Origin of the sequence: Vibrio aquimaris (assembly GCF_009363415.1) — a bacterium.
In the GTDB taxonomy this organism is placed as follows: Bacteria; Pseudomonadota; Gammaproteobacteria; order Enterobacterales; family Vibrionaceae; genus Vibrio; species Vibrio aquimaris.
The window spans coordinates 807401-863769 of sequence record NZ_CP045350.1; the positions used below are offsets into that span (position 1 = coordinate 807401).

55 protein-coding genes and 20 tRNA genes (2 of these 75 running past the window's edge) are annotated in these 56369 nt (G+C 42.9%); 34 read left to right on the plus strand and 41 right to left on the minus strand.

Annotated features, from left to right (window positions below):
* The 4 genes in view from FIV01_RS03715 to FIV01_RS03730 are tightly spaced (each overlapping or abutting the next) and all read left to right on the plus strand, a layout consistent with a single transcriptional unit that may run on beyond the window.
* Window positions 1-60, plus strand: the 3' portion of a protein-coding gene (locus FIV01_RS03715) for a DUF1538 domain-containing protein (protein WP_152431645.1). It extends 675 nt beyond the left edge of the window; 60 of the gene's 735 nt are visible here — the last part of the coding sequence; its start codon lies beyond the left edge, outside the window; its stop codon occupies window positions 58-60.
* Window positions 57-851 carry a DUF1538 domain-containing protein gene (locus tag FIV01_RS03720; protein WP_152429806.1) on the plus strand — a complete coding sequence of 265 codons (795 nt, stop codon included), beginning with the start codon at window positions 57-59 and terminating at the stop codon, window positions 849-851. Before FIV01_RS03715 ends, FIV01_RS03720 begins: the two co-directional genes overlap by 4 nt.
* Window positions 841-1191: a P-II family nitrogen regulator gene (locus tag FIV01_RS03725; RefSeq protein WP_152429807.1), complete on the plus strand. Its 351-nt coding sequence runs from the start codon at window positions 841-843 to the stop codon at window positions 1189-1191. Before FIV01_RS03720 ends, FIV01_RS03725 begins: the two co-directional genes overlap by 11 nt.
* Window positions 1188-1592: a CBS domain-containing protein gene (locus FIV01_RS03730; RefSeq protein ID WP_152429808.1), complete on the plus strand. Its 405-nt coding sequence runs from the start codon at window positions 1188-1190 to the stop codon at window positions 1590-1592. The genes FIV01_RS03725 and FIV01_RS03730 overlap by 4 nt, the downstream gene beginning before the upstream one ends.
* Before the next feature lie 38 nt (window positions 1593-1630).
* On the opposite strand, the gene FIV01_RS03735 is transcribed toward FIV01_RS03730, so the two are convergent.
* Both FIV01_RS03735 and FIV01_RS03740 read right to left on the minus strand, forming a co-directional pair.
* Window positions 1631-2146, minus strand: a complete 516-nt coding sequence (locus FIV01_RS03735; protein WP_152429809.1) for a regulatory protein ToxS — start codon at window positions 2144-2146, stop codon at window positions 1631-1633.
* A gap of 10 nt (window positions 2147-2156) precedes the next feature.
* On the minus strand, window positions 2157-3020 hold the full coding sequence (locus tag FIV01_RS03740) for a winged helix-turn-helix domain-containing protein (protein WP_152429810.1): 864 nt from the start codon (window positions 3018-3020) through the stop codon (window positions 2157-2159).
* A gap of 248 nt (window positions 3021-3268) precedes the next feature.
* On the opposite strand from FIV01_RS03740, the gene htpG reads away from it, so the two are divergent.
* The 3 genes from htpG (at window position 3269) to hemH (ending at window position 7215) form a co-directional block, all read left to right on the plus strand.
* Complete coding sequence (gene htpG, locus FIV01_RS03745; protein WP_152429811.1) at window positions 3269-5170, plus strand: molecular chaperone HtpG; 1902 nt, start codon at window positions 3269-3271, stop codon at window positions 5168-5170.
* Window positions 5171-5478: 308 nt separating this feature from the next.
* Window positions 5479-6123, plus strand: a complete 645-nt coding sequence (adk, locus tag FIV01_RS03750; protein WP_152429812.1) for an adenylate kinase — start codon at window positions 5479-5481, stop codon at window positions 6121-6123.
* A 132-nt stretch (window positions 6124-6255) separates the two neighbouring features.
* Complete coding sequence (gene hemH, locus FIV01_RS03755; protein ID WP_152429813.1) at window positions 6256-7215, plus strand: ferrochelatase; 960 nt, start codon at window positions 6256-6258, stop codon at window positions 7213-7215.
* A 39-nt stretch (window positions 7216-7254) separates the two neighbouring features.
* On the opposite strand, the gene FIV01_RS03760 is transcribed toward hemH, so the two are convergent.
* The 4 genes from FIV01_RS03760 to FIV01_RS03775 form a co-directional block, all read right to left on the minus strand.
* Entirely contained in the window at window positions 7255-8748 is a 1494-nt protein-coding gene (locus FIV01_RS03760) for a winged helix-turn-helix domain-containing protein (RefSeq protein ID WP_152429814.1), read from the minus strand.
* Between the two features lie 258 nt (window positions 8749-9006).
* Window positions 9007-9570: an outer membrane beta-barrel protein gene (locus tag FIV01_RS03765; protein WP_152429815.1), complete on the minus strand. Its 564-nt coding sequence runs from the start codon at window positions 9568-9570 to the stop codon at window positions 9007-9009.
* 304 nt (window positions 9571-9874) lie between these two features.
* Complete coding sequence (locus FIV01_RS03770) at window positions 9875-10321, minus strand: DUF411 domain-containing protein (RefSeq protein WP_152429816.1); 447 nt, start codon at window positions 10319-10321, stop codon at window positions 9875-9877.
* Window positions 10318-13023: a heavy metal translocating P-type ATPase gene (locus tag FIV01_RS03775; RefSeq protein ID WP_152429817.1), complete on the minus strand. Its 2706-nt coding sequence runs from the start codon at window positions 13021-13023 to the stop codon at window positions 10318-10320. Before FIV01_RS03775 ends, FIV01_RS03770 begins: the two co-directional genes overlap by 4 nt.
* 215 nt (window positions 13024-13238) lie before the next feature.
* Between FIV01_RS03775 and gltX the strand changes: the two genes are divergently transcribed.
* On the plus strand, window positions 13239-14666 hold the full coding sequence (gltX, locus tag FIV01_RS03780; RefSeq protein ID WP_152429818.1) for a glutamate--tRNA ligase: 1428 nt from the start codon (window positions 13239-13241) through the stop codon (window positions 14664-14666).
* Between the two features lie 119 nt (window positions 14667-14785).
* Here gltX and FIV01_RS03785 read toward each other — a convergent pair whose 3' ends face one another.
* The 3 genes from FIV01_RS03785 to FIV01_RS03795 all read right to left on the minus strand — a co-directional run bounded on the left by FIV01_RS03785 (window position 14786) and on the right by FIV01_RS03795 (window position 17024).
* On the minus strand, window positions 14786-15292 hold the full coding sequence (locus tag FIV01_RS03785; RefSeq protein WP_114786776.1) for a Fe3+-citrate ABC transporter substrate-binding protein: 507 nt from the start codon (window positions 15290-15292) through the stop codon (window positions 14786-14788).
* Window positions 15293-15761: 469 nt separating this feature from the next.
* A tRNA-Arg gene (locus FIV01_RS03790) sits at window positions 15762-15838 on the minus strand.
* Between the two features lie 52 nt (window positions 15839-15890).
* The gene (locus FIV01_RS03795; protein ID WP_152429819.1) at window positions 15891-17024 is read right to left on the minus strand and encodes a flagellar assembly protein FlgT; all 1134 of its coding nucleotides are present in this window, start codon (window positions 17022-17024) and stop codon (window positions 15891-15893) included.
* Between the two features lie 165 nt (window positions 17025-17189).
* On the opposite strand from FIV01_RS03795, the gene FIV01_RS03800 reads away from it, so the two are divergent.
* Together FIV01_RS03800 and flgP are read left to right on the plus strand one after the other, a co-directional pair.
* Window positions 17190-17825 (plus strand): FlgO family outer membrane protein, encoded by a 636-nt coding sequence (locus FIV01_RS03800; RefSeq protein WP_152429820.1) that lies wholly within the window; start codon window positions 17190-17192, stop codon window positions 17823-17825.
* Between the two features lie 9 nt (window positions 17826-17834).
* Entirely contained in the window at window positions 17835-18266 is a 432-nt protein-coding gene (flgP, locus tag FIV01_RS03805; protein WP_152429821.1) for a flagellar assembly lipoprotein FlgP, read from the plus strand.
* 49 nt (window positions 18267-18315) lie between these two features.
* On the opposite strand, the gene FIV01_RS03810 is transcribed toward flgP, so the two are convergent.
* From FIV01_RS03810 to flgA, 3 genes are all read right to left on the minus strand, one after another.
* Complete coding sequence (locus tag FIV01_RS03810; RefSeq protein WP_152429822.1) at window positions 18316-18741, minus strand: flagella synthesis protein FlgN; 426 nt, start codon at window positions 18739-18741, stop codon at window positions 18316-18318.
* Between the two features lie 12 nt (window positions 18742-18753).
* On the minus strand, window positions 18754-19071 hold the full coding sequence (flgM, locus tag FIV01_RS03815; protein WP_114786781.1) for a flagellar biosynthesis anti-sigma factor FlgM: 318 nt from the start codon (window positions 19069-19071) through the stop codon (window positions 18754-18756).
* Window positions 19072-19152: 81 nt separating this feature from the next.
* The gene (gene flgA, locus FIV01_RS03820) at window positions 19153-19899 is read right to left on the minus strand and encodes a flagellar basal body P-ring formation chaperone FlgA (protein ID WP_152429823.1); all 747 of its coding nucleotides are present in this window, start codon (window positions 19897-19899) and stop codon (window positions 19153-19155) included.
* Window positions 19900-19975: 76 nt separating this feature from the next.
* Here flgA and FIV01_RS03825 point away from each other — a divergent pair, with 76 nt between their 5' ends.
* The 15 genes from FIV01_RS03825 (at window position 19976) to FIV01_RS03895 (ending at window position 35925) form a co-directional block, all read left to right on the plus strand.
* Window positions 19976-20902, plus strand: a complete 927-nt coding sequence (locus tag FIV01_RS03825) for a chemotaxis protein CheV (protein WP_152429824.1) — start codon at window positions 19976-19978, stop codon at window positions 20900-20902.
* Between the two features lie 10 nt (window positions 20903-20912).
* The gene (locus FIV01_RS03830; RefSeq protein ID WP_152429825.1) at window positions 20913-21740 is read left to right on the plus strand and encodes a protein-glutamate O-methyltransferase; all 828 of its coding nucleotides are present in this window, start codon (window positions 20913-20915) and stop codon (window positions 21738-21740) included.
* A 222-nt stretch (window positions 21741-21962) separates the two neighbouring features.
* Window positions 21963-22358, plus strand: coding sequence for a flagellar basal body rod protein FlgB (gene flgB, locus FIV01_RS03835; RefSeq protein ID WP_114786785.1), 396 nt, complete (start codon window positions 21963-21965; stop codon window positions 22356-22358).
* 4 nt (window positions 22359-22362) lie between these two features.
* Window positions 22363-22779: a flagellar basal body rod protein FlgC gene (gene flgC / locus FIV01_RS03840; protein ID WP_152429826.1), complete on the plus strand. Its 417-nt coding sequence runs from the start codon at window positions 22363-22365 to the stop codon at window positions 22777-22779.
* A gap of 15 nt (window positions 22780-22794) precedes the next feature.
* The gene (flgD, locus tag FIV01_RS03845) at window positions 22795-23505 is read left to right on the plus strand and encodes a flagellar hook assembly protein FlgD (protein ID WP_114786787.1); all 711 of its coding nucleotides are present in this window, start codon (window positions 22795-22797) and stop codon (window positions 23503-23505) included.
* A gap of 27 nt (window positions 23506-23532) precedes the next feature.
* Window positions 23533-24837 carry a flagellar hook protein FlgE gene (flgE, locus tag FIV01_RS03850; protein ID WP_152429827.1) on the plus strand — a complete coding sequence of 435 codons (1305 nt, stop codon included), beginning with the start codon at window positions 23533-23535 and terminating at the stop codon, window positions 24835-24837.
* Between the two features lie 214 nt (window positions 24838-25051).
* The gene (locus FIV01_RS03855) at window positions 25052-25801 is read left to right on the plus strand and encodes a flagellar basal body rod protein FlgF (RefSeq protein ID WP_152429828.1); all 750 of its coding nucleotides are present in this window, start codon (window positions 25052-25054) and stop codon (window positions 25799-25801) included.
* Window positions 25802-25822: 21 nt separating this feature from the next.
* Complete coding sequence (gene flgG / locus FIV01_RS03860; protein ID WP_114786790.1) at window positions 25823-26611, plus strand: flagellar basal-body rod protein FlgG; 789 nt, start codon at window positions 25823-25825, stop codon at window positions 26609-26611.
* Between the two features lie 24 nt (window positions 26612-26635).
* Window positions 26636-27415: a flagellar basal body L-ring protein FlgH gene (gene flgH, locus FIV01_RS03865; protein WP_152429829.1), complete on the plus strand. Its 780-nt coding sequence runs from the start codon at window positions 26636-26638 to the stop codon at window positions 27413-27415.
* Window positions 27416-27467: 52 nt separating this feature from the next.
* The gene (locus FIV01_RS03870) at window positions 27468-28559 is read left to right on the plus strand and encodes a flagellar basal body P-ring protein FlgI (RefSeq protein ID WP_114786792.1); all 1092 of its coding nucleotides are present in this window, start codon (window positions 27468-27470) and stop codon (window positions 28557-28559) included.
* 8 nt (window positions 28560-28567) lie between these two features.
* Window positions 28568-29482 carry a flagellar assembly peptidoglycan hydrolase FlgJ gene (flgJ, locus tag FIV01_RS03875; RefSeq protein ID WP_152429830.1) on the plus strand — a complete coding sequence of 305 codons (915 nt, stop codon included), beginning with the start codon at window positions 28568-28570 and terminating at the stop codon, window positions 29480-29482.
* A 223-nt stretch (window positions 29483-29705) separates the two neighbouring features.
* Window positions 29706-31580, plus strand: a complete 1875-nt coding sequence (flgK, locus tag FIV01_RS03880) for a flagellar hook-associated protein FlgK (protein ID WP_152429831.1) — start codon at window positions 29706-29708, stop codon at window positions 31578-31580.
* An 11-nt stretch (window positions 31581-31591) separates the two neighbouring features.
* Complete coding sequence (gene flgL, locus FIV01_RS03885; RefSeq protein ID WP_152429832.1) at window positions 31592-32785, plus strand: flagellar hook-associated protein FlgL; 1194 nt, start codon at window positions 31592-31594, stop codon at window positions 32783-32785.
* Window positions 32786-33154: 369 nt separating this feature from the next.
* Window positions 33155-34300 (plus strand): flagellin, encoded by a 1146-nt coding sequence (locus FIV01_RS03890; protein WP_152429833.1) that lies wholly within the window; start codon window positions 33155-33157, stop codon window positions 34298-34300.
* A gap of 491 nt (window positions 34301-34791) precedes the next feature.
* On the plus strand, window positions 34792-35925 hold the full coding sequence (locus tag FIV01_RS03895; RefSeq protein ID WP_152429834.1) for a flagellin: 1134 nt from the start codon (window positions 34792-34794) through the stop codon (window positions 35923-35925).
* Window positions 35926-36054: 129 nt separating this feature from the next.
* Here FIV01_RS03895 and FIV01_RS03900 read toward each other — a convergent pair.
* From FIV01_RS03900 to lolB, 24 genes are all read right to left on the minus strand, one after another.
* Window positions 36055-36131, minus strand: a tRNA-Met gene (locus tag FIV01_RS03900).
* Between the two features lie 42 nt (window positions 36132-36173).
* A tRNA-Gln gene (locus FIV01_RS03905) sits at window positions 36174-36248 on the minus strand.
* 32 nt (window positions 36249-36280) lie between these two features.
* Window positions 36281-36365, minus strand: a tRNA-Leu gene (locus FIV01_RS03910).
* Window positions 36366-36417: 52 nt separating this feature from the next.
* Window positions 36418-36492: transfer RNA gene (locus FIV01_RS03915), tRNA-Gln, on the minus strand.
* 30 nt (window positions 36493-36522) lie between these two features.
* Window positions 36523-36607, minus strand: a tRNA-Leu gene (locus FIV01_RS03920).
* A 29-nt stretch (window positions 36608-36636) separates the two neighbouring features.
* Window positions 36637-36721: transfer RNA gene (locus FIV01_RS03925), tRNA-Leu, on the minus strand.
* A gap of 47 nt (window positions 36722-36768) precedes the next feature.
* Window positions 36769-36845: transfer RNA gene (locus FIV01_RS03930), tRNA-Met, on the minus strand.
* An 8-nt stretch (window positions 36846-36853) separates the two neighbouring features.
* Window positions 36854-36938: transfer RNA gene (locus FIV01_RS03935), tRNA-Leu, on the minus strand.
* Window positions 36939-36990: 52 nt separating this feature from the next.
* Window positions 36991-37065: transfer RNA gene (locus tag FIV01_RS03940), tRNA-Gln, on the minus strand.
* A gap of 31 nt (window positions 37066-37096) precedes the next feature.
* Window positions 37097-37181: transfer RNA gene (locus tag FIV01_RS03945), tRNA-Leu, on the minus strand.
* Window positions 37182-37233: 52 nt separating this feature from the next.
* Window positions 37234-37308, minus strand: a tRNA-Gln gene (locus tag FIV01_RS03950).
* Window positions 37309-37338: 30 nt separating this feature from the next.
* A tRNA-Leu gene (locus FIV01_RS03955) sits at window positions 37339-37423 on the minus strand.
* A 52-nt stretch (window positions 37424-37475) separates the two neighbouring features.
* A tRNA-Gln gene (locus tag FIV01_RS03960) sits at window positions 37476-37550 on the minus strand.
* 31 nt (window positions 37551-37581) lie between these two features.
* Window positions 37582-37666, minus strand: a tRNA-Leu gene (locus tag FIV01_RS03965).
* Window positions 37667-37695: 29 nt separating this feature from the next.
* Window positions 37696-37780 (minus strand) — tRNA-Leu (locus FIV01_RS03970).
* Between the two features lie 47 nt (window positions 37781-37827).
* Window positions 37828-37904 (minus strand) — tRNA-Met (locus FIV01_RS03975).
* A 79-nt stretch (window positions 37905-37983) separates the two neighbouring features.
* Window positions 37984-38058 (minus strand) — tRNA-Gln (locus FIV01_RS03980).
* Window positions 38059-38090: 32 nt separating this feature from the next.
* Window positions 38091-38175 (minus strand) — tRNA-Leu (locus tag FIV01_RS03985).
* A gap of 38 nt (window positions 38176-38213) precedes the next feature.
* Window positions 38214-38290: transfer RNA gene (locus tag FIV01_RS03990), tRNA-Met, on the minus strand.
* A 268-nt stretch (window positions 38291-38558) separates the two neighbouring features.
* Window positions 38559-39650 (minus strand): redox-regulated ATPase YchF, encoded by a 1092-nt coding sequence (ychF, locus tag FIV01_RS03995; RefSeq protein WP_152429835.1) that lies wholly within the window; start codon window positions 39648-39650, stop codon window positions 38559-38561.
* A gap of 10 nt (window positions 39651-39660) precedes the next feature.
* Window positions 39661-40251 carry an aminoacyl-tRNA hydrolase gene (pth, locus tag FIV01_RS04000; RefSeq protein WP_152429836.1) on the minus strand — a complete coding sequence of 197 codons (591 nt, stop codon included), beginning with the start codon at window positions 40249-40251 and terminating at the stop codon, window positions 39661-39663.
* Window positions 40252-40403: 152 nt separating this feature from the next.
* On the minus strand, window positions 40404-41348 hold the full coding sequence (locus FIV01_RS04005; RefSeq protein WP_114786799.1) for a ribose-phosphate pyrophosphokinase: 945 nt from the start codon (window positions 41346-41348) through the stop codon (window positions 40404-40406).
* Between the two features lie 29 nt (window positions 41349-41377).
* Window positions 41378-42247, minus strand: coding sequence for a 4-(cytidine 5'-diphospho)-2-C-methyl-D-erythritol kinase (gene ispE / locus FIV01_RS04010; RefSeq protein ID WP_152429837.1), 870 nt, complete (start codon window positions 42245-42247; stop codon window positions 41378-41380).
* Window positions 42244-42861, minus strand: coding sequence for a lipoprotein insertase outer membrane protein LolB (lolB, locus tag FIV01_RS04015; RefSeq protein ID WP_152429838.1), 618 nt, complete (start codon window positions 42859-42861; stop codon window positions 42244-42246). Before lolB ends, ispE begins: the two co-directional genes overlap by 4 nt.
* A gap of 163 nt (window positions 42862-43024) precedes the next feature.
* On the opposite strand from lolB, the gene hemA reads away from it, so the two are divergent.
* The 8 genes from hemA (at window position 43025) to ybaK (ending at window position 50902) form a co-directional block, all read left to right on the plus strand.
* Complete coding sequence (gene hemA, locus FIV01_RS04020; RefSeq protein ID WP_152429839.1) at window positions 43025-44281, plus strand: glutamyl-tRNA reductase; 1257 nt, start codon at window positions 43025-43027, stop codon at window positions 44279-44281.
* Between the two features lie 55 nt (window positions 44282-44336).
* Window positions 44337-45425, plus strand: a complete 1089-nt coding sequence (gene prfA, locus FIV01_RS04025) for a peptide chain release factor 1 (protein ID WP_152429840.1) — start codon at window positions 44337-44339, stop codon at window positions 45423-45425.
* On the plus strand, window positions 45425-46294 hold the full coding sequence (gene prmC, locus FIV01_RS04030; protein WP_152429841.1) for a peptide chain release factor N(5)-glutamine methyltransferase: 870 nt from the start codon (window positions 45425-45427) through the stop codon (window positions 46292-46294). Before prfA ends, prmC begins: the two co-directional genes overlap by 1 nt.
* Before the next feature lie 2 nt (window positions 46295-46296).
* Window positions 46297-46680 carry a SirB2 family protein gene (locus tag FIV01_RS04035; RefSeq protein WP_152431646.1) on the plus strand — a complete coding sequence of 128 codons (384 nt, stop codon included), beginning with the start codon at window positions 46297-46299 and terminating at the stop codon, window positions 46678-46680.
* 19 nt (window positions 46681-46699) lie between these two features.
* The gene (locus FIV01_RS04040; RefSeq protein WP_152429842.1) at window positions 46700-47509 is read left to right on the plus strand and encodes a SirB1 family protein; all 810 of its coding nucleotides are present in this window, start codon (window positions 46700-46702) and stop codon (window positions 47507-47509) included.
* A 36-nt stretch (window positions 47510-47545) separates the two neighbouring features.
* Window positions 47546-48397 (plus strand): 3-deoxy-8-phosphooctulonate synthase, encoded by an 852-nt coding sequence (kdsA, locus tag FIV01_RS04045; RefSeq protein WP_152429843.1) that lies wholly within the window; start codon window positions 47546-47548, stop codon window positions 48395-48397.
* A gap of 288 nt (window positions 48398-48685) precedes the next feature.
* Entirely contained in the window at window positions 48686-50344 is a 1659-nt protein-coding gene (gene ushA, locus FIV01_RS04050; protein ID WP_152429844.1) for a bifunctional UDP-sugar hydrolase/5'-nucleotidase UshA, read from the plus strand.
* Window positions 50345-50416: 72 nt separating this feature from the next.
* A complete protein-coding gene (ybaK, locus tag FIV01_RS04055) occupies window positions 50417-50902 on the plus strand; it encodes a Cys-tRNA(Pro) deacylase (protein WP_152429845.1) in 486 nt (161 codons plus the stop codon).
* Window positions 50903-50993: 91 nt separating this feature from the next.
* Here the strand turns inward: ybaK and FIV01_RS04060 are convergent, their stop codons facing one another.
* Window positions 50994-52241 carry a uracil-xanthine permease family protein gene (locus tag FIV01_RS04060; protein WP_152429846.1) on the minus strand — a complete coding sequence of 416 codons (1248 nt, stop codon included), beginning with the start codon at window positions 52239-52241 and terminating at the stop codon, window positions 50994-50996.
* 255 nt (window positions 52242-52496) lie between these two features.
* Here FIV01_RS04060 and FIV01_RS04065 point away from each other — a divergent pair, with 255 nt between their 5' ends.
* Window positions 52497-53708 (plus strand): DUF2066 domain-containing protein, encoded by a 1212-nt coding sequence (locus tag FIV01_RS04065; protein WP_152429847.1) that lies wholly within the window; start codon window positions 52497-52499, stop codon window positions 53706-53708.
* A 64-nt stretch (window positions 53709-53772) separates the two neighbouring features.
* Here the strand turns inward: FIV01_RS04065 and FIV01_RS04070 are convergent, their stop codons facing one another.
* From FIV01_RS04070 to bepA, 4 genes are all read right to left on the minus strand, one after another.
* Window positions 53773-54192, minus strand: a complete 420-nt coding sequence (locus FIV01_RS04070; protein ID WP_152429848.1) for a DUF2069 domain-containing protein — start codon at window positions 54190-54192, stop codon at window positions 53773-53775.
* Window position 54193: 1 nt separating this feature from the next.
* Window positions 54194-54763, minus strand: a complete 570-nt coding sequence (gene wrbA / locus FIV01_RS04075) for an NAD(P)H:quinone oxidoreductase (RefSeq protein WP_152429849.1) — start codon at window positions 54761-54763, stop codon at window positions 54194-54196.
* 1 nt (window position 54764) lies between these two features.
* Window positions 54765-55109 (minus strand): arsenate reductase (glutaredoxin), encoded by a 345-nt coding sequence (gene arsC / locus FIV01_RS04080; protein WP_152429850.1) that lies wholly within the window; start codon window positions 55107-55109, stop codon window positions 54765-54767.
* A gap of 126 nt (window positions 55110-55235) precedes the next feature.
* Window positions 55236-56369, minus strand: partial view of a beta-barrel assembly-enhancing protease gene (gene bepA / locus FIV01_RS04085; RefSeq protein ID WP_152429851.1) — the 3' portion only. It continues 321 nt past the right edge of the window; 1134 of the gene's 1455 nt are visible here — the last part of the coding sequence; the start codon falls outside the window, past its right edge — the gene reads right to left on this strand; the stop codon is at window positions 55236-55238.

A 56369-nucleotide genomic window follows, 5' to 3' on the forward strand; every position in this document is an offset into this window, starting at 1 on the left:
GCTTTTGCTTCTTTGTTGCCCATGATGTTTGTTATGGTTTACGGAATGGTGGTCGCGTGATTGTTTGGTCTGAATTTATAGGGACTTTTAGCAATACAATCATAGATGTATTGCCGATAGCATCAATTATTTTTGGCTTTCAGTTTGCGGTTTTGCGCCGTCCTGTGACGAATTGGCCTAAGGTCGTCGCTGGTTTTGGGTATGTCATTCTTGGCCTTTCTCTGTTTCTAATCGGACTTGAACTTGCATTGTTTCCTCTTGGTGAAACTATGGCAATGCAGTTGACCCAACCTTCTTTTTTACAAGAGTTTGGTACGGCTTCAGAGGGAAATATAGGCTGGCAGGATTATTATTGGGTGTATTTGTTTGCATTTTGTATTGGTTTTAGCACCACAATTGCCGAACCCTCTTTAATTGCGGTGGCGATAAAAGCTAACCAAGTATCTGCTGGGGCAATCAGTGTCAATGGACTTCGTATCGCAGTCGCACTTGGGGTTGCTTTTGGTATTTCATTGGGTAGTTACAGAATTGTTGTAGGGGATCCTATCCATTACTACATCATCACAGGTTACATTGTTGTGGTCGCTCAGACATTTTATGCCCCTAAACTTATAGTACCGCTCGCATACGACTCGGGAGGTGTAACAACTTCTACCGTAACCGTACCTTTAGTGGCGGCTTTGGGGTTGGGCCTAGCGTCTACAGTACCTGGACGAAACCCAATGATTGATGGTTTCGGGCTTATCGCATTTGCGAGCTTGTTTCCCATCATCTCTGTTATGGGGTATGCACAAATAACTCATTGGCTTGGCAAAAGCTCATCAAAGGAGGACAAAGAGAATGCGCTTTAAATTGATACTCGCTTTTGTTGAAGATAGCAGAACCGATTCTGTGCTTGATGCAGCGAGAGAGGCAGGAGCGACAGGAGCGACCGTTATAAATCATGCAAGAGGGGAAGGGCTAAATAAAAAATCCACCTTTTTCGGCCTTACCCTAGAAGTACAAAAAGATGTACTTCTTTTTGTTGTTGAAGAACATCTTTCGAGACATATTCTAGAAAAAATCAGCGAGGTGGGTGAGTTTGATCAAGAGTCTGGTCAGGGAATTGCCGTGCAAATTGATGTTGAAGATGCGGTTGGCGTTGCCCACCAAGTAGAAAAATTGTCGGAAGTGGTAGGGAACGAGTTATGAGTGGTGATCAAAAAGTATGTGTCCGTGATGTTATGGCCGAGAACTACGTTATGGTAGATGGTCTCACGACGGTCAGGGAAGGTATTCTGCTGGCGAGAAAGCATCAAGTTAAAGCTTTAGTGGTTAATAAACGTAATGATGACGATGAATATGGCCTGGTATTAATGAATGATATAGCCAAAAAAGTACTGGCAATGAATCGCTCGCCTGATCGTGTAAACATATATGAAATTATGACCAAGCCTGCGTTGGCCGTAGGTCCCGATATGCAGGTAAAATATTGCGCTAGGTTATTTGAACGTTTTGGTATCAGCCGTGCACCCGTGATCGAAAATGGTCAAATCCTTGGTATGGTTAGCTACAACAATATCGTTCTCAGTGGCATGGCGAGGGATGAATAGCTATTCATCCCTCAAGCAGCGAAAATTGAAAGTGTGAGTTAGTTAGAAAACAGAACGGTAGAGCCGTGGTTTAGACTAGTAAGCAATAATGTATTTTCATTAACGATATCTATTCTTCGGCTTTGCTGAGCATCCATTTTAAAGATTTGAGTAATGAGCTTAAGCTGCTCTTCGGTGAAATCTTTACTTTGAGCTGAGGATACATCTTTAAATGTGACCGGTGACACTAGGAGGTAGTTATCACTGATATCCCATTCACCTTCTTCAGAAATGTTAATAACACTCTCATTTTTTGTATCATTGCCATATAGTTTTACGGTAGCAAAGCGGTTGTACTGACCATTTGGCAAATATTTCACATTTGAATCTACGGTGACACGGCGAAGGGATCCCACAGACTCTTCTCTTAAACTGTCCGTGATAAGTGTTACCATTCTGGACTGCCACTCTTTAGATATTAGCACTTGCTCAACTTTTAGATCACTTCCCCAATAAAGCCAACTACTAAACAAAGCTGACAAAACAAGTAAACCGGCTGCAATTTTATGGTTCATTTTATTTTTCCTATTGGCAAACTTTGTTGAGATCTTTTTGATCGGCAAATATACGAACAGTGATGTTTTCACCTGAATTAGCAACCGAGTGTATGTAGTTGAGTACTAGCTGTTTGTTTTGACCGCCAGTAGCAATGACTTCGACTGGTGCTACAGAAGCATGGACAGTGTTGTATCGCTTCACACACTTTTCGATTGATGGGTACCAAGGAGTTAAATCTGGATGATTAATCGGTGTTTTTACCGGCGTACCATCATACATAGCAATTTGACGAAAGGTAGACTCAGCAGGGTTAGTAAATAAAATAACACTCAAGGGAATAAGTAAGGCGAGTAATAACATGACTCGTATTCCCCATTGTGGTGATTCCACCGAGGGGGACGCTATTTGATCTGCTTGAGGCTTTGTTTCAGCTATGGGTGAGTATTTTTTGTCGTCTATGCCTATATTGGTAGTGGTTTCACTATCTAGTTGGGTGGCTTCTGATGCTTCTTCTTCTTGAGACTGAGTACCACTCATCAAAGGCGTTGTGCGCTCAACACTACAAATCAATTGGTAACCACGTTTTGGTACTGTTTTGATAAATTGTGGTGACTTTGTTGAATCTTGAAGCTGTTTTCTAAGTGTTGAAATAGCCTGAGTTAAGCTCGAGTCATCAACTTCGAAACCTTGTTCTCTCCAAACAAAATCATGCAGTTCGTTTCGAGATACAATTTCATTGGGCTTTTCTGATAGCAAAAGCAAAATTCTGCTTTCATTGCTTCCCAAACGTATAACTTCGTTATTATCGTTTGAGTTGTCCACCAGAGAGTTTGTATTGTGGTCAAAAGTAAATCTATTTGAAAGATTGAACTTAGTGCCTATGTTACTCATTCGGTATAACCATCTTGTTAGTTAGGTTTTATCAGATGCGCCAAAAAACGTGTTTCGAGAGACGGTAAATATTGTTTTTGATTTTTTGAGCTGCAAGGATAGACAAAATAAAATCAAAAAAACAATGTTTTTATGAATTTTGACCTTGAATTTACATTTGGCACCCTCATGTTAGTTTGCAGACTATGTCAGCGTCGGCCTCATTTATAAATGTAAGGCCTGATAATTATAGATGTTATGGAGCGAACATGAGCGAAACGGCAACACAAAATAAAGAAACTCGTGGCTTTCAGTCTGAAGTAAAACAGCTACTTCACTTGATGATTCATTCTCTTTATTCGAATAAAGAGATTTTTTTACGTGAGCTTATCTCTAATGCTTCGGATGCTTCGGATAAACTACGTTTCCAAGCTTTGTCTAATCCTGATTTATATCAAGGAGATGCAGATCTTGGTGTCAAACTCTCTTTTGATGAAAACTCCAATACACTTACTATTTCTGATAATGGTATAGGCATGAGCCGCGATGATGTTATCGAGCATCTAGGTACTATTGCTAAATCAGGTACAGCAGAGTTTTTCTCGAAGTTGTCAGAAGACCAATCTAAAGACTCACAGCTCATTGGCCAGTTTGGTGTTGGTTTTTATTCCGCATTTATTGTTGCGGATGCAGTAACTGTTCGTACTCGCGCTGCAGGTCTTGCATCGGATGAGGCTGTTCAGTGGCATTCAGCGGGTGAAGGTGAATACACGATAGAAACCATTTCGAAGGAATCTCGTGGTACCGACATCGTTCTTCATATGCGTGAAGAAGGCAAAGAATTCTTAAATGAATGGCGCCTTCGTGAGGTGATCAGCAAGTATTCTGACCACATCGGTATTCCAGTGTCTATTCAGACTGCGGAACGTGATGAAGAAGGAAAAGAAACGGGGGAGAAAAAGTGGGAGCAAATTAATAAGGCTCAAGCGCTTTGGACTCGTAACAAATCAGATATCTCAGAAGAAGAGTACCAAGAGTTCTATAAGCATGTTTCACATGACTTCGCCGATCCTTTGCTTTGGAGCCATAACCGTGTAGAGGGTAAGAACGACTACACTAGCTTGTTGTATATTCCAGCTAAAGCACCTTGGGATATGATGAACCGCGATCATAAATCTGGTCTTAAGCTCTACGTTCAACGTGTTTTCATTATGGATGACGCAGAACAATTTATGCCGTCATACTTACGTTTTGTTCGTGGCTTAATAGATTCTAATGATCTGCCGCTAAACGTGTCACGTGAAATCCTTCAGGATAACAAAGTGACTCAGTCACTACGCAATGCGTGTACCAAGCGTGTTTTGACTATGCTTGAGCGCATGGCAAAAAATGATGAAGAGAAGTATCAGTCATTTTGGAAAGAGTTTGGCCTTGTTCTAAAAGAAGGTCCAGCAGAGGATATGGCCAACAAAGAGAAAGTGGCAGCCTTGCTACGTTTTGCTTCAACAGACAATGACTCTGAGGAACAAAGCGTTGGTTTGGCATCCTATGTTGATCGTATGAAAGAAGGCCAAGATAAGATCTATTACTTAACGGCAGATAGCTATGCGGCTGCGAAAAACAGCCCTCATTTAGAGCAGTTCAAAGCAAAAGGTATTGAAGTCATTTTGATGTTTGATCGTATCGACGAATGGCTCATGAACTATCTAACTGAGTTTGACGGTAAGCAATTCCAGTCTATCACCAAAGCAGGCCTTGATCTTAGCCAGTTTGAAGATGAAGCTGAGAAAGAAAAACAGAAAGAAACGGAAGAAGAGTTTAAATCTGTTGTCGATCGCACCAAAGAGTATTTAGGCGATCGCGTAAAAGAAGTTCGTACGACTTTCAAACTTGCTTCAACTCCCGCAGTTGTTGTGACGGATGATTTTGAAATGGGTACACAAATGGCTAAGCTACTTGCGGCGGCAGGACAAGCAGCTCCTGAAGTGAAATACATTTTTGAAATTAACCCAGAGCACGATCTCGTTAAACGGATGGCTGATGAAGCCGATGAAGAAGCATTTGGCCGCTGGGTTGAAGTGCTACTTGGTCAAGCTATGTTAGCTGAACGAGGTTCGATGGAAGATCCATCACAATTTGTTGGTGCGATTAATTCGCTGCTGGCAAACTAATAATATTGATTAAAAAGCTCGCGATATGCGGGCTTTTTAACGATTGAGTTTCATTGCTGATACAGAGAGGTTGCTAAGGTTAGTGTGAGTAGGTGGGCAATCTTAGCTTTTGAACTGATCTGTAGTGATTGATTTTGTGATAGAATGGAATCTTGAAACTCAGTGAACAGGCGTGTAATGTGCACGCCTGTTTTATTATCACTAATATAACACTTATACCAAAACTTATCGTCGCATAACACTGCGTATAGTGGTGAAATCAACATTGTGAGCTTCGGTATAAATCAACAATCTTAAGAGGATTTAACATGCGCATCATTCTTCTAGGTGCTCCAGGTGCAGGCAAAGGCACTCAGGCTCAATTCATCATGGAGAAATATGGTATACCACAGATCTCTACTGGTGATATGTTACGTGCTGCGATCAAAGCAGGCACCGAGCTTGGCAGGCAAGCCAAAGCTGTTATCGATGCTGGTCAGCTAGTTTCTGATGACATTATCCTTGGCCTAATCAAAGAACGTATTGCTCAAGACGACTGTGAGAAAGGTTTTTTGCTTGATGGTTTCCCACGAACTATCCCTCAGGCCGACGGCCTAAAAGAAATGGGTGTTGTGGTTGATTATGTGATTGAGTTCGATGTAGCAGATGATGTGATTGTTGAACGTATGGCGGGTCGACGCGCTCATTTGGCCTCTGGTCGTACTTACCATGTTACCTACAACCCGCCTAAGGTTGAAGGTAAAGATGATATCACTGGTGAAGATCTCGTTGTGCGTGATGATGATAAAGAAGAAACGGTTCGCGCGCGCCTTGGTGTGTATCATGAACAAACGGCTCCTTTAATCGAGTATTACGGTAAAGAAGCTCAAGAAGGAAACACTCAATATCTAAAATTTGATGGCACGAAACGTGTTGAAGAAGTGAGTGCGGATATAGAAAAAGCATTGGCTTAATTCTATTTACATCGTCAATAAAAAATTTGATATAGTGAAAGCGACCAATTAGGTCGCTTTTTTCATCTTTACCTTTTGAGCGGTAAAGAGGTTTACATCGTAAGGTCTGTTTTATAGTGTCGATGAGGTGTTATGCAAAATACAAAAAAACAAGGAGTGCTGTTGGTTAACTTGGGAACTCCTGATGCACCGACAGCGCCAGCAGTAAAACGCTTCTTAAGCCAGTTTCTGCATGATAAGCGTGTGGTAGATATGACGCGCTGGCTTTGGTGTCCACTACTGCATGGCATTATTCTGCCAATACGTTCGCCAAAAGTAGCCAAGTTATATCAAACTGTATGGATGGAGGAAGGTTCGCCTCTTCTGGTGTATGCCAAAAGGCAAGCGGATAAACTTAAACAGCAGATTGATATGCCAGTGGAGCTGGGAATGACCTATGGTAACCCTAGCCTTAAGGTTGGACTTGAAAAGCTGCTAGAATCGGGCGTTGAAGATGTGATTGTGTTGCCTCTATACCCTCAGTATTCCAGCACAACTACAGCCGCAGTGTCTGATGGATTAACCAAGGCCTATCAATCCATTCCTGTTATGCCCAGTTATCGACTAGTACGTGATTATCATGATCATCCTACTTATATAAAGGCTTTGGCTGAAAGTGTTCGACGCTCATGGCAAGATAAAGGTCAAGGCGATTACTTGTTGTGCTCCTACCATGGCATTCCCAAGCGCTATGCCGATAATGGTGATATCTATCCACAGCATTGTGAAGCAACCACGGAATTGTTGAGACTTGAATTAGGTCTAACAAAAGAGCAAGTTGGGATGACTTATCAATCTCGATTTGGCCGTGAAGAGTGGCTGCAGCCCTACACGGATAAGACACTTGAGCAACTACCGAGTAAAGGTGTTAAGAAGCTGGATATTATTACTCCGGCTTTTTCCTCAGACTGTCTGGAAACGTTGGAAGAAATATCAGAGCAATGCTGCGAGCTTTTCATTGAACATGGAGGAGACGTGTTTAATTTTATTCCATGTTTGAATGATGACGAGCTTCATATCCAAATGATGATAGAGATAATTAACGAGTCCTAAAGTAATGTTGAATAAAAGCCACCTTTGGGTGGCTTTTATTTATGGGTAAGGCCGGCAAAAGGTCTCAACACCTTGCCATAATACGGATTTAGGGCGCTGAATATATTTTATATCGTGTAAAGCTTCTTGCCATAGTTCTAAGCAAGCTTGTTTTCTATCACTACTCGAGTATAAGCTATAGACGCGTTCTGCGGGTAGAGTGGTGGTCAATGCCGAGATAGCTTTTAAATAATAAGCAAGATACATCTGCTTGTTGCCTTTTTCTCGATTGATATTAGCTTGGAGAAGAAAAATCAGCGCATTATCGGGGATCTCAGTGGCGTATTCTCTTTCTAGCATTCTAAGGCTTCGCTCAACATCTCCTGAGCGATAGGTGATAAGAGCCAGCAACATATGCAGATCGGGTGGGGTAATTGGCTCGCGTTCCTTAATTTTTGCGATCCATTTTTTAAAATCAGCTTGTGATTGGTCGGTAAAAAGCAGCTCTCGGGTGTAAAACAGCACTTCCATATTCGTAAGCGGGCGGCTGAGTAAGTTATTTAAGCTGGTATTGGCGATTGGCGTGATAAAACCAGATACATGATGAGAAAAGCTCTGGATATCTTGTGGTAGCTTAAAGTAATCACTTAAATCCGCATTTAATTGATTAACGGTTTCGGTTAGCTGTTGTGGCTCAAAAGGATAGATTTTTCGCCATGCGACTCTTCCTGAAGCTGTCAGATGTAAAAGGCTTTCCAAATGAACTTTTCCGCCCTCATCTTCCCACAAGTTAAAACGTAAACGGTAATCTGAGTCATAGGCGGCATCTGAGCCTGGGAAATGACAGTGCTCGCTTAAGCTGTGTAAATAAAAGCTAGGTGAACTCATATTAGATAGGTGAATATACGGGGATGAACTGTAGGCGTAGAGGGTAAGCGCTTTGATTTTGAGTGCGGCATCCTCAAGCCCCTCATCTTCACACACCACAGTATCAAGCAATAGCCGTACTTGAGGGACATGCAGGGTATTATTTTGTTTACTTTGGTTGAAGTGGGACCAAGTATGTATTGCAAGCAATATGGTCAATGCAGCAAACACAACACTAAGACTCCATCCCATGTAGCGCCGAATGGTATTCTTGGTGACAGTATTTTTTGCTGCATCGGGTACTGGGCTAGGCAAACTGGTTTCGTCTTTATCGATAAGTTGGACAAAGCTCTGTGGGATATAGTAACCACGTTTGGGGTAGGTTACGATGATTTTGGTTGAATCGGCTTGTTCAGTATGCTGACGAAAAAGATTACGCAGTAGGCTTATTCGGTTGGTCACCACATTTTTCGAGATGTATTGGTTTTCCCAAACCAATTCGATAAATTCATCAATCGACGTGGGCTCATCCACATTAGAAAGTAACACTTCCAGTAAAGCTATATTTCTAGGCTCAAGTGGAATATCTTCTTGCCCGGCGCGTAAAGACTTGTCGTGAGGATTGTAGACAATATCGGCGATGGCAATATTGCAATGTTCGTTTTTGGCTTGTTCGAGTAAATTCATTCATCTCTATTGAGAAATAACATAATATAGTCAGTGTATCCTAATTTTGCTATCGAATATAAGTGTAAGAAATGTTGTTTTTGTCCCATAAATGAGAATTTTCTTGGTTAGGAACGATTATTGAGCGATAACTAATGGATTAATCGAAGTTTTTAGAGCTTTTTAGTCAGTATAAGGAGTGTTGTGAGCTGATAAACTTGGCAGGGTAGAAACAAATAATGCCGCAATAAGCGGCATTATGTTATTCATCAAATCGTCTTAGAACGCGAAGTTAGCGTTGATATAAGCAATATCAGTAGCATCAACGTTAAGCTCTATTTCTTTGATTTCATTGCTAAAATATTGGTTATGGCGGTAACCTAGTTCCATACCAAAATTATCAGTAAACTTGTAACCCAAACCTAAATTAGCACCTGCTGCAAGACCAGTATTGTCTCTTTTAAGGCCGACAACGTCATTCTCAACTACTGTTTTTTGGTATCCAAGGTTACCGCCAGCAAGTAGGTAAAACTTATCATTTACATAGTGTAGGTAATCAGCACCGATACCTGCTTCACGAGTGGTTACGTCTGTATGAAGATATTCGTCACTTACAGACAGCTGAAGGTAGCCATAGCCACGTACATTTTGATTTAGGTAATGACCTACTTTCAATCCAAATACACCCATGTCATCTGTTTCTTTAGCTATTTTAGAATCAGCACTTTCACCAGAGTAATCGTATTTACCAGCACCTAGTTCGAGAGCAAAGTAGGTATCGTTAGCAAGCGAAGGCATAGAAGCGCTAGCAGCAACGGCTGCAATAAGTAATACTTTTTTCATGTGTTATACACTCAAGTTGTTTGTCTTTAAGAAGAAAAAGAGGTAGTTAAGTGAGTGGTTACTCATTAATGAGCCTCTTATGTTAAGGCGCCGCATCTTGGTACGACTTTTTTGTGAAGGGGAGAAGTTACTGCAAGCTAGCGTTATGAAGCGAGAAACAAAATTAAAAATAGTTGAATAAAGTTGAATTTTATATCTAAATTATTGTTTATGTTATAATTTAATTCTTTGTTTGCTATGGTTTTATAGAATTGGCACCTGAATTTTCAGGTGCTTTGAAATGTAAATCAATCAACAGTAAGAGTTATTTATCACTTTTAGGGTAGGTTTGATATTCAAATACTTGCCCATCCTGATTAAACGCATACACGGTATAAGCCTCTTTTTGAGTGCCGTGTTCCATACCAGGAGAACCTACCGGCATACCGGGGACCGCTAGCCCTTTGGCCCCTTTAGGTGGGTTGGCTAAAAACGCTTTGATATCTTTGGCAGGGATATGGCCTTCAAAAACATAACCATTAATTTCGGCGGTATGACAAGATGCTAACTGTGGTGTAATGCCCAGCTCTTTTTTGATGCCATTCATATTATCATGCAGTTTTTCTTCTACCGTGAAGCCTTCTTGTTGCATGTGCTTGGTCCAAGCCGTGCAGCAGCCACAATAAGGCGATTTGTGATTGGTAACATCGGCAGCCAGAACTTGGTGTGAGAGAAGTAAAAGTGGCGTAAGAGCAACAAGGTTAATTTTCATAGTGACCTCTTAATATGATGTGAAGGTTTAAACAGACGCAGGCGATTAGCGTTGCTTACAACAGTAATAGAGGAGAGCGCCATGGCTGCGCCAGCGACTACAGGGCTGAGTAAAAAGCCAAAAGCCGGATAGAGGGCACCAGCTGCAATAGGGATGCCCAAACTGTTATAAATAAAGGCGCCAAACAAGTTTTGCTTCATATTTCTTATGCTAGCTTTAGATAATTCAATTGCTTTAACTACGCCGACAGGAGATGAATGGAGTAGAGTCATTTGAGCACTTTCAATCGCCACATCACTGCCGCTTCCCATCGCAATACTGATATCGGCTGTTGCAAGGGCTGGTGCATCATTCACCCCATCACCTATCATAGCAACGCACTGACCTTGTGTTTGTAATTGCTTAATATGCTGCGCTTTTTGATCGGGCAGTACTTGGGAGATGACTGTTTTTATTCCTAGCTGGGAAGCAATCGAATTTGCCACATCTTGATTGTCCCCAGTTAACATCACAGTATTGATATCCATTGAATTTAAGGCATTAATTGCTTGTTTAGCATCTGGTTTAATTGGGTCACTAATGGCAATGATTCCTACCACAGTATTTTTTTGGACGACAATAACTGGTGTCCATGCATAAGTGGCACATTGTTCTATTTCTGAGTCGAAAGCGCCAGTGTTGATCCCTTGCTGCCGAGCATAATTGAGGGATACAACTGAGGTCAGTTCATCATGAACTAGACCCGTTACCCCCATACCGCGCAGATTGGTAAACTGACTCGCCTCTTCAAGATAAAGATTTTTTTGCTCGGCAAGATTAACAATGGCTTTACCAAGAGGATGCTCTGAATGTTGTTCTAAACTTGCCGCCAAAGTCAGTAGGTGGCTTTCATCTCCATCTTTGACAAACACAGATTCAACTTGAGGCTTACCTTGTGTTAGCGTACCCGTTTTATCAAACACCATAGTATTTACTTTACTGGCAGACTGAAGCACGTCGGCATCTTTAATCAGTATGCCCATTTCGGCAGCTTTTCCGATTCCGACAGTGACTGAAAGCGGGGTAGCCAAGCCAAGCGCGCAGGGACAAGCGATAATAAGCACAGTTGTGGAGACAATTAACATATAACTGGCTTTGGGCTCAGGTCCATACAAAAGCCAAACTAATGCAGAAATAAGAGCAATCACTACGACAATAGGAACAAATACAGAAGAAATCTGATCAGCCAGCTTGGCTATTGCCGGTTTACTGCTTTGCGCTGTGCGCACCATATTAATGATCCTTGCCAACATAGTATTGCGACCAACGCTGGTAGCTTCCATCACTAGACTGCCGTCTTGATTTACAGTCCCAGCTGAAACCTGAGAGCCTTGCTCCTTAAACACAGGAATAGGTTCACCAGTTAACATGGATTCGTTAAGATAGGACTGACCCGATAAGACAAACCCGTCAACAGGGATTTTCTCACCAGGCTTAATTCTAAGCTGCATCCCTTGTGTTATCTCTTTTATCGCCATGACTTTATCGCCGGATTCTGTAATGGCGGTAGCATTGCTTGGCTGAAGGTTGATTAATGATTGAAGAGAAAGCGTGGTTTTGGCTTTAGCTTTGGCTTCGATGTAATGCCCGAGAGAAATTAAGCCTATTATCATGGCGCTGGCTTCAAAATAAACATGGCGTGAGGCCTGTGGAAACCATTGAGGAAAACTCACGATCAGCATGGAAAATAACCAAGCAGAGCCTGTACCAAGGGCAACTAATGTGTCCATTGTTGCTCGTTTATTACTTAGCGATTGCCACGCGTTGGTAAAGAAGGAGCGTCCAGCTGTTGCCAGTAGCCATAAGCATATCAGTCCAATAGCGCCCCAGATCAATTGGTCTTGAGTGCTACGTATCATCATATTGCCGCCTAATACTCCCCAGAGCATAAGTGGAGCGCCGATAATTAAGCCTTGCCATGCACTTTTTTTATGCTGGCCTTGTATAGACTTTTGTTTGGCTAACTGCTCTTGCTGCTGAGTTTCTGGATCGAGAACGTACTCGGCTTGATATCCGGCTTTATTTACAGTGTCTACAACAGATGCGATGACAAATTCTTCATTTGAGAGGCTGAAAACAATGGCACTTTGCTCAGCGAGATTGACCTGCGCGCGCTCTACCTTATCGACACTTATTAAGGCGCGCTCAACCGATGCCACGCAGCTTGCGCAGGTCATGCCTGAGATGAAAAAGTTTAAAGTATAGGTGCTGCTTTTTTCAGTTAATGTTAATTGCTCAGGTTGGGAAGAGGTTTGCTGCTGTGATTCGGGTATCTCAGATTGTTCGCGACTCGCTTTATAGCCAACTGATTCAACTAGATCTTTGATATCTTGCTCAGTAAGTAGCGTGGAAAGAGACAATTCAGTTTTCGATACTTGAATATGTCCGATACCAGTATGGCTGTTTAGGGCGTTTTCGAGCTTAGCGACACATTTGGTACAGCGTAAACCTTCAAGATGGAAGTGATACTGATGACCAGCATGATAGCCAAGGGTAAGAATAGACGATTCTATCTCTTTAAACGGGCTGTTTGTCTCCAAACAAACAAGCGCAGGCGTTAGCTCATGGATTAATACGCCATGTTTATGTATTAAGAGGTGTTCTACTTTACGCGCACACTCCATACAACTTAAGCCTGAAAGTGGAATATTTAACCTGTGCATTTTTTGCCCCTCACTCTAAATCAAGGATAAGGATAAACCTTACCTTTGGGGTAAGGTCAAGAGGTGTATTGGAGTGATACTTGGGATAGGAGATCCATGTGAATAGGCGAATTCTGTCACTAGTGGATTGTAGATTTGGAGATCAATGATAAAATACGCGCAATTTTTAGCGCCTTCTCATGGTGCAGTCATTCAGCTAATCAAGGTATTTTTAAATGACGGTTAAAACTCGTTTTGCTCCTAGCCCTACAGGCTATCTTCACGTTGGCGGTGCTCGCACAGCACTTTATTCATGGCTTTTTGCAAAAAACCAAGGTGGTGAGTTTGTTCTACGTATCGAAGATACTGACCTAGAGCGTAACTCTCAGCAAGCCGTCGATGCCATTCTTGAAGGAATGCAGTGGATGGGGCTAGAGTGGGATGAAGGACCTTATTTCCAGTCTAAGCGCTTTGATCGTTACAACGAAATGGTTGATATCTTGCTAGCTCAAGACAAAGCGTATAAATGTTATGCGTCAAAAGAGCTTCTTGATGAAATTAGAGCTGAGCAAGAAGAAAATAAGCAGATGCCTCGTTATGATGCCAATCACCCCAAAATCATAGCGGCAAATGAAGCTGCGAAAGACGGCGATCCGTGTGTAGTGCGTTTTCGTAACCCAACTCAAGGCAGTGTTGTGTTTGAAGATCAGATCCGTGGCCGTATTGAAATCGCTAACGACCAATTAGATGATCTGATTATTCGCCGGACTGATGGAGCTCCCACATATAACTTTGTAGTTGTCGTTGATGATTGGGATATGGGAATCACTCATGTTGTGCGCGGTGAAGACCATATTAATAACACCCCACGTCAAATTAACATCTATAAAGCTTTGGGGGCGCCAGTTCCGACATTTGCTCATTGCGCCATGATTTTAGGCGATGACGGTGCTAAGTTATCTAAGCGTCATGGCGCCGTTTCTGTAATGCAATATCGCGATGAAGGCTACTTGCCAAATGCGCTTAATAATTACTTGGTTCGTTTGGGTTGGTCTCATGGCGATCAGGAAATATTCTCTCAGCAAGAGATGATAGAGCTATTCACCCTTGATGCCATTTCCAAATCAGCTTCTGCGTTTAACACTGAAAAGCTCCTGTGGTTAAACAATTACTATATCAAAACGTCAGATCCTGAGTATGTAGCAGAGCACTTGCAGTGGCATTTGGACAACCAAAATCTCAATGTAGAAAACGGCCCTACACTTACTCAAGTGATTAAACTTGTCGGTGAGCGTTGTAATACGCTTGTGGAACTGGCTGAGCAAATTCGCTACTTCTACGAAGATTTCTCTGATTTTGAAGCTGGCGCGGCGAAGAAACATTTACGTGGTGTCGCAAAAGGTCCATTAGAGCTTGCTTTAGCGAAAGTTGAAACGCTAGAAAATTGGGATACGGTAAGTATTAAAGAGAATGTGATTGCTGCGGTATGTGCAGAGTTAGATATTGGTATGGGTAAACTTGGTATGCCTTTGCGTGTTGCAGTGACAGGTGGTGGGCAGTCACCATCTGTGGATGCTGTTATGGAGTTAGTTGGTAAAGAGCGAGTCATTGCTCGAATCAAGATGGCACTAGCCTTTATTTCACAACGAGAAGCCAATACATAAAGTTCTGTAAAAGCTCACTGTTATATAAAAAGCCGCAGTCTATGTTGCGGTTTTTTTTATAAAAAAAACACTAATTAAGTATGGTCAAGTAAATAGATGGCTGTATGATTATGAAGGGTTTACTTAAGATCTATGCTGGTTAAACGTCCCATAAACTCGAGAATTTCTAAGTTGTCTTTGTTGGCTTCTAGCAGAGCTTTTTTGGTTTTTGTGTAGGCAGCGAGACGACCATGCTTTTTGATTGAACAAACAATGCTTCTATATATCAATTTGCCGTTTTTATCGTAATTTCGCCAAGCAGCAATATAGCATTCGTCTTTCGCATCCGGGTTAGTTTTAGTTGGTCTAGGTTTGAAAATAATCTTCGGCTCAACAGAATGGGGGAGCCTTGTCATTAGGTATGGGTCTTTGAGTAACTTACGCCAGAATTTACCCCACATGGCACTACCCAATTCATTTCTGAGCTTAATGGCTTTTTTGAGTCCTTTTTTTTCACCGATTTTTACGTAGCCCACGGAGCGATGTAACACCTTATCATCTGGTGTATGTATGTGGATTTTAAACGCGGTTTTGGCTTTGGATATAAAACGGTGACCAGTGTTTGTAGTCAGATTACTCTTCTTCATTCAACAGCTATGGATAATTTTGTTAATAAGTATTTTAGTTGAATGTGCATGATTGGTGAAGGGCTTATTCGTGTTTCCTCAAGGTGTTCAAGTGAAAAACATCACTTTTTTTTGAAAAAAAACAGTAAATAATTGGACTTAAAGGTTTTTTTGTCTTTGAGTACCTAATAAGTTCTTTACATATTTTATTTAAAGTATGGCTCTTTTTTCATGTTGTCTAAGTTGATGATTTTTTGAATTAAATGAGTTGGTCTGTAACTATATGTTTGATTGTTAGGTTTTTATATTGAGGTTTAGGGTGGATTATAATCGAGAGTATGATACCAATGGTATTGTTCAGCTTGATGCAGCCATAGAGAGCTTAATTAAGATGGAATCTAGCTTCTTTCTAGGGTTAATTATCCTACTCGGGAATAAATAGGTCTTGGTCATCGAGGATCAAAAAGTTATAACATGCATTGATTTAATATGGCACTCCCGACAGGATTCGAACCTGTGACCTATCCCTTAGGAGGGGATCGCGCTATCCAGCTGTGCCACGGGAGCGTGGAACTATCATACTATATTCTTTTGCAATGTTAAGCTTTAACTTACTGATTTAAAGTTGCTTGTGCATAACGTCACCAATTTGAATACTGCCAGCGAGTTCGGGCTGATCAACGGTGAGTTCTGCTTCATTTTCATAAACCCGTGACACTGTGAGTGTGATGTTTGACTCGGTGACCTTATTACGAGGAATCCCTCTTTGATCTATGAATGAATTTGTGTGCCAAAGCTTGAGCTTATCTCCTTGGGCAACGCCATGGATTCTACCAAGGTCCATAGTTAGCACCTTATCCCATTTGGCAATAATTTCCGGCAGTGTTATTTTGCACGAGACTTCCGACTCGAGGTCCAGCATGATATTTTGGCTGACTCTCAGCATCATCTCTCCATATGTTGATGCCCAAAATCGTGCACTTTTAGTATCGACTTGACTTGTTTTAGGGAAAGGCCATCGAGCAACTTCACGGTAGTTTTTGTTGTACACTTCATTGCCAGTTTTACCATCGAAGACGGTCATATCAAGCGCAAATTGCCGGTTTATATTGTCCTCTTGGAGTAACTTTTGTTCTATCGTAGCCGTTAAATCAGTGATCACACCACCTATGATATATTGTGCACCAGTGTCTTGAGCGATCATTTTTAGTCGCTCTGGATTGCGCTTACTAATTTCATAGTCGGTTGTACCTACAGAAACAAAGTTACTCGACTGTATGCTTAATTGCCGATTGATGACAGTCGCAAAGTCATCTCCAACGTTATAGATTTGACCCATAACAGCTTGCTTAGGGGAGGCTAAATCGATATTGCCGACTAAGAAGGTTTTTTTGTATTGGCTGAGGTGGCAAGCTGTTGCCGACGGGTATATGTCCATGCGAGCTTTGACGTACATAACACCATTACGGACTTTTTGTTCATCAATTAGAATGTAACGTATCTCGGTATTACTGAGTTGATATTCTTTGCGCTTGCTTTCTAATATTGGCCTGATATTCGCGATACTGCCTATATCGGCTCCAGAGAAGCTAACTGCTTTGAATATGGCATCTTCTAACGCGTGAATGCGTGCAACCTCTTCAGAAGCGACGACAGTTGCTCGACCTGTTACTTCGTACCAACTTGCCCATACCAACGTGGGGCAAAGTACTACATAAAAGGTTGAAACTATTTTAAAAAACGTCTTTTTCATCGTATATTTCCAAACTGGTTCACTTTTTGCATTTATTTCGTTAACTGATTTAGGTGTTGCCGCTCTATGTAGTGACAGATATAGAAAAGCAAAGAATGTTCCACTTTGGTATCTGAGATATAAGGTGGCACAGATAGAAGCCTAAAATGTATCGGAGATTATAATATGAAAAAGTGGCTAACGCTTGTGCCTGTGGTGCTTCTGACCTCTTGTGCTTATGCACCTGTATATAATGGTAAGGAACCCTACCCAGGCTCTCAATTTATGTTGATGGAGAGTCCGCGTCATACTCTTGACTTTTTTGTCGAGAGTATGACTGAAGATTTGATAGTCTCAAACACAAGTGTCTCCGCTCGGACACCTATTGCCGTTACATCATTTGTGGATTTGCAAAGTATGGATGCAACTAACTGGCTGGGTAACTCTGTTTCTGAAGGCTTTATTTATCAGTTTCAGCGAAGAGGCTTCAAGGTTGTCGATTATAAAACAACAGGTTCGATTCAAGTGACTAGCCAAGGTGACTTTGCGTTTAGTCGCGATTGGAAGGATCTTGCCCAAGAGCAAGATATTCAATATGTACTCACTGGCACCATGCTTCGCCAAGAAGGGGGAGTATTAGTTAATGCTCGTGTGGTTGGTATGCAGTCACGGGTTGTGGTTGCAACGGCTCAAGGTTTTCTGCCTGCGGATAGAATTGGTCGAGATCTAGACACGCTTAACAGTATCCGAGATGAAGATGGTGTTTTAATTCGCTCTGACCCTACAATAAGGCAGCCATATACCGTTATTCTTCGTCCATAGGGAGTCGTGATGAATAAAATTCTTTTTTTGGCCGTTATCTTTATGATGGTGGGGTGTCAGCCTTTGCAAAATATGCGCTCTGATGATTGGCTCACTGCTGTGGGATACGCCAATATCAGTGAACAAAAGGGGAGAACCGACGAGGAACGTGAAGTTAGAGCGATGCGTGCTTCTAAAATAGATGCTTACCGTGAGTTAGCTGAGCAGGTCTATGGGATGCGTGTTAGTGGTAGAGCAGATTTAAAAGATCAGAGGCTTGGGACGGAACTCACATCTGGTGCTGTCGATGGTGTTATTCGTGGCGCTGAGGTGGTACGCAGTTATAAAGTTGGTGACAACTATGTGACAGAGTTACGCCTTGATATCAAGAAAATGAATAAGCTTCGCGATTATGGTGAAGTGGAAGTGGTACCTGAGAAACGTCAACAGACCCTTTTCTAATTAATAATATCTGATTGTAGAGCGGCAAACCTGTCGCTTTAACCATGAGTCAGGCTTTGATGTTTGTACCCAGTGTGGTTACATTTTTAGTTTGCCCGTCAGCATTATAAGTCATTCCTAGCTTACCTTGACTCTGTTGCATAAGATTGTTCAGTTTGTTAAAACTCATCTGTGCTCGTTGCAAGGCTTCGCCATTGACAATATTTGCTTGTTGGCAATCGGCGATAGTCGATCGAATTTCTTCGACTAGAGGGCTCAAATTTGGATCAGTTGTCAAGCTGGCTACGTCAGGGTGTTGCCCGATTCGTTCGTCAGTTTGCTGTAGATTGGTTATCAGGGCTAACTTTTCAGTGGCTAGTTGTTCTATGTCTTTTGCAGATCGTGCTGTGATTGCGAGTTTTTCTTTTTCGAGAATATCAGATAGATCATGGGCACTTTGTAGCTGAAATTCGATTAAACTGCTCAAGGATGCCATGATACACGCTCTCTATTCCAAACCACCAAGTTCTTGTTCGAACTTGATCATATTATCAGCTAATTTTTGAGGGTCTACGCTATATGAACCATTAGCAATGGCTTCTTTGATTGCGGCAACTTTTGCTTTATCAAAGCTTGGTTGGTTAGCTAGCTGGGAATGCATTTCACCAACAGCTTTACCCTGTTTGCTAAGGGATACTGAGTCCTGAGCTACATCTGACTTTTTTGTTGAACCAGAGTCAGCAGAGGCACTACTTTCGTTACGTGCAGTGCTCTTGGAAGAGGTCGTGACCGTCTGCCCTGAGCGTATGTTATCAATGCCTGCCATATATTCGAGCCTTTCGTAAATGAAATCTTGTACTGTCGATATCGACCGAAGCGAGCAATACTTTAGGAACTTTTTGATTGTTCAAAAAACAACCGTGACTTCGGCAATGCCAGTTACCCTACCTTCAATTATACGGTTGGATTTGCTATTTTTCACTCTAATCTGCTCACCATGTGCGCCATCTGTGAGTGCGGTGCCTTTAGTTGTGATGGTCATACCAGACTTTTGAGCCTTGATAGTCACAGTTTCATTGCGACATACAACACAAACATCACTGCTTTCTACGACTTCTCCACTTCTCAGGTTTTTTTTGGTTTTAGCTCCAATAATGTCTTCAATATTTGAAAAGCCTTGTCGCCTTACACGTTGCAAGTCTACCATATTGATAGTCAGGTCTTGTGCTGAGATTGTTTGGCCTCGACTGATCGGGCCTGTGGTTGTGACTTGTGGGCCAGTCCTCGTCAGTCTTACTGGAACGTATAATTTCCAATTCTCTTCACTACACTCAACTAGCACAGTGATGTTACTTGCACTAGGGTTTGTAGAAGAAGAAGAAGTTTTTAGTGGAGCAGGACAGTCTGTAACAAAAATACGGCTATCAATGTTCGCTGCCTTTGCTAGTAATGTGCCACCTGGCGGCCAATCTATATTAGTAAGAATGTAATTCTCTGCAGCTTGTTGAATAACGATGGTCTGTTCAGAGGTGGCTGAAGTTGATGAAAAACTAAAGAAAAGGCATAAAAAAGCGACAGACTTGTAAAACTTTTTACAGAAAGCTCTACAATTAGTTATGGAAAATGAGCATAAACGTAAATTATGGTATGTCATTCTGCTTCTCTGGTTTTATTCGCCTTTTAGTAGACTATCATTTTATACCATGAAAGTTTGAAATGGAGATGGGCTTATGTCGGGTATTCTTGATTCGGTGAATCAGCGCACGCAACTCGTCGGTCAAAACCGATTGGAACTTTTAACATTTCGCTTGGTGGGACGTCAACGTTACGGCATTAATGTTTTTAAAGTGAAAGAAGTGTTGCAGTGTCCGACACTAACTATGATGCCCAATTTGCACCACCTTGTTAAAGGGGTGGCCCATATTAGAGGGCAAACCGTTTCCGTCATAGATATGAGTCTTGCCATAGGTGGGAGACCGACAGAAGATGTCGAGAAGGCATTTGTTGTTATTGCTGAATTCAACCGAACCATACAGGCCTTTTTGGTTACATCTGTAGAGCGCATTATCAACATGCACTGGGAAGCGATATTGCCTCCTCCTGATGGGTCAGGCAAGGGTAACTATTTAACAGCAGTCACGAATATTGATAATGAGCTTGTAGAAATCCTCGATGTTGAGAAAATATTGATGGAGATCGCTCCCATTGATGAGACAATGGATTCAACAATCGGTGATGAAATTGCGCAAGTACAGTCGGAAAAAGAGGTAGTTCGACGTATACTTATTGCTGATGATTCTACCGTAGCACGTAAACAGGTAGAGCGTGCAGTCGTCTCTATCGGATTTGAGGTAGTATCGGCCAAAGACGGCAAGGAAGCCTATGACAAATTGGTTGAAATGGCTGCCGAAGGGAGCATTTACGAACAAATTTCACTTGTCATTTCAGATATCGAGATGCCAGAAATGGACGGTTACACGTTGACAGCGGAAGTGCGACGCAATCCGGATCTGAAAGACTTGTATGTTATTCTTCACTCATCACTCAGTGGTGTTTTTAACCAGGCCATGGTCGAACGTGTCGGAGCAAATGCCTTCATTGCGAAATTCAACCCTGATGAGCTTGGTAATGCGGTGAAAACTGCGCTTACTGATTAAAGAGAAATAAATGACAGCAATAACTATAAGCGATCAAGAATATCGTGACTTCAGCCGTTTCCTCGAATCTCAATGTGGTATCGTATTGGGTGACAGCAAACAATATCTAGTAAGAAGCCGTCTCAGCCCACTAGTTACTAAATTTAAGTTAAGTTCTTTGTCTGATTTGCTCAGCGACGTAGTGTCTGGACGCAACAGAGATCTTCGAGTCGCAGCAGTTGACGCTATGACAACCAACGAAACACTCTGGTTTCGTGATACCTATCCTTTCGAAGTGCTGGCGAATAAACTCTTGCCTGAAGCTGCTGAGAATAAAAGACCTATAAAAATCTGGTCTGCGGCAAGCTCCTCCGGGCAAGAGCCATATTCTATAGCTATGACTATTCTTGAAACTCAACAACGAAAACCAGGATTGATACCGAATGTGTCGGTTACGGCAACCGATATATCAGCCAGTATGTTGGACATGTGCCGTGCTGGAATATACGACAACCTAGCCTTGGGCCGTGGTTTATCTCCAGAGAGACGTAAAAACTTTTTTGAAGACGCGGGTGATGGTCGGATGAAGGTTAAGGACAATGTCAAACGCTTGGTCAATTTCCGTCCTCAAAACTTAATGGAAAGCTATTCGTTGCTTGGTAAGTTTGATATCATTTTTTGTCGCAACGTACTTATATATTTTTCTCCAGAGATGAAATCCCAAGTCCTAAACCAAATGGCTGCTAGTTTGAACCCTGGCGGGCACTTATTACTAGGTGCTTCCGAATCGTTAACGGGTTTAACGGACTGTTTCGAAATGGTTAGGTGCAACCCAGGGATCATTTATAAGCTCAAATAGAGCTAATAGCTAGTAGATAAAGCCCAGCATAGTGTGCTGGGCTTTATACGTTTATCGAGTGCCAAAGCGGAAGCTATACTCACAATTGGTTATCTATAAAGAAACTTGGTGCGTAAATTGCTCCTAAGTTTGTGAACAAAGAAATTAGGTTAAGTGCAAAGTTGGTATATTAATTGCTTTTAATTCTAATAGTATCGGTCAGTTCTTTTTGTAGAGGTTAACATGGCTATATCTTTCAATAACGCATTAGGTATCCACCAACACACAGTGGGTGTACGCGCTCGCAATGCAGAGGTGATATCCACCAATATTGCTCAAGCCAACACACCTGGCTTTAAATCGAAAGGTATGGACTTTCAACGGGCATTGCAGGCGGCAACATCAGGGGCAAGTATCGGACTTAGTCGTACTGATGGTCGGCATATTCCTGCCTCTACTCAAGTGACAGGGGAAATGCTATACCGACTTCCTACACAACCTGATACGGGTGATGGAAATACAGTAGATGTTGATTTGGAGCGTAATTTGTTTATGCAAAATCAAATTAGACACCAAGCTTCGCTGGATTTCTTGGGTAGCAAATTCAGGAACCTAACCAAGGCTATCAAAGGGGAGTAATTAGATGAGCTTATTTAATGTATTCAATGTAACAGGATCTGCGATGAGTGCTGAGTCTGTTCGTCTAAATACTACTTCGAGTAACCTGGCGAACGCCGACAGTGTCTCTAGTTCGGCTAAAGACACATACAAAGCTCGTCATGCGGTGTTTGGAGCCGAACTCAGCAAAGCCAAGTATGGTCGCGAAGATACAGTGCCAGTCCAAGTATTAGGTATTGTTGAGAGTAACAAGCCACTTGATGCGGAGTATAACCCCGAACATCCTTTAGCTAATGGTGATGGTTTTATCTACAAACCCAATGTTAATGTGATGGAAGAAATGGCGAATATGATATCTGCTTCTCGTTCATATCAAACGAACGTTCAAGTAGCAGATGCGAGTAAACAAATGCTGCTGCGTACGCTGCAGATGGGTCAATAAGGATAGGGGGTACATATGGCCGGAGACATTAACAATGTTGGTCAAAGTGGCTTGTCCTATGTTGATCAGCTTAAACAGCTTCAAGATAAAAGCAAACCAGATGAGACAACAGGTAAGCAGGATCTAAAACAAGAAGACTTCTTATCTCTGCTCACTAAGCAGCTTTCACAGCAAGACCCGTTTAAGCCGGTTAGCAATGACCAAATGATTGCACAGATGGCCTCATTCGCGACGGTAGATGGTATCGGTAAAATGAATAATCAGTTTGAAACGCTGAATTCTTCGATGACATCAAACCAAGCGCTTCAGGCATCATCACTTGTTGGACGAGATGTACTTATCCCGGGCTCTACTGGAGTAAAAACCGGTGATGGCCAAATGGCCGCTATGGTTAAACTCCCTCAAGCTGTCGATAGTTTGATGGTGCGAGTAGAAAACCAAATGGGGCAATTGATCCGAACGTTTGACGTAGGATCTAAACCAGGCGGTGATAGTCGTGTTGTTTGGGATGGCAAAGATCAAAACGGTAATCCATTGCCGGCTGGCAAATACAATGTGAAAGCATCGGGTTTGCTAGACGGTCAGGCGAAAGAGTTCGAAGTGTCGACTTACGCTAATGTAAATAGTGTCCTGCTTGGAAAAGGTGATGGAAACGTACTACTCAATCTGGCTGGCTTTGAATCGCCAGTTCGACTTGCTGAAGTACTAGAAGTTGGAAAGGCGTAGCAACGCTAGCTAGATAGGAGATTTGGAATGTCTTATGTTGCACTAAGCGGTTTATCCGCAGCTCAGTTAGATCTGAATACAACCAGTAATAACATTGCCAACGCCGCAACCTATGGCTTTAAAGAGTCTCGCGCGGAATTTGGGGATGTATATTCGAATTCACTGTTCACTCATGCGAAAACGACACCGGGTCAAGGTGTACAGGCAGCAAAAGTTGCCCAGCAGTTTCATGAGGGGTCAAGTATTTATACCAACAACCCTATGGATCTCAGGATCTCAGGTACAGGCTTTTTCTCTGTTGCTAAAGATCGCCTGCAGCCATCTACAAATGAACTGACACGAAATGGTTCTTTTCATTTGAACAAAGACAACTATATGGTTACGGCAAACGATGAATTTTTGCTAGGCTATCAAGTTAATAAAGACACAGGCGATGTTTTGTCTTATGAAGCGTCAGCTATCAATATTCCAAAAGAGTTTGGTAAGCCCAAACAGACTTCAAATATAGAGGTTGGTTTTAACCTACCAGCAGGCGCTCCTTTAAAAGATCCCGCTTTATTTGACATCACAGATCCAGAAACTTATAACCGCTCCACCTCTTCGTCTATCTACGATTCTATGGGGCAATCGTACAAGTTGACGTCATATTATCTTAAGGACGCGACACAGCCCAATACATGGCTGACCTACTATACAGTGACAGACTCTGATGGAGAAAAACCCATCAATATTGTTGGCGGTGATACAACCTCGCCAACAGGCCAAGTTGGACATACGCTTAAGTTTAACAATGATGGTACTTTGGCAAGTTTGAACAATGGTCAGGATATTGTCACTGAAGCTTTGGGAGCGGGGGCGAACCCAGTGAACTTAAATGGTGCCGATGAAACTCAAATCTTAGCATTTGGACTAAAAGATGCGACACAATTTGCCGCCCCATTTGAATTGACGAAATTTGATGAGGATGGCGCGACAACAGGCTTTTTGACCAAAGTTGATTTTGATGAAAACGGCAGTGTTCTTGGTACCTATTCAAATGGCGAGAATATTGTTTTAGGTCGGGTTGCTTTAGTTCGTGTAGCTAATGAGCAAGGCCTTGATAAAAAAGGCAGCACTCAGTGGGATGCAACACAGTTTTCTGGCGATAAAATCTGGGGTGAGTCTAATAAAGGGTCATTTGGTAGTATCTCCAGTGGTACTTTGGAGCAATCTAATATTGATATGACTCAAGAATTGGTTGATTTGATAACGGCACAAAGAAACTTCCAAGCGAACTCTCGTTCTTTGGAAGTCCACAATCAAACCCAACAAAATATCCTACAAATTCGCTAGTTTAATTTTTAATAACTTTAAGTCATTGATTAAAAAATTAGTTCGAGCTGGTGGCAAACGCCAGCTCACTTTTTGCCACCTCCGGCAATTATGTTCATCTTTAGCTCTCCTTTTATTATCGAATAACTCTAACTACCTAATATAACGCTAATTCAAACTTGGCTCAAAATTTGCTTTTCTTTAGTTAAGTGAATGATGATTGTTGGAGTAAATTATGGATCGTGCACTGTTTCTTGCCATGAGTGGCGCTAAGCAAAATATGCAAGCAATGCAGCTTAGAGCCAACAACTTGGCAAATGTCAGCACAACAGGCTTTAGGTCAGATCTTGCGCAAGCTCGTTCCATGCAAGCGTATGGTGAAGGTATGCCAAGCCGAGTATTTAGCATGACAGAGCGTCCAGGGCATAACTTTCAACAAGGTAGTGTCATTACTACGGGCCGAGACTTAGACGTGACTATCCAAGATCAAGGTTGGATTGCCGTTCTAGATAGCATGGGTAAAGAGGGGTTGACTCGAAACGGCAATCTGAATATTGATGTTAATGGCTTGCTTACTGCTGGGGGCGGCAACTTGGTACTCGGTGAGACAGGGGCTCCCATTACTGTCCCCATCCCCGTTAGCAAAATCGAAGTTGGCAGTGACGGCACTATTTCCGTTGTGCCTCAAGGTGCGCCGGCAGACGCAATTGAAATAGTGGACCGAATTAAGCTAACCCGCACCGATAATCGATCACTATACAAGGATGTGAATGGAATATTTCGTGCTAAGGACCCAAATGCGGAATATGAAATGGATGCCAATGTGAAACTGCTGACCGGAGCGTTGGAAGGCAGTAACGTTAATGCTATTGGGGAAATGACCAATCTTATTGACCTCCAGCGTCAGTTCGAAATGCAGGTCAAAATGATGAGTACAGCGGAAGATATGGACAAAGCCTCAGACACTTTGCTTCGTATGAGCTAACCAAGGGATTAGGAGAAAATTATGCATCCGGCACTATGGGTAAGTAAGACTGGCTTAGACGCTCAGCAAACCAATATACAAACCATTTCAAATAACTTGGCAAACGCTTCCACGGTTGGGTATAAAAAAAGCAGAGCTGTATTTGAAGATTTGTTTTACCAAAATATCAACCAGCCTGGAGGACAGTCTTCACAAAACACTGAGCTACCAAGTGGTTTAATGTTAGGTGCGGGTTCCAAGGTGGTTGCTACGCAGAAAGTACACACACAGGGAAACACACAAACGACCAATAACAGCTTGGATATGATGATCGAAGGTGATGGATTCTTCCAGATTCTGATGCCAGATGGCAACATTGGATATAGCCGTAATGGTCAATTCACTGTCAATGACGAGGGGGTGATTGTCACCTCTGGAGCGGGGTATCCTCTGGAACCAGAGATTGCCATACCCGAGGATGCTATCAGTATAACCGTTGGTACCGATGGTGAAGTGTCAGTTCGCATTCGAGGTCAACAAGACAACCAAGTGTTGGGGCAAATAACAACTGTTGATTTCATTAATCCTGGTGGGCTTGAGCCTATTGGTCAAAATTTGTATTTGCCAACTGGAGCTAGTGGTGATCCTCAAGAAGGAGTTCCTGGCTTTGACGGCTTTGGCGATCTTCGTCAATCTATGCTCGAAACGTCGAATGTCAATGTCACAGAGGAACTGGTTAACATGATAGAAGCTCAGCGTGTCTATGAAATGAACTCAAAAGTTATTTCAGCCGTTGATAAAATGATGAGTTTTGTTAATCAGCAATTGTAACTTTAGGGTAATAGGAAAATTATTATGAGCCGTATACTGACGATTATTACATTAGCCTTATTATCAGGTTGTTCTATGTTACAACCCCCGATAGAGACTTCTGACATTGTTCAGGGGACAACGACGGTGGATGCGGTTGAAGGTGATAAATCAGAGGATGAAAGCTCAGGCATTATTGATACATTACGTGGTCGAACTGATCCCGTCGCAGGCGATCCTGCATGGGCACCTATTCACCCTAAACATCAACCAGAGCATTATGCGGCAGAAACAGGATCTTTATTCAACGTTGGCCGCACATCTAGCTTATACGATGATTCTAAACCCAGAGACATTGGTGATATCATTACGGTGACCTTAGATGAGAACACTAAAGCAGCAAAAAGTGCAGATGCAGACTTGTCTAAAAACAATGATGCTTCAATGGATCCGCTCGAGGTCGGTGGGCAACAGCTTAATATTGGCGATTATAATTTTTCCTATAATTTGAGTAATGACAATTCATTCAGTGGTAGTGCTGAAGCGAATCAAAGCAACAGTATATCAGGTTCAATTACAGTGGAAGTGATTGAAGTCCTCGCGAATGGTAATTTGATCATTAGAGGAGAGAAGTGGCTTTCACTCAATACGGGTGATGAATACATTAGACTTAGCGGCACAATAAGGCCTGATGATATTTCACGTGAAAATACCATCGCTTCCAATCGTATTTCTAATGCTCGAATCCAATACTCTGGTACGGGCACTCAGCAAGATATGCAAGAACCTGGATTCTTGGCACGATTCTTTAATGTCGCTTTGTAGAGTCATCTAATGTCGACGTTTTGGCGCTAGGGTATCGAGTGAAGGTAATCTGATGAAAATATTATTACTACTATTAACCAGCATAACTATGGTAGCAACACAAGCCAGTGCTGCGAGGATCAAAGATATTTCTCAAGTGGCTGGAGTGCGAGCAAACCAATTAGTCGGATACGGGTTAGTGACTGGATTACCAGGAACGGGCGAATCCACACCTTTCACAGACCAAAGTTTTAATGCCATGTTGGAGAATTTTGGTATCCAGCTTCCAGCGGGCACTAAGCCTAAATCCAAAAACGTTGCAGCCGTAATTGTTACTGCAGAGCTAGCAGCGTTTGCTAAGCAGGGGCAAACAATAGATGTTACTGTCACTTCTATTGGTGCTGCAAAAAGCTTGCGTGGTGGAACCCTGATGCAGACGATGCTTAAAGGCGTCGATGGGCAAGTTTATGCCGTTGCTCAAGGAAATCTTGTCGTTAGTGGCTTTAGTGCTACAGGTGCAGATGGTTCAAAGATTGTTGGTAACAACCCGACCGCAGGTATGATATCAAATGGAGCGATAGTCGAACGGGAAATCCCCTCTCCATTTGGCCGTGGTGATTATATCACCTTTAACTTGCTCGAATCAGATTTTACCACTGCGCAGCGTATGGCTGATGCTGTTAATAATTTCTTGGGACCTCAGATGGCTCAACCCATTGATGCCACCTCAGTCAAAGTGCGTGCACCCAGAGATATATCACAAAGAGTGTCGTTTCTATCTGCAATCGAGAATCTGGAATTCGACCCTGCGGAAGGATCAGCCAAAATCATAGTGAATTCTCGTACTGGTACTATAGTGGTCGGCAAGCATGTTCGCTTAAAACCTGCTGCAGTGACCCATGGTGGTATGACGGTTGCAATTAAAGAGAATCTTAATGTCAGTCAGCCCAATGCATTTGGTGGTGGAGAGACAGTCGTTACGCCAGACACAGATATCGAAGTGACAGAAAAGCAAGGGAAGATGTTTAAATTTGAACCTGGGTTAACACTTGACGACCTTGTACGAGCAGTCAATGAGGTTGGCGCAGCACCTTCCGACTTAATGGCTATTTTACAAGCATTGAAGCAGGCAGGTGCTATTGAAGGTCAACTGATCGTTATTTAGGAGTCGTTATGATTAATAATGGTAAGGATATTGGATTTATCCATGACATTGCGAACCTTGATAAACTTCGTCAGAAAGCGGTTGAGGGCGATGAAAATAGCGAAAAAGAAGCGCTAAGTGCTGCAGCTAAGCAATTTGAGTCGATCTTTACAACCATGCTTCTTAAGTCAATGAGAGATGCTAACTCAACTTTTGAATCTGGGTTAATGGATAGTCAAAATCAACAGTTTTACCGCCAAATGATGGACGAGCAAATGGCGAGTGAGCTGAGTTCTTCTGGTTCTCTTGGTTTAGCTGACATGATTGTTGCTCAGTTGTCTTCTGGTTCAGTTGAAAACCCTAATGCAAAAGCTCGCGAAGTCAATTTTGAAGCTATGATGAGAAAGATTGATAATATTCGTCAGCCTAAGCCAGTCTCAAGCCCTGCTCCTATCGAGCGTTCAGAGGCAGCAAGTTCTCAGCCGTTCGATTCTCCTCAGTCCTTTGTAAACACAATGAAGCCCTATGCACAAAGAGCTGCTCGAGCTCTGGGTGTGGATTCTTCTCTGATATTGGCTCAGGCCGCTCTTGAAACAGGCTGGGGGAAAAAAGTCATTGCCAATACTCGTGGAAGTAGTCATAACTTATTTAACATTAAGGCTGATAAACGATGGACTGGCGATAAAGTTGCAACTCAAACGCTCGAATACCATCAAGGTATTCCGGTGAAAGAAAATGCAGCATTTAGATCATACTCGAGCTTTGAAGATAGTTTTAATGATTATGTCCAATTTTTGAATGATAACCCTCGATATAGTTCAGCTCTGCGTCACCAAGGGAACAATGAGAGTTTTATCAGAGGAATTCATCAAGCTGGTTATGCTACAGATCCTGAATATGCTGAAAAAGTGTTGAAAGTCAAAGCTCAAATTGAGCAGATGTAATGATTCATTCAGCATAGAAATCACTAGGAAAAACGGCAAAAGTCATTATTTTTGGCCTCCATTTATCGATGTTAGCGATAAGGTTGCCGCATCCCGCATCCCGCATCCCGCATCCCGCATCCCGCATCCCGCATCCCACGTCCCACCACTTGGCGCGTATATTGCTTAATAATTAGTTAAGATATTCAGTTGTACTGCTTTTAAGGTTTTACTGGGGGGCGACATGGCATCTGATCTACTGAACCTTGGTGCGCAAAGCGTACTTACGGCTCAGAGACAACTTAACACCACTGGACACAATATCTCTAATGTTAATACAAAGGGTTATAATCGCCAGTCGGTCATACAAGGCACGAACATGCCGCATCAATACGGTGGGGAAACCTATGGTATGGGTGTTCATGTGGATAAAGTTCGCCGCTCTTGGGATCAATTTGCCGTTAATGAACTAAATCTCTCCACTACTAACCATGCCAATAGAGTTGATGACGAAGAAAACTTAGAAATGCTGTCTAGCATGCTAGACTCAGTTGCTTCGAAAAAAATACCCGAAAATCTTAATGAATGGTTTGATGCGGTTAAATCATTAGCTGATAGCCCCAATGATGTGGGTGCTCGAAAAGTAGTACTCGAAAAAGCAGAGCTGATTACCCAAAACCTCAATGACTTTCATGAAACAGTGCGCTTGCAATCAGATATAGCGAATAAAAAGCTGGACCTTGCTATTGAGCGTGTTAACCAATTGGCCATAGAGATTAGGGATATGCATCGCTTGATGATGCGAACACCTGGCCCACACAACGATCTTATGGATACACACGAAAAGCTCATTGCAGAGCTTTCTGAATATACAAAAGTGACGGTGACACCAAGAAAAAATGCCGAAGGCTTTAACGTTCATATTGGTAACGGTCATACCTTAGTATCCGGCACAGAAGCTAGTCAGCTAACGATGATCGATGGCTATCCTGATGTCCATCAGCACAGATTAGCGATGATTGAAGGGAAAGGACTTAAGGCAATCACGACGAGAGATATCGATGGCAAAATTGGTGCTATGTTATCAATGCGTGATGAGAAAATCCCTTACTTGATGGATGAATTGGGAAGGATGACGACGGCTTTTTCTCATGATATTAACCAACTTCAATCTCAGGGATTGGACTTACGAGGCAATATTGGCGGCTTGATGTTTACCGATGTGAACTCTCAAGTAGTGGCTAAATCCCGAGTGGTGACCTCATCAAACTCTACTGCAGATATCGAAGTGTATATTGAAGACCTTAGCCGCTTAATCGGAGGAGAATACTCGCTTCAATATACAGATGGCGACTATTACATTACACGTCCAAATGGACAGCAATCCATAGTGCCTATCATAGGCAACTCAATTGCCATAGATGGGATACGGATTGATATAAAGAATGGTCTTCAAGCCGGAGAAAGAGTGCTAATCAGGCCGACTCGAAACGCGGCAGCGCAAATTAAAATGGAGACGAATGATCCTTCGGAAATCGCAGCACAAAGCTATGAAGCATCCACTACCTTTGCTCAAGGTAGTGCAGAGTTTTTCATCGTTAATGCTGGTGATTTACGCGAATTTGAGGTGATTATCTCACCTAATGGCCAGCAGTTCGCTGTTACTGATACGGACGGAAATATTCTCTTAGCACCTCAGCCTTACCCGCCATCTGGTCCTGTAACCGTTTTAGGAACTTCGTTCGCAATTACATCGGGTGCATTACCCAATGATAAGTTTACGGCAAACCTTGTCCCCTCTGAGGGTGATAATGGTAACTTATTGAATATGCAAGATATTCAGACTAAAAAGCATATGAATGATGGCGAATCTACCGTATTAGACCTTTATCATAACCTGAATACGGATGTCGGGCTGCAAATGTCTACCGCTTCACGCCTAACTGATGTGTCACGATTAGAGAAGGAGACGGCGCAAGAACGCATAGCCACTATTTCGGGTGTGAATCTCGATGAAGAGGCGGCCAATATGATGAAATTTCAGCAAATATACATGGCTTCTTCACGTATCATGCAGGCTTCCAATGATACTTTTAACGCCATCTTGGCATTGAGATAGGAGGCAGATAAATGATGACCCGAATTTCTAGCTTCCATAACTATGAGGCCGTACAGAATGATATCCGTCGCCAAGAGTCCAAAATACATCATAATCAAGCCCAATTAGCGTCGGGTAAGAAATTATTAACGGCAAGTGATGAACCACTCGCGACTCATTACATTCAAAACATCGGTCAACAGAATGAGCAACTACGTCAGTTTACGGATGCCATTGTCCTAAGCCGAAATCGCCTTGAGCATCACGAAGTGATTATTGCAAACGCTGAACAATATGCCGATGAAGCCAAGCGTACTGTCATGGAAATGATCAATGGTTCTTTGGCTCCTGAAGACAGGCTTGCCAAACGACGTGAGTTACAGGAGCTGGCGAATAACTTTCTAAATTTGTCTAACGTACAAGACGAAATTGGCAACTATATCTTTGCGGGAACTAAGCCTAAGAACCAACCATTCTTTCGTGATAGAGATGGAAATATTTCTTACGCGGGTGATGATTACCAACGCAAGATGAAGGTTTCTAATAGCTTAGAAATTCCGATAAACGACCCTGGTAGTAAACTCTTCATGGAGATTGATAACCCACTGGGTGACTTTGAGCCAGAGTATGAATTAAATGAAGCCTCTGAATTGTTACTAGAGAGAGCGACCAATTTTAATAGAGATGACCAGTCGGTTTATAAAGTCACTTTTGTTGATATGCCAGATGGAAATTTTGGCTATCAACTTGAGCGTGATGGTGCTGTGGTTGGCGCAGATACATTTAATCCGGCGACTGGTGTGAAATTTGAAGATGTCACTATACAAATAAAGGGACAAATTACAAAGGGTGATGCAATAACACTAGTTCCGAGAAAAACCTATAGTCTCTTTGACACCTTCAAGAACGCAATGTTGCTATCGGAAGGTTCTGTCTCTGATGCATCGAATACGGCGAAGCTACATCAAGTTACCGAAGAATTTCATGCTGGATTTATTCATCTTAATGAAGCAAGGACAGATGTAGGGGCTCGCTTGAGTACGTTAGATATTCAAGAAGAGCAGCACGAAGACTTCAAACTTACGTTGGCCAAATCGAAGAGTACTTTTGAGGATCTAGATTACGCTGATGCTGTTATTGAGTTTAATGAAAACTCTAGAGCGCTACAGGCATCCCATAAAGCCTTCGGAAAAACCAAAGAATTAACACTATTTAACTATATCTAGCTTTACTGCCATACGAGCTTTGCCGTATGTGCGAAGTAAGATATTACTTCTTGGTCAGAACATTGTTTGAAGCAGTGGCAACCAAGTGGCAAAGAAGCGGCAAGAAGGTTGCCGCAAGGGGTTATCGGCAAACCTCGTTAGGAAATTACCTATAATATATTCCGATAACATATTGAAAAGATTTGAAAAATAATTTTTCTATTGATTATTTAAAGTTGGCACACTACTTGTATTCTTGTAAGCAAGAGTTTAACTAGCAGGTTTTAAGTGGGTGTTGCCTACTTAGCAAGTCATCTACGGTCAGTGCTTCCAACTGAGATTAAGCTGGCCGCTTCGCAAGTACTTGCGAACTCAATAGGAGAGCAGACTATGACCATTAATGTAAATACTAACGTGTCGGCGATGACAGCCCAGCGTTACTTAACTAAGTCGACCAATGACTTGAACACCTCGATGGAAAGACTTTCATCTGGGCACAGAATCAACAGTGCGAAAGACGATGCGGCCGGTCTACAAATATCTAACCGTTTGACAGCACAAAGTCGCGGCCTTGATGTGGCAATGCGTAACGCCAATGATGGTATTTCGATTGCACAGACTGCAGAAGGTGCCATGAACGAGTCAACCATTGTTCTGCAGCGGATTCGTGACTTGGCACTCCAATCGGCAAATGGTACTAACTCTCTTTCAGAGCGAGTGGCTCTAAATGAAGAAGTAGTGGCACTGCAAGATGAATTAAACCGTATCGCCGAAACCACATCTTTCGGTGGACGCAAACTTCTGAATGGATCATTTGGGGAATCGGCTTTCCAAATAGGCGCAAGTTCTGGTGAGGCAATTATCATGGGTTTAACCAGTATCCGTGCTGATGAACCTAGAATGGGAGGCCAGTCATTCATAGCAGACCCATTGCAAGGTAAAGACAAAAATTGGGGCGTGCCAGCAACGGCAAGAGATATCAAGTTTGAGTTTACAACCAAAGATGGTGAGGCCATTACTTTAGATATTATTGCTAAAGAAGGCGATGACATCGAAGAACTGGCTACTTATATCAATGGTCAAACAGACAAAATAAATGCTTCGGTTGACCAAGATGGTCGGTTGCAGGTTTTTGTCGCAGAGCCTCACATTGAAGGTAACTTAAATATTTCTGGTGCCCTTGCTACTGAGGTTGGTTTAAATGGTGGTCCAGGCGAGTTGACCACAGTTAGAGATATTGATGTCACAACGGCTGGTGGCGCGCAAAATGCGGTGGGGATTGTCGATTCGGCGCTTAGATATATTGATTCTCAACGTGCTGACTTGGGTGCGAAGCAAAACCGACTAAGCCATAGTATTAACAACTTAGCCAATATTCAAGAAAACGTAGCGGCATCAAATAGCCGAATCAAAGACACTGACTTTGCTAAGGAAACAACCGCGTTAACCAAAGCACAAATATTGCAACAGGCAGGTACATCAATACTTGCTCAAGCAAAACAGTTGCCAAATTCTGCAATCTCGTTATTGCAGTAGTAGTGAATATCTTCACTAGCAGTATCCAGACGTGGATTAGTGAAGATATTCCGGCAAGCATGGACTTCTAAGTATTAAGAGCTCTCTCACACTCGCTCTATTCACTTAAAGTCTATGCATATGGAAGCCAGGCTGTGATCATTTCTCTCGATCTCCACAATGGCGACCACAATAGCCCCAGTTCTCTCAAAGGAAAAGGGGCTTTTCTTTTTCTATCAGATACTTAATTGAAACTTCCTGGATGGATTGCACCGTAGCGTATCTTCCCCCACCGACCAATAGCGCTAAATCTTTAGCTCACGATTCAATATTTGCAAGCCCGATCAATCTATTTATGTTTTTCTAGGTCACATAAAGGAATTTTATATTTTGTTCTAAAGTAAATTATTTCTGCGTCGTTAATAAGGGTACTTTGAGAGAACTTGGTTTACCGAGACGTCGGAAACCTTTCGAAACTTCCGGTCTACGGAAAATCAATAGGAGTAACCACTATGGCGGTTAATGTAAACACTAACGTTGCGGCTATGACGGCACAACGCTATTTGAATAGCGCGTCGGCTGCCCAACAAACCTCGATGGAGCGATTGTCCTCAGGGTTTAAAATTAACAGTGCTAAGGATGACGCAGCTGGTATGCAGATTTCGAATCGCTTGGCTTCCCAAAGTCGAGGGCTTGATGTAGCGGTACGAAATGCCAACGACGGTATATCTATTACACAAACAGCTGAAGGTGCAATGAATGAAACAGCCAACATTCTTCAGCGAATGCGAGATCTCTCACTACAATCAGCAAACGGTTCGAACTCTAAGTCTGAACGGATCGCTTTGCAACAGGAAGTGACGGCATTGAATGATGAATTGAACCGTATTGCGGAGACAACATCTTTCGGTGGTAACAAACTACTTAATGGTACATTCTCTACTAAATCGTTTCAAATAGGTGCAGATAATGGTGAAGCTGTGATGCTCACGCTCGAAAATCTACGTAGTGATAATACGATGATGGGCGGTAATATTTATGTAGCGGCTGAGGCAAAAGATAAAGATTGGGGAGTTGATGCTGCAGCTAATGAGCTGACCATTGCTTTCACCGACGTCTTTGGTGAAGCTCAAACCATTACCATTAATGCCAAGGAAGGTGATGATATTGAGGAATTGGCAACCTATATCAATGGTCAAAATGATATGGTTAAAGCCTCGGTTGGGGATGACGGTAATATCCAAATATTCGCTGGAAACAATAAAGTGGATGGTGCTCTGACATTTGGTGGCTCATTAGCTGGTGAACTCAACTTTGGTGCCGCGGAAGCAGTCACGGTTGATACCGTGGATATTACCTCAGTAGCTGGTGCTCAAGAAGCAGTGGCAATTGTTGATACTGCACTGCAGTTTGTCGATAGTCACCGAGCTGAACTTGGTGCATTCCAAAACCGTTTCGGTCATGCGATCAGTAACTTAGATAACATTAACGAAAATGTAAATGCGTCTAAGAGCCGGATCAAAGACACAGATTTTGCCAAAGAAACCACTGCATTAACTAAATCTCAGATCCTTACTCAGGCATCGAGTTCTGTTCTTGCACAGGCAAAGCAAGCGCCCAACTCAGCGTTGGGGCTTCTAGGCTAAGAAAGTGATTTATTAGCAAATAGAAAGTCATGACTTTAAATAAAAATCCAGCGATTGCTGGATTTTTTATTTCTTGATGTCAATCACTCAGTACAAAATGGGCTGGAAAATCAAAGGGAAGACAGAAAGTGGTGGCTACGACGGGATTTGAACCTGTGACCCCATCATTATGAGTGATGTGCTCTAACCAGCTGAGCTACGTAGCCATTGTGAACAAATATTTTGTTTACATCTAAATGAGAAGAGTATGGCAGGTCTACCTGGATTCGAACCAGGGAATGACGGGATCAAAACCCGTTGCCTTACCACTTGGCGATAGACCTACATGAGTTAACTGAAATAGCTAACAAATTTATGGTGCGGAAGGAGAGACTTGAACTCTCACACCTTGCGGCGCCAGAACCTAAATCTGGTGCGTCTACCAATTCCGCCACTTCCGCAACTAATTTTGTGATCGGCCAGATAATTGGTGGATCTGACTGATATTGTGTATGGCAGGTCTACCTGGATTCGAACCAGGGAATGACGGGATCAAAACCCGTTGCCTTACCACTTGGCGATAGACCTGCAGGGTTAACTGTAATAGTTAACAATTTATGGTGCGGAATGAGTGACTTGAACTCTCACACCTTGCGGCGCCAGAACCTAAATCTGGTGCGTCTACCAATTCCGCCACTTCCGCATAAATTGTGTTTGTAGAATATATCAAGATGGTGCGGAAGGAGAGACTTGAACTCTCACACCTTGCGGCGCCAGAACCTAAATCTGGTGCGTCTACCAATTCCGCCACTTCCGCATCTTGATTCTACAGGACCAATAGCCAGGGCTAATAGTCAAAATAAATGGTGGCTACGACGGGATTCGAACCTGTGACCCCATCATTATGAGTGATGTGCTCTAACCAGCTGAGCTACGTAGCCATAAATTATGGTGCGGAAGGAGAGACTTGAACTCTCACACCTTGCGGCGCCAGAACCTAAATCTGGTGCGTCTACCAATTCCGCCACTTCCGCAACTAGTTTTTTGATCGGCCAGATAATTGGTGGATCTGACTGATGTTGTATATGGCAGGTCTACCTGGATTCGAACCAGGGAATGACGGGATCAAAACCCGTTGCCTTACCACTTGGCGATAGACCTGCAGAGTTAACTGCAATAGTTAACGAATATATGGTGCGGAAGGAGAGACTTGAACTCTCACACCTTGCGGCGCCAGAACCTAAATCTGGTGCGTCTACCAATTCCGCCACTTCCGCAACTAATTTTTTGATCGGCCAGATAATTGGTGGATCTGACTGATGTTGTATATGGCAGGTCTACCTGGATTCGAACCAGGGAATGACGGGATCAAAACCCGTTGCCTTACCACTTGGCGATAGACCTGCAGGGTTAACTGCAATAGTTAACAATTTATGGTGCGGAAGGAGAGACTTGAACTCTCACACCTTGCGGCGCCAGAACCTAAATCTGGTGCGTCTACCAATTCCGCCACTTCCGCAACTAATTTTGTGATCGGCCAGATAATTGGTGAATCTGACTGATATTATATATGGCAGGTCTACCTGGATTCGAACCAGGGAATGACGGGATCAAAACCCGTTGCCTTACCACTTGGCGATAGACCTGCAGGGTTAAACTGCAATAGTTAGCAATTTATGGTGCGGAAGGAGAGACTTGAACTCTCACACCTTGCGGCGCCAGAACCTAAATCTGGTGCGTCTACCAATTCCGCCACTTCCGCATAAATTGTGTTTGTAGAATATATCAAGATGGTGCGGAAGGAGAGACTTGAACTCTCACACCTTGCGGCGCCAGAACCTAAATCTGGTGCGTCTACCAATTCCGCCACTTCCGCGTCTTGATTCTACAGGACCAATAGCCAAGGCTAATAGTCAAAATAAATGGTGGCTACGACGGGATTCGAACCTGTGACCCCATCATTATGAGTGATGTGCTCTAACCAGCTGAGCTACGTAGCCACTCGTGAGCGTGACAATATAAACGTTCACGCTCCTAGTGACAAGCCCTTTTTCTTAAAGGCTTAACACTTTATATAATTGGCAGGTCTACCTGGATTCGAACCAGGGAATGACGGGATCAAAACCCGTTGCCTTACCACTTGGCGATAGACCTACATGGGTTAACTGAAATAGCTAACAAATTTATGGTGCGGAAGGAGAGACTTGAACTCTCACACCTTGCGGCGCCAGAACCTAAATCTGGTGCGTCTACCAATTCCGCCACTTCCGCATCTATTCCTAAATACTTTAGAATAAAGCTTTTAGGAATGGTGGCTACGACGGGATTTGAACCTGTGACCCCATCATTATGAGTGATGTGCTCTAACCAGCTGAGCTACGTAGCCATACCATATTTTGTTCTCTTCAATAACTTAGTTTATTGTTGGGAACGGCGCGCATTATGCGAAGTTGAAGCAAAGCCGTCAATAGTTTTTTTGAATAAATGCCGTGAAATCAACTGTTCGGTTTCTTTTTAAACAAAGAGCCGCGTTAATGAGTAAAAAGTGATGGTAAAATGAAGAACATTTACCAAGTTTATTTATTTGATTACTCAAGTGAAAAAATAAAGCCAGCCAAGCGGCTGGCTTTTATTGTCAATGACTTGCGCGGAAATTACACATTGAAGCGGAAATGCACTACGTCACCATCTTTGACGATGTAATCTTTGCCTTCCAAACGCCATTTACCCGCATCTTTTGCACCACTTTCACCTTGGTATTGAATATAGTCCTCGTAGCCAACAACTTCAGCGCGAATAAACCCTTTTTCAAAGTCAGTATGAATTTTTCCAGCAGCTTGAGGTGCTGTGGCACCAACTGGAATAGTCCATGCTCTGACTTCTTTTACGCCAGCAGTAAAGTAAGTATGTAGGGTCAAAAGCTCATAACCTGAACGAATTACGCGGTTTAATCCAGGCTCTTCAATGCCCATGTCGGCTAGAAACTCTTCTCTGTCTTCGTCTTCAAGCTCTGATAATTCAGACTCTATTGCTGCGCAAACCGGCACCACTACATTGTTTTCTTTTGCGGCAAATTCACGTACAGCATCAAGATATGGGTTATCTTCGAATCCATCTTCATTGACATTGGCAATGTACATGGTTGGTTTGAGAGTCAGAAAATTGAGGTATCCAATCGCTGCAAGCTCCTCTTTTGCAAGCTCAACAGTTCGAGCCATTCCGCCTTCTGTTAGTACGGGTAGAAGCTTTTCTAGAACGACTAATTCGAACTTGGCATCCTTATCACCGCCTTTTGCCTTTTTAGCGTTGCGTTGGATGGCACGTTCACATGAATCCAAGTCTGCCATAGCTAATTCAAGGTTGATGACTTCAATGTCTTCAATTGGAGAAACTTTCCCTGCCACATGGACGATATTTTCATTTTCAAAACAACGTACTACATGACCAATTGCATCGGTTTCTCTAATGTTAGCAAGAAACTTATTGCCCAAACCTTCACCTCTTGAAGCGCCAGCAACCAGCCCTGCAATATCCACAAACTCCATAGTAGTCGGGATGATTTTTTGCGGGTTAACTATTTTCGCTAGGGCGTCAAGTCGCAAGTCTGGTACAGGAACGACGCCAGTATTTGGCTCGATTGTACAGAATGGAAAGTTAGCTGCTTCGATTCCAGCTTTAGTTAGTGCGTTAAACAGAGTTGATTTACCTACGTTTGGTAAACCAACGATGCCACATTTAAAACCCATGATAATAACCTTATTCTGCTTTGAACGTGTGTAGGCGGTTTTGTGCTTTTGCTAAGCCGTCCTTGAGTAGGATATCCAAGCTACGTACTGCTTCGTCAGTCGCAGCGTCAAGGAGTTCTTGCTCCTTAACTGGTGCCTTACCCAGTACAAAGCCCGCTACTTTGTCTTTGTGCCCTGGATGGCCAATACCTATCCTCAGGCGGTAAAAATCTTTGCAATTACCCAGTTTACTTATGGTGTCGCGCAGGCCGTTGTGTCCGCCATGGCTGCCACCTTTTTTTAACTTAGCGATACCAGGGGGTAAATCCAGCTCATCGTGCGCAACTATGATTTCTTCAGGTTTTATTTGGTAGAACTTGGCCAAAGCGGCAATAGATTTACCTGATAAATTCATAAATGTGGTCGGGATGAGTAACCGGAGATCTTGTCCATGAACGATGAGGCGGCCTGTCATACCAAAAAACTTGGGTTCACTTTTGAGTATGATGTTATGGGCGCGCGCCAGCTCTTCAACGACCCAAGCCCCTGCGTTATGTCGAGTTTTAGAATATTCTGGGCCAGGGTTAGCGAGTCCGACAAGAAGTTTAATTGATTGGCTCACGGTAAAGATCTCTGTTGGCATCTTAAAAGCGCGGTATGATAACACAGAAATATTCGTCTGGGCGAGGTATCCGTTTATCTGGTGTGAATATGAAAAATAAAACACCTCTGTGGGAGGTGTTTTAGTACATTCTCTATTGTGTTCAATTTGACTTAATTGAACATTGCTGAGATTGATTCTTCATTGCTGATACGGCGAATCGCTTCTGCAAGCATACGAGATAGACTTAGTGTGGTGACTTTGCCTGTTGCTTGCATTTCTTTTGATAGCGTAACTGAGTCAGTGACTATGACTTGGTCTAGCACTGAATTTTTGATGTTTTGATGGGCATTACCAGAGAAAACAGCGTGAGTGGCGTAGGCGAAAACTCGTTTAGCACCGCGCTCTTTAAGCGCCTCTGCTGCTTTACATAAGGTGCCGCCTGTATCGATCATATCGTCAACAATCACGCAGTCTCGATTTTCGACGTCACCAATCAAGTTCATCACTTCAGATACGTTTGCACGAGGACGACGTTTATCAACAATCGCGATATCAATATCGCCAAGTGCTTTCGCCGTCGCACGCGCCCTAACCACACCACCAAGGTCTGGCGATACGACAACAGGGTTCTCGAGTCCTCGTGCTTCCATGTCATCCAGAAGAACAGGTGTACCAAAGATGTTATCTACTGGAACATCAAAGAAACCTTGAATCTGCTCAGCGTGTAGGTCGATGGTAAGTACACGGTCAACACCAACGTTGGACAAAAAGTCAGCGACGACTTTGGCAGTAATAGGTACACGTGCAGAGCGAACTCGGCGGTCTTGGCGAGCATAGCCAAAATAAGGGATAACTGCTGTAATACGGCCGGCAGAAGCGCGGCGCATTGCATCAATCATCACGACCAATTCCATTAGGTTATCATTAGTTGGTGCGCAGGTAGATTGGATGATGAAAACATCACTACCACGTACATTTTCGTTGATTTGAACAGCGACTTCGCCATCAGAAAAACGAGAAACAGTTGCATCACCAAGGGAGATGTAGAGACGATCAGCAATACGTTGGGCTAGTTCAGGTGTAGCGTTACCAGCAAATAGCTTCATATCAGGCACGGTAGAAACCTCAGGGTTGCGTCCAGTATTTAGATTATATTATGTGCTAAGCAATAGTTAGCAAGTGTCTCATAAAGAGGTGAAATATTTTTCCCTCTCGCTACGAAAGCTGAGACATTGTCAGGTAATAATTCAAGAACCTTGTTGGCCTCATTTTGGCTTGAAAACTCAGCAAAAACGCAGGATCCGGTTCCTGTAAGTCTTGACGGCGCATATTGTAACAGCCATGAAAGTTGCTTATCAACCTCTGGGTACAGCATTCTCACAACTTTTTCGCAATCGTTTTCGTAAGGACTACTTAGAAGCGTATTTAGATCACGCTTTGGCGAATTTCTGTGCAGTTTCGGATGGAAAAATATCTCGGCGGTGGTGATAGATACTCCTGGTCTCACTACCAGGTAGTATTTCTCTTCGGGCTGAGCTTTTGCTAGTTTTTCACCGACACCTTCGGCGAAGGCAGCGAAACCCTGTGTGAAAACTGGCACATCGGCGCCAAGAGCTAAACCAATCTGTGCAAGTTCATCTTGAGATACTTTTGTCTGCCAAAGATGGTTTAGCGCAACAAGAGTTGTGGCGGCGTTGGAAGACCCACCACCTATCCCTCCACCCATAGGTAATTTTTTATTGAGTTTGATATGGGCGCCATAGGTGCAATTTTTCTTTGTTCTTAACGCATCCGCTGCTCGATAAATAAGGTTGTCTTTAGTCGGCACACCTGGAAGTTCAGGTTCAATGGTAATCTCACCAGTGTTATTAGCCGTTATAGTGAGTTCATCACCATAATCCAAAAATTGAAATAAGGTCTGTAAGTCGTGGTAACCATTATCTCTTTGCCCTGTAATGTACAAGAATAGATTAAGCTTAGCGGGCGATGGCCAAACGGTGGTGTCATGAATCATTGTTCAATATTCCAGTCGGAAATGATGATATTTATTTTGATATCTCCCTGCGTCAACTTGAGTTTGTGTGGCAATGGGAGTGTTTGGTGTTGATACTGTACGTCTTGATAACTTAGATAATCGAGTTGCCAAACTTTACTCTGCACTTGTTTAGTCAGCGACGCTAGAGTATTAGTGTCGTTAAGCACAAAGCTATCGGCACCTTCAGGGCTACCTAAAAACCAGCTATTGAGCTGTTCAACCGGCAAATTCAGCCCAGTGAGGCGATAAATAAGTGATTGAGCATCATGAGAGGTAAAAGTCTCATCTTGGTAAGTCTCAATAGAGGAGCCCTCGGGGGTAATTTTTAGGTTGAGTGCTGTTTGGCCAAGAAAAGTCGTTAGCCTCAGCTGTTTGAAGCTTGAGCTGTGCTTCCACTGGAAGTTGAGTGACTGGCGCTGTTCGGGTGAAATATAGCCGAGTTTCCCATTGGTTTTGTATTTATTTATTGAGGCAAGTTTTTGCTGTTGTGTTTGCCATTCAACATTGGTAGTACTTGGATCAATGGAAGCACAACCTGAGAGAAACAATCCGCTGAGTATAAAAGTGATGAAGAGACGAGAATTGACCGTCATTGTGTAATATTTGTCCATATTGAATGGTGTCGGTGGGCCAGAGTATACCATTGAAATCACGAAGTGATGAAAACATATCCTTAATGGCCTTTAATTAAATTGGGGCATAAAGTAAAATTCTGTCCTTGTTCGCTTATTCGCTGATTCAGAGAAACTTGATTACATGTCATTGCTTGCTATCGGTATTAACCATAATTCGGCTTCCGTTGAACTACGAGAGAAAGTCGCATTTGGGCCGGAAAAATTACCACAAGCACTTAAGCAATTAGGTGATAATCCATATGTAAATGGTAGTGTTATCATTTCTACCTGTAATCGGACTGAAATATACTGTGATGTTAAAGCATTAGGCAAAAGTAAAGTCATTGATTGGCTTGCTCAATTCCATCAAATTAGTCCTGAAGCCTTAAAGCCCAGCTTATATGTTCATGAAGAGCAGGCCGCAATTCGTCACTTGATGCGTGTATCATGTGGGTTGGATTCTCTTGTCCTAGGTGAACCCCAAATATTGGGACAGGTAAAGCAGGCATATTCTGATTCGCGTCAGCATCAATCTGTTGACACGGCAATGGATAAACTGTTTCAAAAAGTCTTCTCTGTTGCAAAACGCGTTCGTACAGAAACCGATATCGGTGGTAATGCTGTTTCGGTAGCGTATGCGGCTTGTACACTTGCCAAGCATATTTTTGAGTCACTACGTGAATCTACAGTTCTGCTTGTTGGAGCTGGCGAGACGATTGAGTTGGTCGCTAAACATCTCGCGAGCAATGGCTGTAGTGATATGATAGTTGCGAACCGAACTTATGAACGTGCTGAGCCTTTAGCCGAGCAATTCGGCGCACAAATCATTGGTTTGCCAGAAATACCTAATCATCTTGCTCGCGCCGATATTGTGATAAGCTCCACTGCAAGCCCTCTGCCCATAATTGGAAAGGGTATGGTCGAGACCGCATTAAAAGCTCGCCGACATCAGCCTATGTTATTGGTCGATATCGCGGTTCCCAGAGATATCGAGTCTCAGGTTGCTGAACTCGATGATGCTTATCTTTATTCAGTGGATGATTTGCAATCGATTGTTGAAAACAACATGGAGCAACGTAAGGTCGAGGCAATTCAAGCTGAGGCGATTGTGAGTGAAGAAAGTGCGACATTTATGTCATGGTTGCGTTCGTTGCAGGCAGTCGATAGTATTCGGGACTATCGCAAAGCAGCCAATGATATTCGTGAAGATTTGCTTAGCAAAAGCTTACAGTCTTTAGCCGCAGGCACAGATCCGGAGAAAGTGCTGCTTGAGCTTAGTAATAAGTTGACCAACAAATTAATCCATGCCCCAACTCGAGCTCTGCAAAGTGCCGCTGAGCAAGGTGAGCCTGCCAAGCTTGCGACATTACGACAAAGTCTGGGTCTTGAAGACTCTTAACACTCTTGGTTGGTTTCTGCCAACCAACTAAATAGAACCCTGAGTTAATAAAACTATGAAAGCCTCAATTCTAACTAAGCTAGAAACACTCGTTGAACGATATGAAGAAGTTCAGCATTTACTTGGTGACCCTGATGTCATTGGTGATCAAGACAAATTCCGCGCCCTGTCCAAAGAATATTCTCAGTTAGAGGAAGTCACTAAGTGCTTTCAAGCTTATCAGCAAGCTCAAGAAGATCTGAAAGCAGCTGAAGAAATGGCAAAAGAAGATGATGCTGAAATGCGCGAAATGGCGCAGGAAGAAATCAAAGATGCGCGAGAGACCATCGAGCGCCTCAATGACGAGCTGCAAATTTTGCTCCTGCCAAAAGATCCGAATGATGATCGCAATTGCTTCTTAGAAATTCGCGCAGGTGCAGGGGGAGATGAAGCGGGCATTTTTGCCGGAGATTTATTCCGCATGTACAGTAAGTTTGCTGAAAAGAAAGGTTGGCGTATTGAAGTGATATCGTCCAATGAGTCTGAGCAGGGCGGTTACAAAGAAATGATTGCCAAAGTTAATGGCGATGGAGCATATGGTATCTTAAAGTTTGAGTCAGGCGGACACCGTGTACAACGTGTCCCTGCAACAGAATCACAAGGTCGAGTGCATACTTCTGCCTGCACGGTAGCCATTATGCCAGAAATTCCAGAAGCGGAAATTCCAGAAATCAAAGCAGCAGACCTAAAAATTGACACCTTCAGGGCTTCTGGAGCAGGCGGTCAGCACGTCAACACAACAGATTCTGCAATTCGTATTACTCACTTACCGACAGGGACGGTGGTTGAGTGCCAAGATGAACGCTCACAGCATAAAAATAAAGCTAAAGCTATGTCAGTGTTGGCTGCGCGTATTATACAAGCAGAAGAAGCCAAGCGTGCTGCCCAAGAATCTGACACTCGCCGAAACCTGCTTGGGTCTGGCGACCGAAGCGATAGAATTCGTACCTATAACTACCCACAGGGACGTGTTTCAGATCATCGTATCAACCTAACGCTTTATCGATTGAGTGAGGTAATGGAAGGTGATCTTGTTAGCTTGATTGATCCTGTTATTCAAGAGCACCAAGCAGATCAGCTTGCTGCCTTGGCAGAGAATAATTAATGAAGCAATCATCTAGCGTTGAGGATACGCTAAAGTCTGCAACTGAAAGGTTAACAGTGAGCGGCAGTGAATCGCCTTCTCTTGATGCATCAGTATTGCTCTGCCATGTACTAGATAAACCGAGATCTTTTTTGTTGACTTGGCCTGACAAGCTATTGTCTATCGATGACACACAGGCGTTTGAGCAAGTTTTGCAGCGTCGTATCAAAGGTGAACCTGTGGCCTACATATTAGGTCAACGAGAGTTTTGGTCTTTGCCTTTGCAAGTCGCTCCAAGCACGCTTATTCCTCGCGCAGATACAGAACGCTTGGTGGAAATTGCACTGGAAAAAGCGCCTCAATTACCGGGCGATATTCTCGATTTAGGCACAGGCACAGGAGCCATTGCTTTGGCGATAGCTTCTGAGCTACCTAAGCGTCAAGTTTGGGGTATTGATGTCAAAGAGGAAGCAAGACAGCTAGCAGAATCAAATGCATTAAAGCTTGGCATTGAAAATGCTAACTTTCTCTGTGGTGATTGGTTTACCCCTTTGGAGGCGGGCACACAGTTTGCTTTGATTGTGTCAAACCCTCCTTATATCGAAAAGAACGATCCTCATCTTACGCAAGGTGATGTAAGGTTTGAGCCTTTGAGTGCGTTAGTCGCTCAGGACAACGGCCTTGCAGATATCAAACATATTGCTAACCAAGCAATGGGCTTTTTGTTGCCTGGAGCCTGGCTGATGTTTGAACATGGGTATGACCAAGGAAAATCGGTGAGAGATATTTTAAGCGCTTTGGGTTATCAGAGCATTACCACTTACAAAGATTATGGGGAAAATGACCGAGTCACTGTGGGTCAATTTTCTCTATGCCAGAAAGAGAAATAATTATGTATGAAGGTTTAAAGCATTTTCATTTATTGACAGTAGTCATTAGCGTCACTTTGCTATCACTGCGTTATGGGCTGATGATGGCAAACTCTGGCCTGCTGGAAAAGAAGTTTCTCAAAGTTTTCCCTCATATTAATGACACCTGTCTATTGCTTTCAGGTATTGGGCTTATATTTATCACCAATTTTATTCCATTTACCCCTGCAGCGCCTTGGCTAACTGAGAAAATTACTTGTGTTCTTGCGTATATAGCTCTTGGTGTTTTTGCTCTTAAATTGGGCAAAAACAAGATGTTGCGTACCTTTGCTTTCTTTGGTGCTTTGGGCTGGATCGCAATGGCAGGCAAATTAGCCGTTACTAAAATACCAATGTTGCTGGGTTGAGGAGAGTGTAAGAATATCCATGGTAGAGCTATTTGACGAAGATTTTGACGCGATTGAACTGGCTGAGAGCGCACTGATTTTAAATAAAGCCATCAACCCAAAAACCAATGACATATGGGCAAGAAACGAGCTTAAACGTTTGCTCAAAGAGGCCGAACTTGCCCTTAGCCATGAAGTCGATGAACAACAACGATTTGATGCCTTATTGCGTCTTTTTTACCATCAATGGGGATTTTCTGGTGATCAGGAGGCTTATTATGAATCATCGAATGCGTTCGTCGATAAAGTCTTAGAGAGCAGGAAAGGGATTCCGGTCAGCTTGGGGTCTATACTATTATACTTGGGTCGTAAACTAGGTTTACCTGTATCTGGTGTGACTTTCCCAAGCCAATTTTTAATTAAGTTAGAGTGGTTTGGTGAGGCGCCAAAGTTCATCAATCCTTTTAATGGTGAATATGTTTCCAAGCAGGTACTGAGAGCTTGGTTAATTGGCCACAGCGGTCCGTTAGCTAAGCTTAAACCTTCGCATCTTAAATCAGTTGACAACCCAACTGTGATTGGTCGCTGGCTAGCGTTGCTAAAGAGCACTTTACTGCGTGAGGAGAGATATACACTAGCATTAAAATGTACCGATCTTGCACTGAGTTTTGTACCTGATGACCCCTATGAAATCCGTGATAGAGGATTTATCTATCAGCAATTAGATTGCCATCAAGTCGCACTGAGTGATTACCAATACTTTATCGATCAGTGTCCTGATGACCCCGCCGCTGAGTTACTCAAAAATCAAGTTAATGCGATGAGCTTGACTCAGGTTACCGTGCATTAAGCATAGTAGTAAACAGACAGAAATAGAGACTACAAAATGGATCAAAAAACCGTTCAAGTTGGTGATATCCCAGTTGCCAATGATAAGCCGTTTACCCTATTCGCAGGTATGAATGTTCTTGAGTCTAGGGATCTGGCGATGCAGATTTGTGAGCATTACGTCAAAGTGACAGAAAAACTGGGAATTCCTTATGTATTCAAAGCTTCTTTTGATAAAGCGAATCGCAGCTCAGTGCACTCTTATCGTGGCCCTGGGTTAGAAGAAGGAATGAAAATCTTCCAAGAGATTAAGGATACTTTTGGCGTTAAAATTATTACCGATGTGCACACAGAAGAGCAAGCTCAGCCAGTAGCCGATGTGGTTGATGTGATTCAATTACCTGCCTTTTTGGCACGCCAGACCGATTTAGTCGAAGCAATGGCTAAAACGAGTGCTGTGATTAATGTTAAGAAACCGCAGTTTATGAGCCCAAGTCAAGTGGGTAACCTAGTTGAAAAGTTTGCAGAGTGTGGCAATAAACAGGTGATTCTTTGTGAGCGAGGTTCTTGTTATGGTTACGACAATTTAGTGGTTGATACGCTTGGCTTTGGAGTGATGAAGAAAGCATCAAATGGTAGTCCGATTATTTTTGATGTGACGCATGCACTGCAAATGAGAGATCCTTCAGGTTCTGCATCTGGTGGCCGAAGAGAGCAGACGGTTGAATTAGCAAAGGCTGGATTAGCAACAGGTATTGCAGGTCTATTTATTGAATCGCACCCTAATCCTGACAAAGCGAAATGTGATGGCCCTTCAGCCCTACCGCTCGATAAAGTGGAACCATTTTTAGCTCAAATGAAGGCTTTGGATGACTTGATAAAAGGTTTCGAGCATATTGAGATTAACTAATAAAAGATCAGATAGGCTAACGCATGCGTTAGCCTTTTTATTCCAGATGAAAAGTAAATAGCTAGTATATTAATGAGATAACATCAGCTAGGTCACTTTATTAGGTATTCAATTATTAATTATGGTGATCTAAACAGCATAACTATCAAAACAAGATGCTAGCTTTAGCCGCTTAACTTAAACTATCCCAACCTTTTATTGAGCATGATCTCAAAACAAGTTCGTTAATTGCTCAATGAGTCTAAAACTCCATTCATTAAACAATTCTATATGCTCAAAGGTATGATAATGAAGCAACGTTTGATTTTTAAAACCGCATTGAGTGCCGCTCTTCTAACCACTCTTGCTAGTTGTGCAACGGCACCTAAGCCAGAGTGGGAAGCGGATAAAACTTATAAGCTGACCGTTCTTCACACCAACGACCACCATGGCCGTTTCTGGCAGAATAAATATGGTGAGTACGGCATGGCAGCGCGTAAAACCTTAATTGACGAACTACGTGCAGATATAGAGAGTGAGGGAGGCAGCGTTCTTCTTCTCTCTGGCGGTGATATTAATACAGGTGTTCCTGAATCTGACCTTCAAGATGCCGAACCCGACTTTAAAGGTATGAGTAAAATTGGCTACGATGCGATGGCGTTGGGGAATCACGAGTTTGATAACTCACTGGATGTGCTTTTTAAGCAGATAGAATGGGCAAACTTCCCAATGCTATCTGCCAACATTTATGACAAGAAAACGGGCAAACGCATGTTTCAGGCATATCAGATGTTTGAAAAGCAAGGAATAAAAATTGCCATTATTGGCCTAACAACCGAAGATACTGCCAAAATTGGTAACCCGGAATTTATCAGTGGAATCGATTTTAGAGATCCTAAAGAAGAAGCAAAGAAGTTGATTGCTGAAATCAAAAAAACCGAACACCCTGACCTGATTTTTGCCGTAACCCACATGGGGCACTACGAAAATGGTAATCGTGGCATTAATGCGCCTGGCGATGTGGCATTAGCGAGATACCTCAATGAAGGTGATTTAGACATGATTGTTGGCGGGCATTCACAAGAGCCTGTTTGCATGGAAGGGCCAAACATTGTCAACAAACGCTTTAAACCTGGTGATGAATGTAAACCCGACTTGCAAAACGGCACCTACATTGTGCAAGCCCATGAATGGGGTAAGTATGTTGGGCGTGCCGATTACGAATTTCGTAATGGAGAGCTGGAGATGGTGAGTTACGACTTGATCCCAGTGAACTTGAAGAAAAAAGTAAAAATTGATGGCAAAAAGCAGCGTGTCTTTATTCAAGATGAAATTGCAGAAAATCAAGAGATGCTAAAATTTCTACGTCCATATCAAGAAAAAGGTAAAGCACAATTAGAGGTGAAAATTGCTGAGTCTAATGGCAAATTAGAAGGTGATAGAGATGTGGTTCGCTTCCAGCAGACTAACCTTGGGCGTCTAATTGCAACTGCTCATATGGAACGAGCGCAAGCTGACTTTGGTATTATGAACTCTGGTGGTGTGCGTGATTCTATCGAAGGTGGAGATATCACTTATAAGGATGTGCTTAAAGTTCAGCCGTTTGGTAATATATTGACCTACACGGATATGACGGGCAAAGAAGTACTAGATTACTTGAATGCGGTTGCAACCATGCCAGTAGACTCCGGCGCTTATGCTCAGTTTGCAGGCATTTCAATGACAGTATCTAATGATAAAGTCTCGAATGTTTTCATTGGTGGCAAGCAGCTCAGACTAGATAAAACATACCGCTTTACAGTGCCAAGCTACAACGCAGCTGGTGGCGATGGTTATCCTAAGATCAGTGATCACCCTGGCTATGTGAACACTGGCTTTGTTGATGCTGAAATATTGAAAGAATACCTTCAAGATAACAGTCCAATTGATGTTAACAAGTTCGTGTCGAATGAAGTTGTGTATAAATAATTGGACCACCTAAGATAATTGAGGCGCTGGGTTTAGGATTCAGCGTCTTTTATTTTTCATAATGGAACCTCTATGACCCCCGCCATTAACCTTGCTAAGAAGAAGAAAATCTCGCATACCATTCATGAATATCAACATGACCCTCGTGCAGAAAGTTATGGACTGGAAGCCGCTGAAGCTATGGGGCAAGACCCAAGTGATGTGTTTAAAACTCTATTATTTAGTCTTAACGGTGACTCAAAAAACTTGGCTGTCGCGGTGATTCCTGTCGAGCATAAACTTAATCTAAAATTGGCTGCCAAGGCGGCGAAAGCGAAAAAAGTAGAGATGGCAAATCCTGAAATTGCTCAAAAAATCACAGGGTATGTTGTTGGAGGAATAAGCCCTTTAGGACAAAAAAAGGACCTGCCTACTTATATTCATCAAAGTGCCCAGAACAAAGCAACTATCTGTGTTAGTGCTGGCAGGCGTGGGGTAGAAATCGAACTTGCACCACAAGATTTAGCCTTATTGACGAGAGGTCAGTTTGCTGAGCTTTGTTTGAATATAGATGACTAGTATTCCGCTGATCTTATCTACGCAGAGGTAAGATAATGGGTTAGACTTTGGCTAGAGACCATAAAACTAACCCGTGCAAAGCTTGGGTTGCTTAGTTTATTTCATCTTCAATTTGTGCGTTATCTACAATGTGATTTTCGCCCAAAGTTTTCGGTAGGATTAAGTTAAGCAATATAGCCACAATCCCGCATAGACTGACGCCTTGTAAGCTAAACTCTCCAATTCCAAAAGCCATGCCACCAATACCAAAAACAAGAGTGACAGCAACAATCACTAAATTACGAGATTGATGCAAGTCGACCTTATTTTTGATTAAAGTATTTAGGCCTACCGTCGCAATTGAACCAAATAAGAGAATCATAATCCCCCCCATAACTGGCATAGGGATGGTTTGCAATACGGCGCCAAGTTTGCCAACTAGAGCAAGAATAATGGCAGTGACCGCAGCCCAGGTCATGATAACCGGATTAAATGCTTTGGTAAGCAATACGGCACCTGTAACTTCAGAGTAGGTTGTGTTTGGTGGAGCGCCCACCATAGAAGCCGCTATTGTAGCAATACCATCACCAGCTATCGTGCGATGTAGGCCCGGCTTTTTGAGGTAATCTTTACCAGTCACATTAGATATCGCAAGCATATCACCAACGTGTTCAACGGCTGGAGCGATAGCAACGGGAATCATGAATAAAATGGCATTAATATTAAATTCAGGCGCTGTGAATTTGGGTAAAGATAACCAGGCAGCCTGCGTTACTGGGCTAAAATCAACGATACCATACGCAAGGCTGGTGAGATAGCCTGCCAGTATGCCACCTAGAATGGGCATTAATTTAACAAAGCCTTTTGCGTACACACTGATAGCAATAGTTGTGACCAGTGATACGCAGGAAATAACCAAAGAGGCGTTCGCATCTATCAGTTGTGTTCCATCGCCTCCTTTTCCAAGTGCCATATTTACAGCCACTGGTGCTAAACCTAAACCAATAACCATAATGACAGGTCCAACAACAACCGGAGGAAGAAGTTTATGGATAAATCCAACACCTCTGACTTTAATAAAAGCGCCTAACACGACATAGACTAGGCCTGCCGCCATGAGTCCGCCCATAGTTGCCGGTATACCCCAGGTTTGAACTCCATACAAAATAGGGGCAATGAATGCAAAGGAAGATGCAAGGAAAATAGGTACGGCTTGGCGAGTGACAAACTGAAAAAGCAGAGTGCCTAGGCCTGCGCCAAAAAGAGCAACACTCGGATCTAGACCAGTTAATAATGGTACTAATACCAGTGCACCGAATGCAACAAAGAGCATTTGTGCTCCTTGGATGGCATTTTTCATCTTACATTTTCCTCTATTGACTCAGACCGATGTAGCGGTGATATGCTAGCCACAAAACGCGCCGGATCTTATCACCTCAGCAAACGATTGCAATCAGTGTAGGATCAAATAAAAGTCAATATGAAGGAGTAAACTGAGCAAAACTGCCAAGTAGACCAAAGTGTATGTGAAGATAAAAATGCGCTTTAGTTGCTCAGCGAGGGATAGTTGCTTATCATCGTAAGCTGGAAATGATTAAATGATGTTAGGATTGCTATGCGCCGTTTAGCTTTTTTGGTTTTGGTATTTGCATGCTTTCCCGTGCTTGCTCTAACCAACGTAGACTTATATCAGACTGAGATTGTACTCGACTCAGGGGTTGATAATGCTGATGCAAAGGCCCGAGTGAGTGGAATGAAAGAGATTATTGTTCGGGCATCGGGTGATTTAGATGCTACGTCTAATCCTGTTATTCAGAAAGCTTTAAAGCAAAATTCTCAGTACTTATCGCAAATCAGTCATGGTCAACTCGAAGGCCAGCAAACGTTAAGAATGGGATTTAGTGGGCCTCATATTCGCTCTCTTCTTAGTCAAGCTCAGGTGCCAGTGTGGCCAGCCGCTCGGGCTAATGTTTTAGTTTGGTTGGTTGAAGAGGCGCAGTACGATAGAAGTATCACTTGGGAACATTCTGAGTCTATGGTGCTGACTCAAATAAGAGCTGAAGCGGTCAAGAGAGGTTTACCGCTCACTGTGCCTGTCGGTGATTTTGATGATATTACTGGCGTTGCTGCTTCGGATCTTTGGGGGGGATTTACCCGTCCGCTTAGCCAAGCGAGTCAGCGCTATCCTGTTGATGCAGTTTTACTGGTGAGATCAGATGGTACTTCACTTCGTTGGACCTTGTATGATCAAAAACCAGCAACTATTGGTGTAACACGTCAAGCCCCCCTGTCTGGGTCCAACTCTGGAGAAGAGGGCGCTTCAAAAATGATTAACCAAATTAGCGACTACTATGCCAATAAGAGCTCAGTTGTTGTAGCTAGTGAGTCATCGGAAACGGTTAAAGTTCGTTTTACCACTCTAAAAAATGCGGTCGATTTCTTCAACTTAGAAAAGAGCCTCAAGAAATTAAGCTCAGTTGCCTCCTTGGATATCCTAAAAATTCAAAGTGATCAGGTGACTTTTAACGTACATCTATTAGCATCTCAAGCTCAGTTTGAACAAGAGCTTGGTCGCATGGACAAGGTTATTCCGCTTAATAATACATTGGATCCCATTCCCTCAAATTTTCAAAAGAGCGAAAGTGAGTTTTCAGAGACTGTATTGGATCCTGACTTGAATTCTTGGGATGAGAATAGTGTCGACCTTATTCCTTCTGAGCAAGTTCTTATGTTTGAATGGAAAGGTACGCCTACTGTTGCAGCGACTGAAGAGCCACAAGAAGTGGATCGCACGATAGAGTTTGATGAAACTGTGATTGAATACTAAAAAGGTCTGGCTTTTGCCAGACCTTTTCATTTTCAGCCATAAACCACTTTAAGTCGGAGAGGTATTATTCAAATCTTTGTTTTTCTTCTTTTTCGACTTTTGATAGCCGTTTCAGTTTGAGCCCTAGCTCTTGCCCACGAAATCGTGCAAATAAAATATTACTGACAAAAGCAAGGCTTGTTAGTGCGAGTTCTATAGTAGCAAGCCAACGCTCTCCGTCGTCAATATACAAGATGGTGAAGGCATGCAGAAAATACAGCATAAGGAAGAAATTTGCCCACGCATGGGTATATGGCTTGCCCATTACTATTCCCGGTAAGGGTAAAATTAGTGGGACACTCCATGCTACGGCTATTGCAATAGGGTTAATAAGAGGGTGAGGAGATAAGTAAAATTGCCATGTAAAAACCCAAGCAAGTAATCCTAAGTTTCCACCCAAAGCTAGAATGCGGACGAGTTTGGTGCTTACTTGCATTTCCTTCATTCTAACTTCCTCTCAGTGTTAGTGCTGTTGCAGCAAGGCGTTTACCTAGGTTCTGCGCAAGCTCAATTTCTTCTTTTGTGAGACTATTGCTGCCATGGCTAACAGTCGTCGCTCCATAGGGCGTTCCGCCAGATTGAGTGGTATGTAGTTTTGGCTCTGAATAAGGTATGCCCATAATAAGCATGCCATGGTGAAGAAGCGGCAACATCATGGTTTGCAATGTCGTTTCCTGTCCTCCATGCAAACTAGAAGAAGAGCTAAACACACAAGCGGGCTTATCGATTAAATCGCCAGATATCCATAAGCTAGAGGTTTGGTCCCAAAAGTGTTTCAAAGAGGCGGACATATTGCCGAACCAAACTGGGCTTCCCATCGCTAATCCATCACATGACTTAAGTTCGTCTAACGTGATTATCGGATCTTGAGCGTCACCTTCTGACTCAATACCATCAACTGTTCGGATCCAAGCTTCGCAATTAGGGGTGGATTCGATACCACGAGCAATTTGCCTTGCTAAGTTACGAGTAGAGCCGTGACGGCTGTGATAAAGGACCAGAAGTTGACATGCCATATTATAAAATCTCAAGTACCTGTTCAGGTGGACGACCATGTTTCGCTTGACCACCTTTGACGACAATAGGGCGCTCAATCAGTTTGGGATTGTTAGACATAGCTTCAAATAGCTTCTGATCGGATGCACCGGCAAGGCTAAGCTCTTTGTATATTTCTTCTTTGGTGCGCATCATATCACGGACTTCTTTCAAGCCTAGCTGAGAGTACAAAGTCTTCAGTTCCGCCACAGTTGGTGGTGTTTCTAAGTATTTAATAATTTCAGGCTGGATATTTTTTTCTTCCAACAGCGCGAGTGTTTGGCGGCTTTTAGAGCAACGTGGATTGTGATAAATCACGACTGACATAACTTAAATCTCCGAGCAGTAGATGAGTCAACAAGCTTAAAAGCTGACTGACTCTTTTGAAATATGATAACCAAAAAATTTATTAAAAACAGAATATTTCTACATACTTTGTGGTTAGGGAATGGTTTATTGTAGCGCCATAAATCGGTCTCTAGCGGCGATTAGTTGGTCAATTCGAGCGTCATATCTAGCTTGCTTGAGACTACCTAACTCGGCAATTTGGCCTGCTTGAGTATAGTACTGAATAGCTTTGTTCCAGTTGGCTTTAAGAGCGAGTATTTCTGCTCTTGAAGCGAGATCTTCATCTCTACGCCCAAGATGAATGTTTGCTTCAGAAAGAAGGTGCCATCCATTGATGTCATCAGGGTTATCGTGAGTGTAGCGCTGGAGAATACGCACAGCGTCTTCGTTTTTGTCTTGTTTCATCAAGACATTGGCATAATTGATCGTCAGTACAGAATTATTTGGTTTCGACTTCAAAGCATTTTTTAGCATGACTTCTGCTTTAGATGCTTGTCCCTTGGCTAAATAAAGGTCAGTCATCGCATCTAAGTAGAAGTTACTATCGGGTTGCTGCTTGAGTAATGCTTGCAAAAGCTCTGCTGCTTTATCAAGTTGTTTGTTATCTAAATAAACGAGAGCGCGACCATATTGAAAAGAAGGCTTGATGTCGTTTGGTGCTTTTTTTTCGGTGCGAGCAAACCAATCCAAGGCAGACTCTGAGTTGATATCTGCATATCTTGCCACAATCCTCGCTCGAGCTAGGTTGTAATCAATCGAAGGGACGACTTTTCTCTCAGGGTAGCTACGAGCTCTGGCGCGGCTATCGGTAATCCTATCTTCTGGAAGAGGGTGAGTGAGAAGCATTGGCGGTGGAGTACTTGCGTAGCGGTATTCATCAGCAAGTCGCGAGAAGAACCTTGGCATCGCATTCACATCAAAGCCCGCCTTTGCGAGTGTCTCGATACCGAACCGATCTGCTTCTTTTTCATTACTCCTTGTATAGTTTATTTGGCCTTGAATATTACCAGCAGTCGTTGCCGTTATCGCTGCAATACCAGCCTCTGGTGCTGCTATTGCGAGTAATAATGAACCCGCTAAGGCTGCTAAAGTTGCAGGAGAGCGTCGCGCTTGGTCTTCCATACTTCTGGCTAGGTGGCGCTGAGTGACGTGTGAAATCTCATGAGCCATGACGGATGCCAGTTCACTTTCTGTTTTTGCATGAAGAAATAAGCCGCTATGTAAAGCGACATAGCCGCC

Coding starts and splice junctions, on each gene's coding strand:
- FIV01_RS03725 (WP_152429807.1), top strand. CDS start 841: ATGCGCTTTAAATTGATACTCGCTTTTGTTGAAGATAGCAGAACCGAT.
- FIV01_RS03730 (WP_152429808.1), top strand. CDS start 1,188: ATGAGTGGTGATCAAAAAGTATGTGTCCGTGATGTTATGGCCGAGAAC.
- FIV01_RS03735 (WP_152429809.1), bottom strand. CDS start 2,146: ATGAACCATAAAATTGCAGCCGGTTTACTTGTTTTGTCAGCTTTGTTT.
- FIV01_RS03740 (WP_152429810.1), bottom strand. CDS start 3,020: ATGAGTAACATAGGCACTAAGTTCAATCTTTCAAATAGATTTACTTTT.
- htpG (WP_152429811.1), top strand. CDS start 3,269: ATGAGCGAAACGGCAACACAAAATAAAGAAACTCGTGGCTTTCAGTCT.
- adk (WP_152429812.1), top strand. CDS start 5,479: ATGCGCATCATTCTTCTAGGTGCTCCAGGTGCAGGCAAAGGCACTCAG.
- hemH (WP_152429813.1), top strand. CDS start 6,256: ATGCAAAATACAAAAAAACAAGGAGTGCTGTTGGTTAACTTGGGAACT.
- FIV01_RS03760 (WP_152429814.1), bottom strand. CDS start 8,748: ATGAATTTACTCGAACAAGCCAAAAACGAACATTGCAATATTGCCATC.
- FIV01_RS03765 (WP_152429815.1), bottom strand. CDS start 9,570: ATGAAAAAAGTATTACTTATTGCAGCCGTTGCTGCTAGCGCTTCTATG.
- FIV01_RS03770 (WP_152429816.1), bottom strand. CDS start 10,321: ATGAAAATTAACCTTGTTGCTCTTACGCCACTTTTACTTCTCTCACAC.
- FIV01_RS03775 (WP_152429817.1), bottom strand. CDS start 13,023: ATGCACAGGTTAAATATTCCACTTTCAGGCTTAAGTTGTATGGAGTGT.
- gltX (WP_152429818.1), top strand. CDS start 13,239: ATGACGGTTAAAACTCGTTTTGCTCCTAGCCCTACAGGCTATCTTCAC.
- FIV01_RS03785 (WP_114786776.1), bottom strand. CDS start 15,292: ATGAAGAAGAGTAATCTGACTACAAACACTGGTCACCGTTTTATATCC.
- FIV01_RS03795 (WP_152429819.1), bottom strand. CDS start 17,024: ATGAAAAAGACGTTTTTTAAAATAGTTTCAACCTTTTATGTAGTACTT.
- FIV01_RS03800 (WP_152429820.1), top strand. CDS start 17,190: ATGAAAAAGTGGCTAACGCTTGTGCCTGTGGTGCTTCTGACCTCTTGT.
- flgP (WP_152429821.1), top strand. CDS start 17,835: ATGAATAAAATTCTTTTTTTGGCCGTTATCTTTATGATGGTGGGGTGT.
- FIV01_RS03810 (WP_152429822.1), bottom strand. CDS start 18,741: ATGGCATCCTTGAGCAGTTTAATCGAATTTCAGCTACAAAGTGCCCAT.
- flgM (WP_114786781.1), bottom strand. CDS start 19,071: ATGGCAGGCATTGATAACATACGCTCAGGGCAGACGGTCACGACCTCT.
- flgA (WP_152429823.1), bottom strand. CDS start 19,899: ATGACATACCATAATTTACGTTTATGCTCATTTTCCATAACTAATTGT.
- FIV01_RS03825 (WP_152429824.1), top strand. CDS start 19,976: ATGTCGGGTATTCTTGATTCGGTGAATCAGCGCACGCAACTCGTCGGT.
- FIV01_RS03830 (WP_152429825.1), top strand. CDS start 20,913: ATGACAGCAATAACTATAAGCGATCAAGAATATCGTGACTTCAGCCGT.
- flgB (WP_114786785.1), top strand. CDS start 21,963: ATGGCTATATCTTTCAATAACGCATTAGGTATCCACCAACACACAGTG.
- flgC (WP_152429826.1), top strand. CDS start 22,363: ATGAGCTTATTTAATGTATTCAATGTAACAGGATCTGCGATGAGTGCT.
- flgD (WP_114786787.1), top strand. CDS start 22,795: ATGGCCGGAGACATTAACAATGTTGGTCAAAGTGGCTTGTCCTATGTT.
- flgE (WP_152429827.1), top strand. CDS start 23,533: ATGTCTTATGTTGCACTAAGCGGTTTATCCGCAGCTCAGTTAGATCTG.
- FIV01_RS03855 (WP_152429828.1), top strand. CDS start 25,052: ATGGATCGTGCACTGTTTCTTGCCATGAGTGGCGCTAAGCAAAATATG.
- flgG (WP_114786790.1), top strand. CDS start 25,823: ATGCATCCGGCACTATGGGTAAGTAAGACTGGCTTAGACGCTCAGCAA.
- flgH (WP_152429829.1), top strand. CDS start 26,636: ATGAGCCGTATACTGACGATTATTACATTAGCCTTATTATCAGGTTGT.
- FIV01_RS03870 (WP_114786792.1), top strand. CDS start 27,468: ATGAAAATATTATTACTACTATTAACCAGCATAACTATGGTAGCAACA.
- flgJ (WP_152429830.1), top strand. CDS start 28,568: ATGATTAATAATGGTAAGGATATTGGATTTATCCATGACATTGCGAAC.
- flgK (WP_152429831.1), top strand. CDS start 29,706: ATGGCATCTGATCTACTGAACCTTGGTGCGCAAAGCGTACTTACGGCT.
- flgL (WP_152429832.1), top strand. CDS start 31,592: ATGATGACCCGAATTTCTAGCTTCCATAACTATGAGGCCGTACAGAAT.
- FIV01_RS03890 (WP_152429833.1), top strand. CDS start 33,155: ATGACCATTAATGTAAATACTAACGTGTCGGCGATGACAGCCCAGCGT.
- FIV01_RS03895 (WP_152429834.1), top strand. CDS start 34,792: ATGGCGGTTAATGTAAACACTAACGTTGCGGCTATGACGGCACAACGC.
- ychF (WP_152429835.1), bottom strand. CDS start 39,650: ATGGGTTTTAAATGTGGCATCGTTGGTTTACCAAACGTAGGTAAATCA.
- ispE (WP_152429837.1), bottom strand. CDS start 42,247: ATGATTCATGACACCACCGTTTGGCCATCGCCCGCTAAGCTTAATCTA.
- lolB (WP_152429838.1), bottom strand. CDS start 42,861: ATGACGGTCAATTCTCGTCTCTTCATCACTTTTATACTCAGCGGATTG.
- hemA (WP_152429839.1), top strand. CDS start 43,025: ATGTCATTGCTTGCTATCGGTATTAACCATAATTCGGCTTCCGTTGAA.
- prfA (WP_152429840.1), top strand. CDS start 44,337: ATGAAAGCCTCAATTCTAACTAAGCTAGAAACACTCGTTGAACGATAT.
- prmC (WP_152429841.1), top strand. CDS start 45,425: ATGAAGCAATCATCTAGCGTTGAGGATACGCTAAAGTCTGCAACTGAA.
- FIV01_RS04035 (WP_152431646.1), top strand. CDS start 46,297: ATGTATGAAGGTTTAAAGCATTTTCATTTATTGACAGTAGTCATTAGC.
- FIV01_RS04040 (WP_152429842.1), top strand. CDS start 46,700: ATGGTAGAGCTATTTGACGAAGATTTTGACGCGATTGAACTGGCTGAG.
- kdsA (WP_152429843.1), top strand. CDS start 47,546: ATGGATCAAAAAACCGTTCAAGTTGGTGATATCCCAGTTGCCAATGAT.
- ushA (WP_152429844.1), top strand. CDS start 48,686: ATGAAGCAACGTTTGATTTTTAAAACCGCATTGAGTGCCGCTCTTCTA.
- ybaK (WP_152429845.1), top strand. CDS start 50,417: ATGACCCCCGCCATTAACCTTGCTAAGAAGAAGAAAATCTCGCATACC.
- FIV01_RS04060 (WP_152429846.1), bottom strand. CDS start 52,241: ATGAAAAATGCCATCCAAGGAGCACAAATGCTCTTTGTTGCATTCGGT.
- FIV01_RS04065 (WP_152429847.1), top strand. CDS start 52,497: ATGCGCCGTTTAGCTTTTTTGGTTTTGGTATTTGCATGCTTTCCCGTG.
- FIV01_RS04070 (WP_152429848.1), bottom strand. CDS start 54,192: ATGAAGGAAATGCAAGTAAGCACCAAACTCGTCCGCATTCTAGCTTTG.
- wrbA (WP_152429849.1), bottom strand. CDS start 54,763: ATGGCATGTCAACTTCTGGTCCTTTATCACAGCCGTCACGGCTCTACT.
- arsC (WP_152429850.1), bottom strand. CDS start 55,109: ATGTCAGTCGTGATTTATCACAATCCACGTTGCTCTAAAAGCCGCCAA.